This is a genomic window from Aeromonas enterica (genome assembly GCF_054052465.1).
Genome location: NZ_JBSTYL010000016.1, coordinates 1 through 57671, shown reverse-complemented (window position 1 = coordinate 57671; position 57671 = coordinate 1). Strand labels below are relative to the sequence as shown.

Here is a 57671-nt window from a genome sequence, read left to right as displayed (position 1 = left end):
TTGTGGATCCCTGAAGGATTTGCTCATGGCTTCATCACAAGAACAGAAACTGCAGAATTTTTTTATAAAACTACACGTTATTACCAGCCTGAATTTGAGCGTGAAATATATTGTAATGATCTACTGCTATCAATATATTGGGGCAATAAATCTCCTGTTTTTTCACCAGAAAACATCAAGGAAAAATCGTTTTCAATGGCAGGTGAATTTTAATTTGTTAAATTTTTAGATGAAACTTAAAACATATGGTGTATATATGAGCATATTAATTCCAGCTATTATGTGTGGTGGCAGTGGTTCAAGATTATGGCCTATTTCCCGTGAACAGCATCCCAAACCATTCATTAAACTATCCGATAATCAAAGTTTTTTACAAAAAGCATTCTTGCGTGGTGCAACACTATCCGACATCGGTGAGATATTAACAATTACCAATCGAGAGTTGTATTTCAAAACACTGGATTCATTTAAAGAAGTGAACGAAAGTGATATTTCAACCTCATTTATTCTTGAACCATATGGCCGTAATACGGCTGCAGCAGTAGCCTCTGCCGCTATTTATGCGTGTGATACATATGGTGATGATGCGATCGTACTGGTGTTGGCTGCAGATCACCTGATCACCGAGCAGGCTGCTTTTTCTGATGCAGTCTCCCGCGCGGTTGAATTAGCTAAAATGGGGCGTTTGGTCACATTTGGGATTAAACCTCACATACCCGAAACCGGCTATGGTTATATTGAAGCGCAAGGCTCTGATGTTTTGCGCTTTGTTGAAAAGCCAACCTTGAATAAAGCCAAAGAGTATTTGGAAAGTAGTCGTTATCTTTGGAATTCTGGTATGTTCTGCTTTAAAGCGAGCACAATGATCGCCGAAATGGAAATACACTGCCCAGAAGTATTATCAGCTACCAAATCTTGCATCAATCAATCTGAGATAATTCAGAGTAAAAAGGTGAAACACCTCGATTTGGATGCTAACACATTTAACCTGGTTCCTGATATTTCAATTGATTACGCCGTGATGGAAAAATCGCAAAACGTCTCGGTAGTACCCTGTGATATTGGTTGGAGTGATATCGGCTCTTGGTCAGCGATTAGCGATCAACATCAACCAGATAAAAATGGAAATACCGTGCAAGGCCATGTCATATTGCACGATACCACAAATTGTTACGTTAGCAGTGAAGAGCGCGTTATTGGCACTGTTGGTGTTGAAAATTTGGTGATTGTCGACACCGCAGATGCATTACTGGTGGCTAACAAGAATAACAGCCAAGATGTTAAAGTGATTTATAATCAACTTAAAAAAATCAATCATGATGCATTTAAAACTCACCGTACTGTGTATTGCCCATGGGGGCGCTATACCCTTCTTGAAATCGGCGAGCGTTTCAAAATTAAGCGTCTAGAGGTTAAACCGGGTGCCAGCCTGACAATGCAAATGCACCATCATCGTAATGAACATTGGGTGGTGTTATCTGGTGTTGCAGAAGTGAATTATGATGGACAAGAAGCGTTATTAACTGCAAATCAATCCACCTATATTCCTGCTGGTCATCGGCATCAGTTAAAAAACCCAGGATTGATCGATTTAGTCATGCTTGAGGTTCAAACCGGGGATTACCTTGGCGAAGATGACATTGTAGATTTTAACAAATAATAATTATTGAGAGATATAGTGATGAATTTTACTTGTTTTAAAGCGTACGATATTCGCGGTAAATTGGGTGATGAGTTAAACACTGAGATTGCATATCGGATTGGCCGAGCCACAGCGCAACACTTGAGTGCCAAGAGCATTGCGGTGGGCGGTGATGTACGCCTGACCAGTGCCGAGTTAAAACAAGCACTTGCTAAGGGCATCATGGATGCCGGTTGTGATGTGATTGACTTAGGGATGACTGGCACCGAAGAGACCTATTTTGCTGCGTTTACATTGGATATTGATGGCGCGATTGAAGTGACAGCCAGCCATAACCCAATGGATTATAACGGCATGAAGTTGGTGGGCCGTGGTGCGCAGCCAATCAGCGGTGACAGCGGGTTAAATGAGATCCGGGCTTTGGCCGAATCTGGCGTGTTTGCAGCGCCAGCCAAGCAGGGTTCGTTAAGCCAGTTATCTATTCTCGATGATTATGTCGCTCATCTGCTGACCTACATTACGCTCAATAATATTCGCCAGCTGAAATTGGTGGTGAATGCCGGCAATGGTGCCGCCGGGCATGTGATCGATGCGCTTGAAGCGCGGTTTAACCAACTGCATGTGCCGATTGAATTTATTAAAATTCATCATGAGGAAGATGGCCATTTCCCCAATGGTATTCCGAACCCCTTGTTACCCGAAAACCGCTCGGCAACCCGTGATGCGGTGAAGGAGCATGGTGCGGATATGGGCATTGCGTGGGATGGTGATTTCGATCGCTGTTTCTTATTTGATGAGCGCGGTGAGTTTATCGAAGGTTATTATATTGTTGGTTTGCTGGCGCAAGCCTTTTTAGCCACTCACCCCGGCGAGAAGATTATTCACGATCCCCGTTTAACGTGGAACACCATTGATGTGGTTAAACAAGCGGGTGGCATCGCGGTGCAGAGCAAAACTGGCCATGCCTTTATTAAAGAGCGCATGCGGTTGGAGAATGCCATTTACGGCGGAGAGATGAGTGCGCATCACTATTTCCGTGATTTTGGTTATTGCGATAGCGGTATGATCCCTTGGTTGTTGGTCGCGCAGTTGCTGTCGGTCAAACAAGCCAGTTTGTCGAGCTTGGTCGGTGAGCGGATGGCCGCGTATCCGTGTAGTGGTGAGATTAATTATCGGGTTAACGATGCTGGCAAGATCATGGCGAAAATCGAGGCGCAATTTGCTCCGCAAGCCTTGTTGGTAGATCGCACCGATGGTTTGAGCATTGAAATGCGCGATTGGCGTGTAAATGTGCGTACCTCAAACACCGAGCCCTTGCTGCGCTTAAACATTGAAAGCCGAGCGGATCAGCCGTTGGTGTGGCAAGAGGTGGCCTCGGTTGAAGCCTTGATTAAGGAATGATGAAATGTCAGTTACAATGGTAAGGGCGTTGTGGAGTTACCGGGGGTTTATTCTCGGTAATGTCAAACGCGAATTTCAAGTTAAGTACCAAAACACCTTATTGGGTGCAGCATGGAACATCATCAACCCACTGGCGATGATCACTGTGTATACGGTGATTTTTTCAAATGTGATGCGCGCCAAGTTGCCGGGAGTGGATCACACCTTTGCCTATAGCATTTACTTGTGTGCCGGGGTATTAACCTGGGGGCTATTTTCTGAAGTTGTTGGGCGCAGCCAGAATGTATTTTTAGATAATGCCAATTTATTAAAAAAAATTAGCTTTCCGCGCCTGTGCTTGCCGATGACGGTGATCTGCAATGCTTTGCTTAACTTTGCGATTGTCTTTGGTTTGTTTTCAGTTTTTTTGCTGATCGTCGGTTATTTTCCCGGTTTGCCCTATTTGGCGTTGATCCCGGTGTTGGCTGTCTTGATTTTGTTTGCCATTGGTCTAGGGATAACGCTCGGAGTGCTGAATGTGTTTTTCCGCGATGTCGGCCAATTTTTTGGTATCGCTTTGCAGTTCTGGTTCTGGTTTACACCAATTATTTATCCTAAGGATATTTTGCCAGCGGCGATTAAGCCATTGATGGCATTAAACCCTATGGCGCCGATTGTTGCAGCGAGCCAACAAATTTTGGTGCAGGGCAGTTGGCCGCAGTGGCAAACCTTGTGGCCGGTGGCATTGCTGGGTGCGCTATTGACGATGCTCGGTTTTTCTTTATTCCGCAAACATGCGGGCGAAATGGTGGATGAACTGTAATGGGGATGATCACGGTTAATCAGTTGGGTAAGGCGTATAAGCAATATCCGACACGCTGGTCGCGTTTGGCTGAATGGATGTTGCCGGGCAACAAACCCAGGCACAGTTTGAAGTGGGTAATGCAAGATGTGAGTTTCATCGTGCGCCCGGGTGAAGCGGTGGGGATTATCGGTATCAACGGTGCCGGTAAGAGCACCTTGCTAAAGATGATCACCGGCACCACGCAACCCACCACGGGTTCTATTTCTTTACAGGGCCGAGTCGCGGCCTTGTTGGAATTAGGCATGGGCTTTCACTCTGATTTTACTGGCCGGCAAAATGTATTTATTGCGGGGCAGTTGTTGGGGCTGACAATGGCGGAGATTGCCCACTTGATGCCAGAGATTGAGGCGTTTGCTGAAATTGGTGATTATATCGACAGCCCGGTGCGAGTATATTCCAGCGGCATGCAGATGCGTCTTGCCTTTAGTGTGGCAACTGCGGTGCGACCCGATATTTTGATTGTTGATGAAGCCTTGTCGGTAGGCGATGATTATTTCCAGCACAAGAGCTTTGAGCGCATTCGTGAATTTAGTAAGCAGGGCACCACGTTATTGATCGTGTCGCATGATAAGCAAGCCATTCAGAGCATTTGTAACCGGGCTATTTTGCTCAATGCCGGGCGAGTGGCGATGGAAGGTGAACCGGAAGCCGTGATGGATTATTACAACGCACTGCTGGCCGACAAGCAAAACCAGAAGATCGAACAAATCGAGATGGCGGATGGTAAGACACAGACCATCTCAGGTACCGGTGAGGCCACTATTGTTGAAATTGATTTGCGTGATGACGCTGGGCAGGTAGTTGAATGCATCAATGTTGGCCAAAAAGTCACGTTGCGGGTGGTGGCTGAGGCACATCAAGATATGCCGCGTTTGGTGCTCGGTTATGGCATTAAAGATCGCTTAGGACAAGTGATTTACGGCACGAACACAGATTTAAAAAAACAGCCTGTTGAGCTGGTTAAAAGAGGGCAAAAGGTTGAGTTTGCTTGTGAGTTTTTCGCCAACCTTGGCCCAGGCCATTTTTCGGTGCAAACCGCGTTAGTCAGTACCGATACGCATTTGGTAAATAACTATGAATGGCGCGATCTTGCCTTGATGTTTGAAGTGATTAACATGGATAAGCCGCATTTCGTGGGTGTGGCTTGGCTTGAACCACATATTGGAATAAAAACGTTATGAGTTTCATCTCTTATGCACAAAATTTTGAAGATGTCATGCTATGGCGAGCATTAAAAAATATTGAAAATGGTTTTTATATCGATGTGGGGGCGAATGATCCTGTTATCGATTCAGTAACGAAAAGTTTTTACGATAATGGCTGGTCAGGTATAAATATAGAGCCGTTAAAAAATCATTTTGAAGATCTCGTAGCGCAGCGAGTGAGAGATATAAATATCAATGCAGCTGCTAGCGATAGTGATGGTTTTTTAAAAATTTGGCAGAGTGAGGTTCGTGGTTGGGCTACAGCTAATGCAGATGTGGTGGTTAAACACGAGGTCAATGGGCATAAAGGAGAGTGGTTAGAAGTTCCTTCCTACAGGCTAAAAGATATCTGCAATAAATATGATGTCAAAACTGTACATTTTATGAAAATTGATGTGGAAGGTTTTGAGAAAACAGTGTTGTTGGGCATGGACCTTTCAATATACAGACCCTGGATTATAGTTATTGAAGCCACTAGACCAAATTCACAAGAGTTTAATCATATAGAGTGGGAGGATATGATATTATCATCCGACTACATATTTGCATATTGTGATGGTTTGAATCGTTTTTATGTGGCGGCAGAACACCCAGAGTTGCTTGCTGAGTTAAAATACCCACCCAATGTATTTGATGAATTCACGACCGCAGATAAAATGAACTTGCAGCAAAATGTAAATGCTGCACAAGGGCAGGCTCGGGAAGCACAAGAGCAAATTCGGGAAGCTCAAGAGCAAGTTCGGGAAGCTCAAGAGCAAGCTCGGGAAGCGCAAGAGCAAGCTAGGGAAGCGCAAGAACAAGCAAGGGAAGCACAAGAGCAAGCACGGAAAGCGCAAGAGCAAGAATGGGAAGCACAAGAGCAAGCACGGGAAGCGCAAGAGCAAGCACGGAAAGCGCAAGAGCAAACACGGAAAGCGCAAGAGCAAGCTCGGGAAGCGCAAGAGCAAGCTCGGGAAGCGCAAGCGGTTGCAGAACAATTTCATCAGCGTTTGCTAGCGGTCTACGCCAGCAGTTCTTGGAATCTAACGTATCCTTTGCGCCTAGTATCAAAATCTATCAAGTTGGTCTTGCAGCCTCGAAGATTTTTATCAGACATTAAATCGATAGCTAAAAATAATATTAAAGGTTTAGTCTCTGCGGCTAGTCGCTTTGTTTCAAGTCGCCCGCTGTTGAGGCAGCGGGTAGTGCGCTTGTTGAATCGCTATCCAAGGATTAAATATAGATTAAAAAGAAGCCTGCCACGAGCTTATGATAATGCACCTTCTGTATCGGTTTTTACTAACGTTACATTATCTGAAGACCATTATGGGAAAACAGAGCAAGGATTGCTTTGTGCTGTTAAAAAAACCGGCATGCATGAGAAGCAAAAATCAGTGCTTGAGTCATGGTTCTATTAATGGATGGTGTGTAGATAATGAAAAAAATACTTGCTCTTAATTTCTTTCCGGCCTTTGTTCCCGTATCCAATGGCGGTGAGTCTAAACTTTATAATTTCTACAAGGTTTTGAGTAAATATCATCATATAACATTGCTTACCTCTACTCATCCTGATGTTAATGAGGAAATAATATATCATACAGCGACATTTGTGGAGCGTCGGATCCCGAAGGATAACCATTTTAACCGATGCTGGGGAGAGTTGTCGCACCATCTAGTCGATGGACATGGAGATCTCTCCGCTCCCACCATTACGGCTAGTGCGTTGTACCCAACAGCCATGTTAGTGGCGTACCTAAGCGAGTATGATTTCGCAGATATAATTGTTCATGACTCACCTTTTACTGTTGATTATGATATATTTTTAGGTTTAGACAATAAATCACGGATCTATAATTCATATAACTGTGAGACTGAATTATATCAGACCCTTCATTCATCAGAAAAATCGCGACCTATCGTTGAGTTGGTTGCGAAAGCTGAAGAAAAACTATTGAATAATTCAGATTTGATTCTGTACTGTGGCGAAAGTGATTATGAATCATTTAAAAAAATCGCACCTCATAAAGAGTCAGTCATGTTCTACTCGCCTAATGGCATGATTGAACAACACCGTGTTGTCCCTCCGCGTAGCAAAAAGAGTAACCACTCGGTTGTTTTTGTCGGAAGTGCCCATCTACCGAATGTGAAAGCGGCATGCTACATTGCCAAAGAAATCGCCCCGAAATGCCCTAATATTCTGTTTGATATTATAGGGGGGTGCCTTCCTGAAGGGAAGTATGCCAAGAATGTTATTAGGCATGGGCGTGTTTCAGATGCGGAGAAAATTCGGCTATTTGAAAGTGCAAGTATAGCCCTTAATCCGATGGAGTCTGGCAGCGGTTCTAACATCAAGGCTTTGGATTATTTCTCTTATGCTTTGCCTATTCTGTCTAGTTCGTTCGGTATGAGAGGGTTTAACATTGAATCAGGAAAGCACTTTATTGAAGGTGCACTTGCTGATTTCCCTGCATTGTTAAACCATCATCTTGCTGATGAAAATTTTGAAAATACCGTTGAGATAGGTTTTGCTGGTAAGCAGCTTGCTAGTAAAAACTATACTTGGGATGCCATAGTTGCGAATCTTCTCCCCGAATTGGAGAGTTTAGTCAAAGAACCGAATTCTTATACCTTAGTTCTCAATGATTACAATTCTTTCTCCGGTGTAGGCGGTGGCGCTACGCGTACTAGAGGGCTGTATCAGGCAGTTAATGATATTTCTTCTGTCGTTTTCGTTTGTTTTTCAGATGATGAAAAGTTATCTTCAGAAAAATATAATAATAAAACGCATGTGATCAGTATTCCAAAATCAATAGATCACCGCAAAGAAGTTGATGAGTTAAATTCACAGTTCCATATTGCCTGTGATGATATCATCGCAAGCAACCACTGCACAAAAAACAATCTACTGGTTTCTGTCTATAATATCCTTAAAAAATCTGCACGTTTCATCGTGATAGAGCACCCTTATATGGCACCATTGCCGATTGCTTATCACGATCGGTTTATATACTCATCGCATAATGATGAAACAAAGCTAAAATTTTCATTATTAGAATGGCACCCTAAAAAAGACTATTTGATTGATATGGCTACTGCGGTTGAAAAAAATGCGGTAGAAAAATCTGCAGCTACGATTGCGGTCTCCGAAGATGATGCATATAGTTTGTTAGTAGGTAAAAAAACTGCAGGTCCTATGGTCGTTGTTCGTAACGGTTCACAGTTACCTGTTGCTATTAGTGAAAGCTTAAACCAGCAAATCGCGAGAAAGGTACAAAAAAAATCAGCGGTATTCCTTGGTTCGGCACATATGCCAAACGTAGATGCTATTAACTATCTATTAAAGGAAGTTGTGCCTAAATGCCCCGACGTTCAATTTAATATTGTGGGTTCTGTTTGTGATTCGATCTGTGTTAAACCTGCGAAAAACGTTGTTTTGTGGGGCATGGTTGATGAGGAAACTAAATGTGCCATTCTTCAGAATAGTTTGTTTGCAGTAAATCCGGTGATTTCAGGTAGTGGCTCTAACATTAAGTTGGCAGATTTTTTTGCAAATGGTTTGTTTGTTATCAGCACTAAGTTTGGTTTGCGTGGTTACCCTGATAATATCCAAAAGCATATCGCTTTGGCTGAGCCTGAGGCGTTCTCAAGTGTGATAAATGCTTTGTCATTGTCAGATAATATTTTTTCCGACGAAATGAGACAAGAACGGAAAAATATCTTCCTTGCAACCCTTTCTATGGTGGGTATTGCCAAAAAATTTGTCGATTTATTAGTAAACCTGGAAAAGCCGAAACGCAAGGTACTCTTTGTTACCTACCGGTATACTTACCCAGAATTTGGGGGTGCAGAGTCAAATTTAAAACGTTTCTTGAAAGCCCTTGGAGATACCCAAGAGTTTGAGATCGATGTGGTTACAACAGAAGTCAGCAGAATAAATAATTATGCTCGCTTTATGGAACGCTACGACTTCGATGAAGGAATCGGGGCTCCAATCGAGATGTCCAACCTGCGTTTTGCCCGCTTCCCGGTAGATCATGTGCCTTCACCTACCCAGCACAAGGCACTGAATTTAGCGTGGCGAGTCCAGCCGGCATTTGAAAAGGCTATTGTTCAGCAAGCCGGAAAGTCGCTTCAGGATGGACTTGCGTGGGGATGGGCAGATTTAGAGGGAGAGGCTCCGAACTATTCTCGGTGGAGTTATTCGACCTGTGCGCTAAATGTCACAAAAGCTAGCAAGCTAAAGTTAACGGGATACGCCCCAGAAAAATCATTGGTCACCCTGCAGTCTACGAGTGGTGCATTGTACATCAGTCAAGAAATTGAAAATTATTTTACTATTGAATTGACTGTGGAGGGGGGATTACTTGAAATTTTCACGTCAAACCAGTTCATCGGGCGACAGGATCATCGGCCATTAGGTTTTATTCTTAACGAGTTGTGCATTGATGATGTCCCACTGGATCTTGCTTTAACGCCGTTGGCGGATACCAGCCGTATTCCGGCAGAAGATGTTTTTAATGTTCTTTCTAGCGCTGCCGAGCAAACTCGCTTCCCGCTAAATGTAGCTCTTACGGATATAAGAGGACCACACTCTTCTTCAATGGAAAGCTACATTGCCTCAAATATCGATAAATATGACCTATTAGTTACACATAACATTGTTTTCAAACCAGCCACTTTTGCCCTTGAAGTAGCAAAACAAAACAATGTGCCTTCTTTGTTGATTCCACATGCTCATTTGGATGATGATTACTATCATTTCCCAGACCTGCTTAATGCTGCCCATAATGCGACAAAAGTGCTTACGGTGCCTAAAGCAGCCAGTGCTTTCTATGCCGAGAAGGGCTGTCGTTCTGAGTATCTGCCTGGTGGTGCGGATACTGAAGAAGAGTTCCTGGAAAGCGATCGTGCCGAATTTAACCAGGTTTATGCTAGTGATGATGACTTTGTTCTCGTATTGGGGCGCAAGTCTGGTGCCAAGGGTTATCGAGCAGTGATCCAGGCAGTGGAATCTATTAATCAGTCTGGCAAGAAACTCCGTTTGGTGATGATTGGACCGAATGATGATGGCGTTGCCATCAACTCACCTTATATTTCTTACTTAGAGAGACAGCCTCGTTCCGTGGTACGAGGAGCACTGATGTCATGTCTTGCTTTGGTAAATATGAGCTCCAGCGAAAGTTTCGGTATTGTATTGCTTGAGGCATGGCTTGCTAAAAAGCCGGTGATAGCCAATAAATATTGTGTCGCATTTCATGATATGGCTGTTGATAATGAAAATGCGTTAATGGTTACTACTGATGATTTGCATCATGCGTTATTTAGAATTTTAAATGACCCATCATTACGCACAAAATTAGGGGAGAATGGTTACAAAACAGCACAGGGTTTTAGTTGGAGTTTAGCTGAAAATAAATTTGTTGATTTCTGTCGTAACGTGATTAAATAAGAGGTTTTTTATGTCCATTGCGCTCATTACAGGTATTACTGGCCAAGATGGTGCCTATCTGGCTGAGTTATTGTTAGACAAAGGCTATACCGTATATGGTACTTATCGCCGCACCAGTTCAGTGAACTTTTGGCGCATTGAAGAGTTGGGTATTGCCAAGCATCCTAACCTGCATTTGGTGGAATATGACCTGACCGATCTGTCTGCCAGCATTCGCTTGTTGCAAACTACCCACGTGACTGAGGTATATAACCTGGCAGCACAAAGCTTTGTGGGTGTTTCGTTTGACCAACCTGCGACCACTGCCGAGATCACCGGCATTGGCCCGCTCAATTTGCTGGAAGCTATTCGTATCGTTAACCCGAAGATCCGTTTCTATCAGGCGTCAACCTCCGAAATGTTTGGTAAGGTGCAGGCGATTCCGCAAGTGGAAGATACGCCCTTCTACCCGCGTAGCCCTTATGGCGTTGCCAAGCTGTATGCCCACTGGATCACCATTAACTATCGTGAGAGTTATGGCATCTTCGGTTGCAGCGGTATTTTGTTTAACCACGAATCGCCACTGCGTGGGCAAGAGTTTGTTACCCGCAAGATCACTGATTCGGTAGCCAAGATCAAACTCGGCAAGCTGGAAGTGCTCGAGCTGGGTAACCTCGATGCCAAACGAGATTGGGGTTTTGCCAAAGAGTACGTTGAAGGGATGTGGCGCATGCTGCAAGCCGATGAGCCAGATACCTTTGTGCTAGCCACCAACCGCACAGAAACCGTGCGGGACTTTGTGGCGATGGCATTTAAAGCGGCGGGTTACACCCTGTGCTTCGAAGGTGAAGCCGAGCAAGAGGTGGGCATTGACGTGGCCACTGGCAAGGTGCTGGTTAAGGTTAACCCCAAGTTCTACCGCCCGGCAGAAGTTGAATTGCTAATCGGAAACCCGGCCAAAGCCAAAGAGGTGTTAGGTTGGGAGCCCAAAACCACGCTGGAAGAGTTGTGCCAGATGATGGTTAATGAAGATCTGCGCCGTAATCAGCAAGGGTTTAGTTTCTAATTTTAAAGCCAGCGATGTCATAGTCGCTGGCTATTATTTCCAAGGTTAATAATGAATAAGTCACGGGTTTTAATTACCGGCATCCAGGGGTTCACTGGCCATTACATGGCTGTTGAAATGATAGCTGCCGATTATGATGTTTTTGGTTTAGGCGTTAATCCTAGTGATGCTAAAAATTATTTTCAAGCTGATTTAAACGATAAAACCACGCTGGCTCGGGTGATCGACCAAATACAACCAGATGTGGTGATTCATTTGGCTGCATTGGCCTTTGTCGGCCATGGGGATGCCAATGGCTTTTATCAGGTTAATTTTCAGGGCACCCGTAATTTACTCGAAGTATTAACCAATGCCAGCTATAAACCGAAAGCTGTTTTATTAGCCAGCAGCGCCAATATCTACGGTAATCGTTCTGAAGGGATGTTAGCTGAACACAGCTTACCCGATCCGGCCAATGATTATGCGGTGAGTAAATTAGCCATGGAGCATATGGCGCGGCTGTGGATGGATCGCCTGCCGATTATCATTACCCGCCCATTTAACTACACCGGTGTTGGGCAAACCGACAGCTTCTTGTTACCTAAAATCGTCGCGCACTTTAAGAAAAAGGCTGATGTCATTGAACTGGGCAACCTCGATGTGTGGCGTGACTTTAGCGATGTGCGCACCTTGGTAAATGCTTATCGCCGTTTGATTGAAGCCAAGGCATTTGGCCAAACCGTGAATGTCTGTTCTGGTAAAACCCACAGCCTGCGAGAGGTGATGGCCATGTGCGAGCAGATCACCGGCCACCGCATGCGCATTCAAGTTAACCCCGCCTTTGTGCGCGCCAATGAAGTTAAAACCCTGTGTGGCGATGCCAGTTTATTGCGCTCTTTAATCGGTGATTGGCAAACACTTGACTTGGCCGACACATTGCGCTGGATGTTAGACCAAGCATGAAGGTGATTTTATCTGTCGAGCCGATCCGCTTTCCATTGACCGGGATCGGCCGTTACACATGGGAGCTCGCCAATGCCCTACAACACACCCCAGCAATAAAAGAGCTGGCCTTTTTTGCTGGCCGGCGTTTTTTGCAAGAACTGCCAACAGCGCAAGAAAAGGCGGCCAAGAGCCATTCGCTAAAACGTTGGGTGCAATCTAGCCATCTTGCATCTGAAGCCTATCGGTTATTGATACCTTATTTACGTAAGCAGGCATTAAAAGGACATGAAGACTTTCTCTATCATGGCCCTAATTTCTTTCTGCCTCCCTTTGCGGGTAAAAAGGTCGCCACCTTTCATGATCTTTCTCCATTCACTTGGCCGCATTGCAACACCCCACAGCGGATCAGGTTTATTCAAAAGGAGTGTTTAAATACCCTCGCCACTGCAGATGCCCTGATCACCGATTCGCGTTATAACCGGCAAGAGTTAGCCGATTATTTTAACTGGCCTATTGAGCGTATTTTTGCCGTGCCGTTGGCCTGTTCCGCACATTTTCAACCCAGAGACTCGGCGCAGTGCCAAGCAGTGCTACAAAGATATCACCTGAGTTATCAAGGCTATTCGTTGTATGTGGGTACCATAGAGCCGCGTAAAAACTTGACGATTTTGCTCGACGCGTATTCCAGATTGCCGTTAGCCACTCGGCGGCGTTATCCCTTAATATTGACTGGCTATCAGGGTTGGCAAAATGAACAGATTATGGAAAAAATCAACTTGGCGCAGCAGCAGGGGTGGGCGCGTTACCTAGGCTTTTTACCTGCCGCTGATTTGCCCATGCTGTTTTCTGCCGCTAAAACATTTTGTTTTCCCTCGCTGTATGAAGGGTTCGGCCTGCCGGTATTAGAGGCGATGGCTTCTGGGGTGCCGGTGGTTTGCTCGCTTTCCTCTTCGTTGCCCGAAGTGGTCGGTGAGGCCGGTTTGATGTGCGACCCGCACGATACGGTCACGCTCAGTGAGTTTTTGCTCACCAGTTTGGAAGATAACATATGGCGCAGCCAAGCAATCACTAACGGATTGCTGCAATCACAGCAATTTTCTTGGCAAAGGTGTGCTGCGCAAACGATGGCAGTTTATCAAAAGGTATTAAAAAGCTAATGCGGATCCTTCATTTTTTTAAAACATATTACCCAGATGCCTTTGGTGGTATTCAGCAGGTTATTTATCAGTTAGCTGAAGGGGCGGTGCAAGCGGGGGCGCAGGTTGATGTATTAACCTTAAGTGCTAAAAATCCGCAGCAAACCTTTGATATTGCCAATCACCAAGTGCACACCGCTAAGCAAGATATTTATGTGGCCTCAACCGGTTTATCGTGGTCTGCAATAATGCAGTTTAAAACACTCGCAGCGCAGGCTGATGTGATTCATTATCACTTTCCCTGGCCTTATATGGATTTGGTTCATTTATTGGTGCGCCCGAATAAACCATGCGTGGTGAGTTACCATTCAGATATCGTTAAACAAAAATATTTATTACAGCTTTATCAACCGCTGATGATGCATTTTCTTAAAAAGGTGGATGCCGTAGTTGCTGCCACACCTAATTACGTACAAACCAGTTCAGTGTTGCAATCACTTGCGCGCGAAACTGATGTTATTCCCTATGGGTTAGATGAACGATCCTATCGCCAACCCGCTTTGGCAACCTTGAATAAGTGGAGGAGCACATTGCCAGAAAAGTTCTATTTGTTTATTGGCTTTTTGCGTTATTATAAAGGACTCTCTTTTCTGCTTGAGGCACTTAAAGACCTTGATTATCCCTTGGTAGTCCTCGGTGAGGGGCCGTGTGAGCAGGAGTTAAAACATCAAGCGGAAAAACTGCAACTTAAAAATATTCATTTTGTTGGGCCTGTGGCGGATGAAGATAAAAATGCGTTATTGACCTTGTGTTACGCGGTGGTTTTTCCTTCGCATCTTCGCTCAGAAGCCTTTGGTATGACCTTATTAGAGGCGGCCATGTATGGCAAACCCATGATCTCTTGTGAAATTGGCACCGGAACTACCTATATCAATATTCACGGCGAAACAGGCTTGGCTGCTGAACCCGCTAACAGTGCCTCCTTGCGTGCAGCCATGCAGCAATTATGGCGTGACCCCCAAATGGCTGTCCAAATGGGCATTAACGCGCGCAAGCGATTTGAAGAAAATTTCACTGCTCAAGTAATGAACCAGCGTTACATGCAACTGTATCAGCGCCTGATTAATGACCATAAAATGCGATGAAAATAAACGCAATGGTACCATCTAGAGTGCTAGTCACTGGCGCCAACGGATTTGTAGGCAAGGCTGTCTGTAAACACTTGCTTGGTCTGGGGGAAAATGTGAAAGGTGCGGTACGCAGTAGTCCGCTTGCTTCGTACCAAGTTCAGGCTCCCTTTTTGACTGCCGGTGCAAACTGGACAGCCCAATTGCAACAGGTGGATGTGGTTGTTCACTGTGCAGCCAGGGTGCATGTGATGTCTGATACCGCGACAGATCCCCTGGAGGCTTTTCGAGCTGTGAATACAGAGGGCACTCTCGCTCTTGCCCGGCAGGCGGCGGAGGCAGGGGTAAAGCGCTTTATCTTTATCAGTTCGATCAAAGTGAATGGCGAGCAAACAGAGCCAGGCAAGCCATTTGATGAGAATGTGCAAAGTCCGCCAGACGATCCCTATGGACGCTCGAAGTATGAGGCGGAGCAGGGGCTGATGGCGCTTGCGAAAGAGCGTGGTATGGCTGTAACCATCATCCGTCCTCCTCTTATCTATGGAGAAGGTGTGAAGGCTAACTTTGCCAGTATGATGACGTGGGTGCGCAAAGGGATCCCGCTCCCTTTTGCCCGTTTGACCAATGCGCGCAGCCTGTTGGCGTTGCCTAATCTGTGTGACTTTATTGCCCATGCGATGGCGCACCCAGCCGCAGTGAACCAGGTCTTTCTGGTCGCCGATCCCGTTGCGGTGTCGACATCGCAGTTGCTTGCGGCGATTGCTGATGCAGAAGGTGTTCCCTGTAGGCTGTTTTATACCCCACCAAGGTTGATAAGGGGGCTTGGCCGCTGTTTGGGGATTGATTCCAAGTTGCAGCGTATTTATGGCTCTCTGGAAATGGATACCAGTAAGGCACAGAGCCGATTACAATGGTCGGCACCCTGTTCGCTCTCTCAGACCTTATCTCTGATGGCATCTTCCCATAACGAGTCACCTTGATGTTTGCATTTGTTCTTTTTTTGATGTTGTGCCTGCTTTGTTCAGTTACTGGTACTGGTTTACTCCGGCGTTATGCTCTGAACCACTTGCTTGACCAGCCCAATCATCGCAGTTCACATCAGGTGCCTACTCCGAGAGGTGGTGGCATGGCTATCGTGGCGACCTTTCTGCTGGCAGCGCCTTTGTTTGTCGCCCTGATGCCACTGCCCTATGGCATATCTCATGGTAGTTTCGCTTTAATATGGACAGCAGCGTTGGCCATCGCACTGGTTGGTTTTATCGATGATCACATATCTCTCAAGCCCAGAACCCGCCTGATTGTGCAGAGCATGGCGGCAGTCTTGGTGGTATCTGCTGTTGATGGTTTGCCAGAGCTGACCTTCTTTGGCTGGCAGCTGGATCTTGCCTGGTTTGGTTATCTAATCGCTTGGCTGGGGGTGATCTGGTTTATCAACCTGTACAACTTTATGGATGGCATCGATGGTTTGGCGGCAGGTGAGGCCGTTGTCGTCTGCCTGTTCATGGCGTTATTGCATTATCTCGTTGGGGGTGAGTGGTCATCTGCCAGTTTGCCCCTGCTACTGGGGATCTCGGCGGCGGGCTTTTTGTGTTGGAATTTTCCGCCAGCCAGGATCTTTATGGGGGATGGCGGCAGTGGTTTTCTTGGCTTGATGCTGGCGTCCCTGATGCTGCTGGATGCCGCCTCTGCCCCTCAATTCCTGTGGGCATGGCTGGTCATGCTCGGGGTCTTTGTCGTCGATGCGACCTGGACCTTGCTGAATCGCTATCGTCTAAAGTGCCGCCTGAGTGAAGCCCATCGCACTCATGCATTCCAATATGCTGCGAGGCGCTGGCATAGCCATCGAAACGTGACATTGGCTGTGCTTCTTATAAATAGCCTTTGGCTTGCGCCGATCGCTGTCATGATTGTATTGAGCCAGCTCGATGGTGTGATGGGCTTGGTCATTGCCTACTTGCCGTTAGCTTATCTTGCGTATCACCTGAATGCAGGAGTACCAGAATGAGAAATGAGCTTTTACCCGGTGGCAGCTGGCTGCTGACCTGTCTGGGTTCCTTGTCACGTGCCAGCAAACGTGCAGTCTCTGTCACCGTCGACATCATCCTGATCACAATGACCTATTGGGGGGCGTACTGGATCCGGCTTGAACATAACTGGCCCATTGATAGCCCTCATCACTGGGCTTTGCTTGGCGCCATTATCATCGTCAGCATTAGCTTGTTTGTGCGGCTGGGGCTTTATCGTGCGGTACTTCGGTATGTCAGTTTCCGGGTACTTTGGACCATCTCGCTAGGGGCTCTTCTTTCAACCTGCTTTTTTGTCATCTCTGCGTTTTACTTCGATATCTTCCTGCCTAGAACGGTATCAGTTATCTATCTCTCCTTTTTGGTGCTGCTGGTCGGTGGTGTGCGGCTGTTTTTTCGGGCGCTGCTCAATACCACCCGTTTAGCGCGTACCCAAGTATTAATTTACGGCGCGGGCTCTTCGGGCCGACAACTGCAAATGGCCTTGTTGCAAGGCAATGAGTTTTATCCCGTTGCCTTTGTTGATGATGATCCCGCCAAACAGGGGTGCGTGATCCAGGGGTGTACTGTCTACAACAGCGCCCAGTTGCCAACCTTGATTGACTACCATGGGGTACAGAAGATCTTGCTGGCCATGCCGAGCAGCACCAGGGCTCGTCGTCAGGAAGTGATCAATGCACTTGAACCCCTCTCTTGCGAAGTGCTCTCTATCCCGGGAATGGCCGATCTAGTCAATGGCTCTGCGCGTATCGATCAGCTCAATGAGGTTTCGATCGATGATCTGTTGGGCAGAGATCCGGTAGCGCCGGTAGCCAAATTGATGGAGGCCAATATCACAGGTAAGGCGGTCATGGTGACCGGTGCCGGCGGTTCCATTGGTTCTGAGTTATGTCGCCAAATCTTGCGGTGCCGACCATCCACCCTGGTACTGTTCGAACTATCTGAATACGCCCTCTATGTCTTGCACAAGAACCTGCGTGAACAGTGCCAGCGTGAAGGAATCGAAACGGATCTGGTGCCGTTACTGGGTTCAGTACAGCGCCAACATCGTCTCAAGACGGTGATGCAGAGCTTCAGGATCCAGACCGTCTACCATACCGCTGCTTACAAACATGTGCCGCTGGTTGAGTTCAACATCATTGAAGGGGTGCGTAACAACGTATTCGGCACTCTTTATGCGGCACAGGCGGCCATTGAGGCAGAGGTGGAAACATTCGTGCTCATCTCTACCGATAAAGCAGTACGGCCAACCAACACCATGGGCGCCAGCAAGCGTCTGGCCGAGTTGATCTTGCAAGCCTTGACCCGCGAGAAGCACAACACCCGATTTTGTATGGTGCGCTTTGGCAATGTCCTTGGATCTTCTGGCTCAGTGGTGCCGTTATTCAGACAGCAAATAGATAAAGGGGGGCCCATCACCCTGACTCACCCCGATATCATCCGTTACTTCATGACGATACCTGAGGCTGCCCAGCTGGTGATCCAGGCGGGAGCCATGGGGGAGGGGGGAGACGTCTTTGTGCTCGATATGGGGCAACCGGTGCGGATCATGGAGCTGGCCAAACGCATGATACGCCTGAGCGGCCTGACACTGCGTGATGAGCAACGACCCGATGGTGATATCGCCATCGAGGTGACGGGTTTGCGGCCGGGTGAAAAGCTCTACGAAGAGTTACTGATTGGTGATGATGCCAGAGGAACCGAACATCCCCGGATCATGGTGGCACAAGAGAGCTGGTTGCCCTGGTCGCGACTGCGCCCCTTGCTGGCCTCGCTGGATGATGCCTGTCACCGTTTTGATCAACAGCAAGTGCGCGACATCCTGATGCATGCCCCGGCAGCCTTCGAACCGACGGATGGTATTTGTGATCTGGTGTGGCTGGCCAAGCAGCAGCTACCACCAAGTAATAATGTTGTTAAATTGCCCTCACATAACATAGATTTTTTGCTTGCCAATCGCTGAGTTTTTATAAATTCGCCTATTTTGGGCGCTTTTTTCAGTTTCTTTCTGTATGTTTTTTGGTCGACTGGGCCAAGCGTGGACTAGATTGGCTACTTATTTCAGCAAACCACTGGTAGAATGTGGACCCACCTGTTCGGATTTATCCCACACACTTGCGTGAAAGTATAGGTGTAATATGAGCAGGGTTATGATGAGTATCAGGAATGGCAACTTTTTGTCGCACTTCTTGTCAGCAGTAAGATATCGCAAATTGCACACTTATTTAGTTATGTCTTTAACAATATGAAGAAGCTGCAAGCACACTGGGAGCTGTAACTCAGGGGCGGTAGCCATTTTATTCTTCAATAGTTAGGTTGTTTTTTGAGTAGATCTTGACTGGTCTATCACCGGCTAGGTGCCGGCAGCCATCAAGCAAATAAAAAGCAGGTCGCCATCAGGAGCGTATCTGACATTTCTAGGGATAAAACAAAAATGGAAACGTCTGGTCTGGTTGCATTCGTTGGAACCGCGCTGGCTATCGCCTGTTTGCGTCCACTGTCTGCCAAGCTACAACTCGTTGACTTGCCGAATCAACGTAAACAACATGTCGGTGCAATTCCTCTGATTGGTGGCATTGCAGTCTGTCTGGGGGTGTATCTCAGCGTCTTCTTCACGCTTCCACTGCAGAGTGGGGTTATCATCATGCTGGCGTGTGCTGGTGGCATGATGGTGATCGGGGCCATCGATGATGCCAAGGATATCTCCCCTTGGATCAGACTTACCCTGCAAGCCTTGCTCATCCTTACCCTCTGCCTCTCGACCAATATCAGTCTCCACCAGTTTGGTGATGTGTTGGGCATCGGAAACATCGCGATTCCATTTATTGACTTGTTGGTTGGCGTTGTTGCAGTTTGTGCCGCTATCAATGCCTACAACATGATGGACGGTATCGATGGCCTTGCCGGCAGTATGGCCGGTATTTCACTGGTTGGCCTCGCGATCCTGTTTACCAATACCATACCTTATATGGCACATATCTGTCTTATTATCACCATCGCCCTAGTGCCCTACCTGGTGGTGAACCTCAATATCCCTCCTTTCAAGCGCAAAATATTTCTCGGTGATGCCGGCTCTATGTTCCTAGGCTTTATCATCGGCTATCTGGTGTTGTTTGGTTCACAGCATTACGAACTGGAACCGGCATTTCGCCCTGTGACTGCTCTCTGGTTGATCGGCCTGCCACTGATGGATATGGTGGGCATCATGATCCGCCGTATTCGCAAAGGCCAATCCCCTCTGCGTCCGGATCGCAATCATCTGCATCATATTCTGCTGCACGCCGGTTTTACCCCTCGCGAATCCCTATTGCTGATTGTCGTTGCCAACCTGGGTGTTGTTTTCTTCGGTATTCTGGCCGAACAGACCAAGTTGCCAGAGTGGCTGATGATGGGGCTCTATCTGTTGCTGTTTGTGGCTTATTCCCTTTGCTTGGCGTATGCATGGAAGTTTGGGCGATGGGTGAAAGGGATTAAGGTACCTGCATCCGATTCTGTCCGAATCAAAAAAAGTTAATCCTGTCGCAAGAAACACTTTATTTCTAACGTTGTAATATAGGCTTTTGAATGAAAATTCTCGTTACCGGTGGCGCAGGCTTTATCGGCTCTGCCGTAGTGCGCCATATCATCCGTGATACCCAAGATTCCGTTATCAATCTCGATAAACTCACCTATGCCGGCAATCTGGAATCCTTGGCCGATGTATCGACAAGCGATCGTTATGCGTTTGAGCAGGTGGATATCTGCAACCGTGCCGAGCTGGATCGGGTATTTGCCCTGCACCAGCCGGATGCGGTGATGCACCTGGCTGCCGAGAGCCATGTTGATCGCTCCATCACAGGCCCGGCTGACTTTATCGAGACCAATATTGTCGGCACCTATATGTTGCTGGAAGCGGCACGCGCCTACTGGAACGGCCTTGACGAGGTTCGCAAGGCGGCCTTCCGTTTCCACCATATTTCCACTGATGAGGTGTATGGCGACCTGCCCCATCCGGATGAAGTGGCTGCCGGTGAGGCATTGCCGCTCTTTACTGAAACCACTCCTTACGCCCCCAGCAGCCCCTATTCTGCCTCCAAAGCCTCCAGTGATCATCTGGTGCGTGCCTGGCGGCGTACCTACGGGCTGCCGACCATCGTCACCAACTGCTCTAACAACTACGGTCCTTACCACTTCCCCGAGAAGCTGATCCCGCTGGTCATTCTCAACGCGCTGGATGGCAAGCCGCTGCCTGTCTATGGCAAGGGTGACCAGATCCGTGACTGGCTCTATGTGGAAGATCACGCGCGCGCGCTCTACAAGGTGGTGACCAAGGGCTTGGTCGGAGAGACCTACAATATCGGCGGTCATAACGAGAAACAGAATCTGGACGTGGTACACACCATCTGCGATCTGCTGGACGAGATGGTGCCCAAAGCGGGCTCATACCGCGATCAAATCACCTATGTGGCGGATCGCCCCGGTCACGATCGCCGCTATGCCATCGATGCCAGCAAGATGAGCGCCGAGCTTGATTGGCAGCCTGAGGAGACTTTTGAGTCAGGCATTCGCAAAACCGTACAGTGGTATCTGGATCACCAGCAGTGGGTCAACAACGTCAAGAGCGGTGCCTACCAGTCCTGGATTGAACAGCACTACGGGGAGCGTGCCTGATGCATATTCTGCTGTTTGGCAAAAACGGTCAGGTAGGCTGGGAGCTGCAACGGGCACTGGCGCCGCTGGGGCGCATCACTGCCGTTGATTTTGACTCCATCGACTATTGCGGCGATTTCAGTAATCCGGCAGGGGTGGCCGAAACGGTACGTCTGGTCAAGCCGGACGTAATTGTCAACGCCGCAGCCCACACCGCAGTCGACAAGGCCGAAAGCGAGCGTGAGTCTGCCGAGCTGCTCAACGCGACCAGCGTGGCAGCGATAGCCAAAGAAGCGGAAGCATTGGGTGCCTGGTTGGTGCATTACTCCACCGACTATGTGTTCGATGGCAGCGGTGAGCGCCCCTGGGTGGAAACTGATGCAACCGCCCCGCTCAACGTCTATGGCGAAACCAAGCTGGCGGGTGAGCAAGGGGCCGCGCTTTGTTCCCGTCACCTGATCTTCCGTACCAGCTGGGTTTACGCCGCTCGGGGTGCCAACTTTGCCAAGACCATGCTGTGCTTTGGCAAAGAGCGTAGCGAGATGTCAGTGATCAATGACCAGTTCGGCGCTCCGACCGGCGCCGAGTTGCTGGCCGATTGTACCGCCCATGCGATCCGCGTGGCGCAGAGCAAACCCGAGGTTGCCGGGCTGTACCATCTGATTGCCTCCGGTACCACCACCTGGTTTGACTACGCCCAGCTGGTGTTTGCCATAGCCAGAGAAGCCGGTGTTGAACTGGCGGTTACGCAGCTCAATGCGGTGCCGACCAGCGCCTTCCCGACCCCGGCCAAACGCCCTCATAACTCCCGCCTTGATACCGGCAAATTCCAGTGCACCTTCGATCTGGTGCTGCCGGACTGGACCGTCGGCGTGGAGCGGATGTTGACCGAGATCCTCGGCAAGTAAATTACTGGTCAGGGATGTAGTGAATGCACCCTTGGCAGGCAGGGATAAAACAGAAAGGTGTGGCCGAAAGCCACCCTTTTCTTTTGCAATTTAAAAATAAGAAACAAGCATCATGACCAAACGTAAAGGCATTATTCTGGCCGGTGGCTCAGGTACCCGTCTCTATCCAGTCACCATGGTGGTGAGCAAGCAGCTGCTGCCCATCTATGACAAGCCGATGATCTACTACCCGCTCAGCACCCTGATGTTGGCCGGTATTCGGGATATTTTGATCATCAGCACACCGCAAGATACCCCCCGCTTTGAGCAACTCTTGGGTGATGGCAGCCAGTGGGGCCTGAATTTGCAATACAAGGTGCAGCCAAGTCCGGACGGGTTGGCACAAGCCTTTATTCTGGGTGAAGAGTTCATCGGTTCAGATCCCTGTGCACTGGTGCTGGGCGACAACATCTTCTACGGCCACGACCTGCAGAAACAGTTGGCGGCGGCGGCCATCAAAGAGAGCGGTGCTACCGTCTTTGCCTACCATGTGCATGACCCTGAACGCTATGGGGTGGTGGAATTTGATAAAGAGGGAACCGCTATCTCTCTGGAAGAGAAACCGTTGGAGCCCAAGAGCAACTATGTGGTCACCGGCCTCTATTTCTACGACAACAGCGTGGTGGAGATCGCCAAGAGTCTGAAACCATCGCCGCGTGGTGAGCTGGAAATCACCGATGTGAACCGCATCTACCTGGAGCAAGGCAATCTGTCGGTGGCCATGATGGGCCGTGGTTATGCCTGGCTTGATACCGGCACCCATGAAAGCATGATTGAAGCGAGCAACTTTATTCAGACCATCGAGACCCGTCAGGGGTTGAAAGTGGCCTGCCCGGAAGAGATTGCCTATCGCCAGAAGTTCATTAATGCCGATCAAGTCCGTGTTCTTGCTGCGCCACTAGTCAAAAATGCGTATGGACAATATTTGTTAAGAATGGTGGCCAAAGTCTGATGTTATATGGGGGGAGGGCAGATGTTTCCCCATAAAGATTAAATTAAATATGGATAGACAAATGAATGTAATCAAGACAGCGATTCCTGATGTGCTTATTTTTGAGCCAAAAGTATTTGGTGATGAGCGTGGTTTTTTCTTTGAGAGTTTCAATCACAAGTTGTTTGAAGAGGCAGTAGGATATCCGGTTAACTTTGTGCAGGATAATCACTCCAAATCGTCTAAAGGGGTATTGCGTGGGTTGCATTATCAATTGCCTCCCCATGCCCAGGGAAAGCTGGTGCGTTGTGTTGCGGGTGAAGTGTTTGATGTGGCGGTCGATATCCGCAAAAGCTCGCCGACCTTTGGACAATGGGTTGGAGTACACCTGTCCGAGGAAAATAAACGACAGCTGTGGATCCCCGAAGGATTTGCCCATGGGTTTGTCACCTTAAGCAATACTGCGGAGTTTTTGTATAAGACTACTAATTATTATGCGCCGCAGAGTGAGGGCTGTTTAGCGTGGAATGACAGCCAAATTAATATTGATTGGCCTATTAAAGATGTGTTGCTTTCAGGCAAAGATCAGTTGGATTTAACGCTGTCAGATTACCTAAATAAAGGCGTTGCATAAAATTGGATAAAACACTGTATAAGAATATAGTTTCGCTATTTGGTATTCAGGGGATGAATTACCTCATCCCTCTGATTACTCTGCCTTATTTAGTGCGTGTACTTGATCCTGTTGGTTATGGTTCATTGGGTTTTGCTTTGGCCATTGTGCAATATTGCTGCCTGCTAACAGATTATGGCTTTAACTTGTCTGCAACGCAGCAAATTGCGGTGCACCGTGATGATAAACAGAAAGTCAGTAAGTTATTCTGGAGCGTACTCGCTTGTAAAACGGGTATGGCATTGTTTAGTTTGCTGGTAGTGAGTGCTGCCATTTATTGGGTGCCAAAGCTCAATGATTTATCGATAATTATTTACTCTGGTTTATTGATGGTATTGGGTAATGTATTATTCCCAACCTGGCTTTTTCAGGGTAAAGAAAAAATGGGCTGGATTGCCATATCCAATATCACAGCCCGTTTATTGGCAATTCCATTGATTTTTATCTTTGTTAATAAACCTGAACATGCCTATGTTGCTGCGCTGATCACCAGTTTGACGACAATTTTAGCTGGTTGCATCGGCCTCTATTTTGTTAGGCGGCAAGAATGGGTGGAATGGTATAAGCCTACACTATTAGATTTAATTGAAATGTTACGTGATGGTTGGCATGTATTTATTTCTACTGCATCTATAAGTCTTTATACAACTAGTACTACAGTAATTTTAGGTTTTATCAGTGGCCCAGTTGCTGTCGGCTATTTTGTTGCTGCTGATAAATTGCGCCAAGCGGTGCAGGGTTTAATCTCACCAATATCGCAGTCGTTTTATCCAAGAATTAATGCCACGATGAGTAAAAGTACAAATGAAGGATTTTTACTTATCCGAAAATTTCTAAAATGGCAGGGTGCTTTTACGTTGTGTTTAAGTATCGCACTTTTTTTAACAGCCCCCTTTTTAATTTCATTAGCTTATGGAAAGCAATATGGGGCTTCCGTGCCAGTGTTGATGTTGATGGCATGGCTGCCATTTATAGTTGGTTTGAGCAATATTTTTGGTATTCAAACATTGTTGGTATTAGGCCATAAAGAAATTTTCAGTAAAATATTGATGATGGCAGGCATAATTAACGTCATTTTGATCTTGCCATTGACGTATTTTAACGGGGCGGTTGGCGCGGCAACATCTGTGTTACTAACAGAAATTATTGTCACCACTATAATGATAGTGGTGATCATCAAGAAAAAAATCCCTCTATTTAAAGGTAATTTTAATGCAGTATGATTATGTAATCGTAGGTGCGGGTTTGTTTGGCGCAGTATGTGCCCATGAGCTGCATAAAAAAGGTAAACATGTTTTAGTGCTTGAAAAGCGTGATCATATCGGTGGTAATATATATACCGAAGATCAAGATGGCATTCAGGTACATAAATATGGCGCACATATATTTCATACCAATGATAAAGATATCTGGGATTATGTGAACTCATTTGTTGAATTTAATCGCTTTACTAACTCCCCCTTGGCTATGCATGATGGCAAGTTATATAATTTGCCATTTAATATGAACACTTTTTATCAGCTTTGGGGTGTCAAGACGCCAGCAGAGGCGATGGCCAAGATTGATGAACAAAAAGCCGAAATGGCAGGTAAAGAACCAACTAACCTTGAAGAACAAGCAATCTCTTTGGTTGGCCGTGATATCTATGAAAAATTAATTAAAGGCTACACCGAAAAACAATGGGGCCGTAAGGCAACAGAATTGCCAGCCTTTATTATTCGCCGTTTGCCTGTGCGTTTCACCTTTGATAACAATTATTTTTCAGATAAATATCAAGGCATCCCAATAGGCGGATATACAAAATTAATTGAAAAATTACTTGTTGGAATCGAAGTTAAGTTGGGGGTGGATTATTTAACTCAGCGCGATTATTATTGTTCGTTAGCTGAAAATATTATCTATACTGGCCCCATCGATGAATATTTTGGTTATTGCCATGGTCAGCTTGAATACCGTTCTTTGCGTTTTGAGCATGAACGAATTGATGTTGATAGTTATCAAGGTAACGCTGTGGTTAACTATACTGAAGCTAAAGTGCCATTTACTCGTATCATTGAACATAAACATTTTGATACTGTAGACACTTCTCACACGATAGTAACCCGTGAATATCCAGCAGAATGGAAATTAGGTGATGAACCTTATTACCCCGTTAATAATGAAAAGAACATGGAGCTTTATAATTCATATAGAAAACTAGCTAAAAATGAAGATATTCATTTTGGTGGTAGGTTGGCAGAATATAAATATTATGATATGCATCAGGTTGTACGATCAGCTCTTAATTTGATATCCAAAATAGGTGAAGCGTTGTGATGAAAAAAATTCTTAATATATACACTCTTGGAAAAATTGGTGATAGATTAGGTGGCCCGATGGCATACCTATTTAATTTGAAAAGCTATTTTGAGTCAATCAATGAGTCATCCGTTGATTACTTAGATTTTACTCACAATGTGAAAAAGCAAACTACCGTTAAAGGTCTTTTGGTGAGTAAAATTGCAAAAATTATGCCAAATATTATGAAGGCATGGTATTTTGAAAGACAAGCCAAAATTCTGGTTGAATCAAAAGTAAACTACATTAGAAATAATATCGATAAAGTCACTCAGTCTGATATATTGTTTTGTCATTCAACAATAGACTGTTATGCTGTAAATAAGGTATGCACTGAAGAAGGGATAAATAAAAAAATAGTTCTAACATCTCATACTCCAGTGCCTTTCTCGTATGATATTTTTATAAAGTTAAACGATGTTCATCATTATAAGTTTAATAGCGTTCTACGCTTTTATAAAAATATTGACATCCTTGCTTACAAGTGTGCAAATAAAATATTTTTTCCATGTGATGAGTCCTTTGGTATATATAGTAAGTACTTACCTGAGCTAAAGGAAATTGATATAAAAAATAAAATAGACTATTTAGCAACAGGTATCAATTTATGTAAGCCTATTATCAATTCATCTGAATTTAAAGAGAAATATGGAATTTCTATTGACAGTGTAGTAGTTTCTTATATTGGTAAAAGAAATTCAATCAAAGGATTTGATAGATTTATTAAGTTACATAAAGAGATCATGAATTCACCATTGAGTGGAAAAGTAACATTTGTTTTGGCTGGTAATGGGCCTATGGAGGCACCAAAAGGCAAAGAGGTTATAGATATCGGTTGGACCAAAGATCCTTTTAGTATTATCAATGCCTCTGACTATTTTGTTCTCGCCAACAGAGAAACATACTTTGACCTTATAGCCTTAGAGGTTTTGTCGTTAGGAACGAAATTACTTGCATCAAATAACGGTGGTAACTGCCATTTATACAAAGTGTTAGGTAATGATTGTGTAAATTTATTTTCATTTGATGATGACTATAATAAGTTGATTGATGTTATTTCAAGTCATGAGTCTTATAGTAAAAATGATGTTATCGATAAATTTAGAGATAATTTTTCAATGGAAAAATTTGCACAGAATTACTTGAAGAAGGTCTGTTAATGATTCTTTTTGTTTCCCAGTGGTTTCCATCGGATATTAATAAGTACTATGCCCCTTTTATCAAAGAGCATATGTTGGCGTTGTCAGAACAAGAACAATTAATAGCAATTACTGGAAATATAACTAGAAATTCTTCAGTAAGAGTAGATGACGAAAACAGAGTAACAAACTATAGAATACCTCTAAACCCTGACGATAATTATCTGTATAATATAATTAAATTCAACTTATATGCTATTTATTATTTAATAAAGTTGAGGAGGTTAAACTTTGAACTAATAGTAGTTAATGTTTTCACGTCAATTTTCTTTGCGTATTTTGCTAAGACTTTATTGAAATGTAGGCTTATTTTTATTGAGCACTGGTCATTTTGGGTTAGGCGTAAAACTGCATTCCTTTCTAGGTCTCTAGGCATTTTTGATGATGTCTATGTAGTAAGTGAAAACGTAAAGAATTCTTTTGATAAGAGTATTCAAAATAAAACTAAAATTGTGGAAAACGTTGTTGACGACACTGTTTTTGATCGTACCTCGGAATTAGGAAAAGATCTTATTTTTGTAGGTAGATTGGAAAGAATTAAGCGAGTTGACAGAATTCTAGAAGCTTTTGCATTAGCGAAGATTGATGGCGTAAATTTAAATATTGTCGGGACTGGAAGTGAACTTGATAAATTGATTATTTTGACTAATGAACTAGGTATAAAATCTAAGGTTATTTTTCATGGTGCTTTAAATAAATCTGAAATTGCTCTTTTGTTTAATAAGTCGAAAGCGTTGTTATTATTCAGTGAGACTGAGAATAAGCCTTGTGTTATATGTGAGGCTAATTTTGTTGGTTTACCAGTTATCTCAAATAACGTTGGAGGTATTCGATACATGGTTAACTCAACAAACGGTATTGTTGTTAATAATGACAATGTAATAGATTACTCTGTTGCTATAAGAAGAATTTATACAATAAGTTTTGATTACTGTTCAATTTCTAAGAATGCAAAGCAAAGGTATAGTAAAAAAACTTTTAGTAAGAGTGTATTAAATGAGTCAAATTAAGCATGAAATTCGCGTAACTAACACTGATATTGTACAAGCAGGCGGATATCATTTTGATTTTACAGATTATACTTCTTTTACAGCTCGTTCCCCTTTGTATAAGAATATTAATAATCTTCTGTATGTTAATCTACCTATGGTTTATGGTCAGTTTTATAGATTTAAAAGGGCAACTGATGATTATGGTTTATTACAAGTAGTAAATATCCAAAGAGCCCTTGGGTTTATTAACATGTATGTTAGTATTGGCAACAGAGAACATCTGCAAAGTGCAATTATAATTGAGCGGTCAATTAGGAATTCAGCTCATAAATATGAAAACGGTTTGTACCTGTATAATGATTTCTATCAACCTTTGTACATGTTAGAAAAGAACTGGCTTTCTGGTATGGCTCAAGGACAATATAGTTCTCTTTGCATTTTATTATTTAAGCATACAAATAATAAAGAATACATTGCATATGCAGATAGTGCGTTAAGAGTTATGTTACTCCCATTGGAAGAAGGCGGTTGCGCTACAAAGCTGAATTCGCAACTTTGGTTTGAGGAATATGTTAAGAATGGTAGACCAAGTTTTGTATTAAACGGTAATGTTTTTTCTATATTGGGTTTATATGATTACTGCTGTGTCACTAGCAATCATAATAGCGAATTGGTTAGTAGTGTTTCATGTTTGCTTGATAACACAGAGTTGTTTTTTTCATTTAAGAATGTTTCGCGCTATGACCTAAGGGAATCAATCTGTGACAGTAGTTATAATAGGCTTCATGTAATTCAATATCAGGTATTATCAAGGGTGTTTTCAAACCAGAAGTTTGAACTTCTTTCTAGGAGGTTTGAAGCTCTTTCTTCAGAACATCAATTACCTCTTAGTTTTATATTAAAAAAGAATCTTTGGAGACTTGTTAAACTTTGGAGGTTTTTTACAAATTGATTTTTCTAAATCATTTCTATGCAATTTCTTTTGCGTTGATAGTTATACCTATTTTATCATTTCCATTATCGTTACTAAGAGGAGACCAATGGTCTCTTTCTTTAGAGATGTGGATAATTATAATTTTAATGTACTCATACATTTCCTTTCTACTTCTGTTTCTTTCAATATATATACAAGATTCATCAAAAGGGAATGTGCGGCAGTATTCATTACCTAATTATAAGTTTTTATCTCGCGGCTGGTGTTTTCTCAAATTCTTGTGGTTCCTTTCGCAGATCGCATTTATTTTTAACCTCAGTAGAGTAATTGGTGATGGGTCTTTAGTTGGTGGTGGACGATCTTATGAACTAAGTTTTGGAAAATACACTTTAGTAAATTATTTGTATTTTATAAATGGTTTTATTGTCGGATCGTCACCATTGTTAATGAAGCTTTTTCCTGATAAAAGGAAGGTGTTGTGGATGATGACCATTTTTTCATTTATGTCTCTTCCATTCCATGGTGTAAAAAGCACAATAATCTTTCCAATTGTAATAGCTGTTTTCTGTGATGCTACAATTAATCGTAGGTATAACAGGAAACTTCTTATTTTATTAGTTGTATCTATCTGTATTGCTTTTTTTCTCTCTATATTTTTCAGAGAAGGGGATGGTATTAGCTTTAACTATATCTTTGAAAAAATATTGCTCTATTTATCTCCATCTTATTCTAACTTGCAGTTACAGATGCAATCTGAACCATTTTTTACTGGTGGGAAATTAACTTTTGGTTTCGTTGATGGGATCTATGACTTTATTTCAAATGGGTTTCAAAGAGCTTCAGATCGATTTGATACAACGAGCATTAGGGGAACTAATTTTGATGTTCTTCTTGTAGATGATGCTTATAATACAGCTACTATTTTTAGGGCAGGGTATTTGGACTTTGGTTATTTAGGCCTGCTTATAGTTTGCAACGCTGTTGTTGCTTATCTTCTAGTCGTTCAATACATTGGTAATAAGAGTTATAATTTTTTTTCGGTCTATGTTGTTTCAGTCAGCTTAGTTCAGGCTCTTTTTATGTTTTGGGATAATCATTTTTTCAGATACCAATATATATGGTGGCAGATGCTTGCTTTAATTTTTCATTTTTGTTGCAAGTATCGACTTTATTGGAGTAAATAATGCTTTTTTATTGTACTGATCGGATTTTGAGGGAAGGTTCTGGTGAGCTCTATCACACAACAGGTGTTATTTCTTCTTTTATTAATAGAGGTGAAGATGTTACAGTCCTTATTGATAAGGCGAATAAATATATTTTTGTTGACAACTGGGATCGTAAAAAGAATGTAAAATTTATTTTTGTGGACTCTGGTTCTTCGAGTAAGGGAGTTCTTCGTGCTTTAAAATTTTATTACTTTGTAAATAAGTTCTTATCTTCAAATTTTAAAGATATCGATTTGGTTTATACTCGAGATACTGTTTATACTTTTTTATTGTCTACGCTTCCAAATCGGATAAAAAGAAGGGTCGTAACCGAAATTAATGGTGTTGCTAGGATTGAGGCTAATTCTTTCTTTAAGTCAGCTGTTTACAATATCCTTGACAGGATTAAAAGTAGGTTTGTATGGAAGCAGGCCTTAATTAATTTATGCGTTGCTGATGGTATTAAGAATTTCTACTCTGAACATTTTTCATCTGACATTCGTTTTCATGTTATTCATAACGGACTGAATGGTAAATTCTATTCTACCGTCCAACCTACAATTTTAAAAAGTACTATATCGATGATTTTTGTTGCTAACTTCACAAGTTGGCAGCGGCTTGATGAGCTTTGTAACATTGTCCTGTCTAACCGTTCTTATTTCACTAAGAATGATATACGTATAGATTTGTATGGTTCTGGTCCCGCTTTAGACTTGTGGGTCTCTTTAGTTGGCTCTTCTGACTTATCTTCTATTATACAATTTAAGGGGGTGCTAAAGCAGTCTGATATGACTGACGTATTCCCTAGGTATAATTTCGGGTTGATATTGGATGACAGGTACTATAATGAGTTACCACTATTCTCACCATTGAAATATTACGAGTATTTAGCGTATCGGCTTCCAACTTTATATATTAATAAGTTTGGACAATTAACATTAGATGGATGTTATGGTATTAATCCAGAAAACGTCATTGATGTCTTAGAAGGTTTTTTAAAATCTACACCTTGTTTAAATGCTCCTACTGTCAGGACTTGGGACAATGTCGTTGACGAATTTTATGGGGTTGTTAGTGACCTATGTGAGCATACTAATGTTAGATAAGCCAGTTTGTATAATCCAGAATTCAATAAAAACCTTATATATATTTAGAAAACAATACATTTTGCGGTTGTTGTCTAACGGATATTCAGTACATTGTTTTGCTGTTAACGACTCTGATGAGCACGTCACAATGTTAGAGACTTTAGGTTGTGTTGTTCATGCATGTCGGAGATCAAATTTTCTCTTCAGCTCAATCTATTTAAACTTTAAGGTTTTGTTTTTCACTTTTAATAGGAATGAAAAAGCATCTTTAATTATACATTTTATTTCCTCTTTTGTGATTTTTTTTCCTAGTATATTATGTAATAGAAAGAGAACCTTCGTTGTGATTGAAGGAATTGGTTCTTTCTTTACTAATAGAGCAATTTTTTCTAAGATTATATCATATTTGGTTCGGCATTGCTCCTCGAAGAGGGTGTTTATGAATCAACAAGAAAGACAGTTGTTAGGTTTTGATTCGGACTTGGTTTTAAAAGGCATAGGAATAGATGTTGAGCACTTCCGATGTTCTGAGGTTAGCCAGAGAACCAAGTCTCATAGGATTCTATATGTTGGGCGATTAGTAGGTGATAAGGGTATATATGATATTCTTGAGTTAGGGAAACAGCTAAAACAAAGAAAAGTCGACTTTCATATAGATATTGTAGGTGATATTTATCCAAGTAATCCATCATCATTAACAGAATCTGATATTGTTAGTAGCAAGGTTCTTTTCGGGGCAGATATCACTTTTCATGGCTTTAAGTCTGATTTAAGAGAGTTCTATTCTTCTGCTACTGTTTTAATATTACCGTCTAGGCATGAAGGGTTCCCTGTGGTCGTTATGGAAGCGAACGCTATGGGAGTTCCTGTAATTTGTTATGATGTTATTGGCTGTAGAGATGCTGTATGTCATGGCGTAAATGGCTATTTGGTCGAACCTTTTGCAATTGATGATATTAGGGATATAATTGTCCAAGGCGATTACAAATGCATTAGTGAGTCTGCTATTCGATATGCTAGAGAAAATTTTGACTCTTCAACTAAAACTGACATTTTTTTAAAATATTTAGGACTGGTGAAAAATTAACTATATTTTATTCCATTCTAATATGGTTGGAGTAAGATTTTTGGTGTCTCGTTTGAAGTTATCGTGGTTTAAATTTTTTCTGTTATTTACGGTTGTTTTTTATTATTGCAGGTTTTTATCTTTGCATTCTCATGTTTCCTTTGATTTAGGTATCTAATAATGAAAATTGCTATTGCTGGTACAGGTTATGTAGGTTTATCTAATGCAGTGTTTTTAGCGCGGCACCATCAAGTTATCGCTGTTGATGTTATCGCTGAGAAGGTTGCGTTAATTAACAGTCGTAAGTCACCGATTATAGATGCCGAGATAGAAGATTTTTTAGCCCATCGCAAGCTTGATTTAACCGCGACCTTAGATAAACAATTGGCTTATCAAGATGCTGAGTTTGTGATTATCGCCACCCCAACGGATTACGATACCAAGACTAATTATTTTAATACCGCGTCGGTTGAGTCGGTGATAAGCGATGTATTAGCCATTAACCCTAATGCGGTAATGGTGATTAAATCTACTATACCTGTAGGCTTTACTGCTAAGGTTAAGCAAAAGTTTAATTGCGATAATATTTTATTCTCGCCGGAGTTTTTGCGCGAAGGGAGCGCGCTGTATGACAACTTGCACCCCTCTCGCATTGTGGTGGGTGAGCGCAGTGAACGGGCGCAGGTGTTTGCTAATTTGCTGCTGCAAGGGGCACTGAAACAGGATGTGCCGGTGCTGTTTACCGACAGCACAGAGGCCGAAGCGATCAAGTTGTTTGCCAATACCTATCTGGCGATGCGGGTTGCCTTTTTTAATGAACTCGATACCTATGCCCAGCACCACGGGCTGGATAGCCGTCAGGTGATCGACGGTATAGGGCTGGACCCGCGCATCGGCAGCCATTACAACAACCCTTCATTTGGTTATGGCGGTTATTGCCTGCCAAAAGATACCAAGCAGTTGTTGGCCAACTATAACGATGTGCCGAATAACCTGATCCGCGCCATTGTCGATTCCAATACCACCCGCAAGGATTTTATTGCCGATTCGGTGATCCGTAAAAATCCCAAGCGGGTTGGGGTATATCGACTTGTGATGAAGGCGGGGTCTGATAATTTCCGTGCCTCCGCAATTCAGGGGGTAATGAAGCGCATCAAGGCTAAAGGTATTGAAGTGGTGATTTATGAGCCAACCTTGAAAGAGCCGGAATTTTTCCGCTCAAAAGTGCTCACAGATATTGCCGAGTTCAAAGAGAGTTGTGATGTAATTCTGGCTAACCGCATGGTGTCTGAGTTGGCCGATGTTGCTCACAAGGTCTATACCCGCGATCTGTTTGGTAACGATTAACGTCAGGCTGAGGCATTTTCTAGGTCTCCTGTTTAATCCATAGTCCTAATCTGTGCGCTTTTTGTTATGATGCCGCCTGTCTATGCCGTGGGTGGCATCAATATTTTTGTATGTGGTGGATTTTATCAAGATGAATCAAAAGGGATTGCTTCTCTCTCTGGCTTTGGTGGGCTTGCCGCTTATGGCGGCGCCACAAATTACGCCCGAGATGATAGCCAAATTTAAACAGCTGCCTCCTGCCCAGCAGCAGGCGCTGGCCGCTCAGTATGGTATCGACCCATCCCAGTTGGGAGGGAGTAACAGCCAAAGCAGTGTCACACCAGTCAACACTGCACCTGTGGCGGCCCCACGTGAAGTGGATTACAGCCAGGCGTCTCAGCGGCCCTTGGTCGCAGGTGCGGCGCAAGAGGGGGCGTTGCAACCTTTTGGCTATAGCGTTTTTGCCGGGGAACCGCTCACTGATGCGCCCGTAGTGGATATGCCGGTTGCCGACGATTATGTGATGGGCCCGGGTGATGAAATCCGGGTTCAGCTCTATGGCAAGGAGAATGCGAGTTATAGCTTGGCGATTGGCCGTGAGGGATTTATCGATTTCCCTTCCCTTGGCCCTATTGCAGCCAGTGGTCAGACTTTCCAGCAACTACGCAGTGAACTGGAAAATCGGATCAAAGAGCAAAAAATTGGTGTAGAGGCGTTTATCAGTTTTGGCGCACTACGTACCATGCAAGTTTTTGTAATGGGCGATGCCTATCGCCCCGGCGCCTATAACGTCAATGGTATGGCTACCGTGACTCAGGCTTTGCAGGCTGCGGGTGGTATCGATACGGTGGGGTCGCTGCGCAAGATCCAGGTTAAGCGTGCAGGGCAGAAAGTAATTGATGTCGACCTCTACAAGATGTTGGTATGGGGTGACACCAGCCAGGATATCCGCCTGCGCTCCGGTGATACGGTGTTTATCCCTGCTAAAGGGAGTGAGATCAGTATCGATGGTCTGGTTAAACGCCCAGCTATTTATGAATTGAGTAGCCCAGCGGCCCTGATCAATGTACTGGGGCTTGCGGGCGGTATGAAAGCCGCTGCACTGAAAGAGGTGTCGGTGACCCGCTACGGTGAAACCGGGATGCGGGTATTTAACCTGAACCTGTCAAATCAGCATGATCGTCAGTTTGTCGTACGCGATGGTGACAAGATCACGGTCAAACCGAGCAGCACCGAATATAGCCAGGCGATTGTAGTAAAAGGTGCCGTTGTTCGTGAGGGAGTGTTCAGCTTCCAGCTGGGGATGCGGATCAGTCGTGTGTTGCAAAGTGCTGACCGAGATCTGACATCAGTCACTGACTTGAATTATGCCCTAGTTGTACGTGAGGTGGATGCCCAACGTAATATCGAGGTACTGCAATTCAATCTGGGCCGTGCGTTGCAAATGCCGGGCGGGGAAGATGACATTCGTTTGCAGCCGCGGGATCAGGTGCTTATTTTTAGCAATGATGCAACCGACCGGCTGAAACAGCTGGTGAGCACTCAGATCTCTTCGACAAGTATCAACAATCAGGCTAAGCAACTCATTGAGCAGCAAGTCGATACGGTAGACAACAGTACAGGTGCCGATGTTAGTCGTGCTCAGCTGGCTAAAGAAGATAAGATGACACTGGCTAGTGTGTCTGGCACGACCAAGACTGAGGCGATGGTCGGGGCTTCTCGTCAAGCGTTGCTCGCTCCGGTTATTGAGCGTTTGAAAGCACAAGCCGCACAAGGTAAACCAGTACAGATTGCTGAAGTTCGCGGTGAGGTTAAATATCCGGGGGTCTATCCCTTGACACCTTATAGTCGTACCCATGACCTAATAATGGCTGCGGGCGGGTTTAACGAACAAGCGAATGTGATTGAGTTATCTCGCGTGAGTGAGCGAGGGAATGATATTGCAATTGAAAATCAGCGTCTGGATTTGGCAACGGCAAATCGGGTAACTGGTTCGCCGTTGGTGCAATCAAAAGACAGCTTGAACGTGTTGCCTCACCCCCAATGGCGTGAAGAAGCTACCGTACAGGTGTTTGGCGAGGTGAAGTATCCGGGAACCTATACGGTTCGTCGTGGAGAAAGTTTGCAGGATTTGATCCAGCGTGTCGGTGGTATTACCCCCTATGCCAATCCAAATGGCGCTGTTTTTGCCCGTGAAGCGCTGCGTAAGCAGGAAGCAGAACGAATCGCGTTGCTGCGTGATGAACTAAAGCAAGAGATCGCGACGATGACACTGCGTCGTCAATCCAGTATCGCCAACTACACCAGCTCGCCTGCAGAGGCGATGACGGTGGTTAATCAGCTGGAAAACAGCAAGGCTGTCGGTCGTATGACCATCGATATGCCGGCGATTTTGTCTGGCGACAAGCAGGCTGATGTGATGTTGCAAGATGGCGACAAGCTTTATGTGCCTGCGTTACAAAATGTGGTCTCTATTCAGGGTATGGTGCAGTTCCCCTCTTCTCATGTTTACGATGGCAACCTGAGTGTTAATGATTACTTGAGCCGTGCTGGGGGAACCAAGAAACAGGCTGATACCGACCGTATCTACGTGATCAAGGCAAATGGTAGTGTGATGTTGCCTGGTGATAGCTGGTTTGGTAGTCGCAAGAGCCTGGAGCCGGGAGATACCATCGTGGTACCAGTTGATTCTGATTATCTGGATAACCTGAGTGTCATGACCTCTGCAACCCAGATCCTCTACCAACTTGGTGTCGCGTGGAGTGCAATCAAGTAATGGTATCGCTTATTTGACAACCCATTCAGTCAGGTGGTGAAAGCCACCTGACTCTTCTGAGATCCGGTTTGTTATGACACAAGTAAAAGAACACCCTCCCTTGCCAGTAGCAATGAATGGAGCGGGGGAAGATGAAATCGATTTGCGTGAACTGTTCGCGGCGCTTTGGCGTGGTAAGTGGTGGATAGTTGCCAGTACCTTTGTTGGTGCGGTAATAGCCGTCATGGTTGCAATATCATTGCCAAATATCTATCGCTCAGAGGCCTTGCTTGCACCATCTGCTGAACAACAAGGAGGGGGGCTTGCCGCCATGGCTGCCCAGTTTGGTGGTCTTGCTAGCTTGGCCGGCGTAAATCTCAGTGGCGGCGGTGGTCCGGACAAGACGGCTATTGCGGTCGAGATTGGGAAATCCCGCCAATTCTTAAGTCACTTTATCCGCCAACATCAGCTGGACGTACCGTTGATGGCTGTCGCCAAAGCAGACAAGGCGACCGGTGAGTTGGTGATTGATGAAGATGTCTACGATGTCGCCAGCAAAAAGTGGGTGCGTGAAGTACCTCCTGGCAGGCCTATTGAACCAACAGATTGGGAGTTGGTGAAGGCATTTCGCGATGTTGTCAGTATCAGTCAGGATGCCAAATCAGGGTTGGTTACGGTGGCAGTGGAGTACTACTCCCCTGAGTCTGCCAAGCAATGGGTTGATTGGTTGGTGACCGATCTCAATGAGGCCATGAAGCTGCGTGATCAAACTGATGCGACACGTAACATTACTTATCTCAAAGCACAGCTTGAGAAAACTCCGGTCGCAGATATGCAGAAGGTGTTCTATCAACTGATCGAGGATCAGACCAAAACCTTGATGTTGACTGAAGTGAATCAAGAGTACGTGTTTAAAACCCTTGATCCTGCTGTGGTCGCTGAGGAAAAAGCGAAACCAAAACGGGCGTTGATCGCCGTATTGGGGACGCTGCTTGGCGGCATGTTAGGCGTCATGATTGTACTGGCACGCCATGCAATCGGTCGTCCACCTCGTTACTGATGAGGGGGCTCATCTGAGCGACTCACTCTGGTCAATTGGTCTGTTTCAAGATATCCTGTTAGTACTTTAAGTCATGTTTAAATAAGGAAATTAGTAATGAAAAAATCAGCGTTGACTCTGGCTGCTTTGTTGGTCCTCTCTTCAAATGCATTTGCAGCTGAAGAAGCGGCAGGCACTGCTGCTGGTTCCACTGGCGTAGCAGGTACTGCAGCTGTTGGCACCACTACTCTGGTTGCTGTCGGTGTCGGTGCCGCCGCACTGGCTGCTGTTGTTGTGTCTAATGCAAATGACGACTCCACCAGTACCAGCACTACAACTTCTACCAAGAAGTAAGTTTTTCTATGTTGCAATAAGGCTGCCATATTGGCGGCCTTATTTTTGTCACTTTGCAATTATTTTCCAATTCCACTGAGTGACCCGTCTATGTTTTCTCTTCGTTCGTTTATACCTTTGGGTTTTTTACTCTTGAGTGGTTGTTCCGCCACCAGTTCTGATACCTATGCAACGCTTCGCTATGCCTTTTTGGGAGTGGATGATGTGGAGGTCACGACTGAAAAAGTGCGTGAGTTGCCTTATGCCAGCGCCTATCTTCGAGTGGGTGATAACCCGCAGGCATTGGTAGTGCTTGCGTTTGTAGACCCTGATGGTTCATTGAGCTGGGTGAGTGCGGATAATAAGCTTTTTGTTACCAAAGCCGGTCGGCTGTACAAGACGGTGGGTTTGGAAAATGATCTGTATTTGGTGGCATCATCTTGGCCTGATCCATTGCAAAAAATGGCAGATTCACCTGATGATGTTTTGAGTCCCAACTCAATGTATTGGCAGTATAATGCCGAATGGGAAAGGGATTATGTGAGTGGATATAAAATGCAGGCTAAGTTTATATCCGTTGTACCGGAAAAGTTGTTAATCCTTGAGAAATCGCATGATGTTATGCTGATTGACGAGTTGGTCAGCTTCGGACAGAGTCAGAACTCGTGGCATAACTACTATTGGTTTGAGCGTAGTACAGGCAGAATATTAAAAAGCCAGCAGAAATTGGGGCCGGATTTACCGGTGATTGAAATGACAATATTAAAGCCGTACGCATTATGAAAAGATACCTGATGATCGGTCTCATGCCATTTTTTGCTTTGGCCCAAGCTGATATAGACGTGATTTTTGAACGTCATTCTACAGCGAAGATTGAGTTTCACGATGGAGCCAGACTTGCAGACCTGTTATTTAATGTTCAATTGCCTAATAATATTTATTGGCGTACTGCACAAATAGCTAATGAAAAGACAATAACAGCGCTCCAGATTACCAAAGAGAATTTGCTCAAGGATCTTAAAATACTCCAAGTATTTTGGATGAGAGAGGGTGACAAAGGTGCATTGATCCAGTCAACTCAGCAGCTACTACAAGAGCTGGACAAAGTTCCTGTTAGTGGGCGGTTGTCAATCGCATTAGAGCCAGCCAAGTCCAGAATTGACCCGAATGGTAATCCACTGTTAAAAGGACAGTACACCCTCTTTGTGGCTTCAAGACCCGACTTTATCTATTTCGTAGGATTGATTAACGGTCGCAGTAAACAGCCTCTCCAATCTGGTGCTAGTTTGACAAGTTATTGGCAGGATTACCGCTTGTTGGCAGGCGCCGCGCAGCATGAAGCATTCCTGATCCAGCCTGACGGATCTATCAGCCGAGTTCCTGTAGCCAGCTGGAACAAACTGCATCGTGAACCTATGGCGGGTGCCACGCTGTTTGTCGGTTTTGACCCCCAGCTCCTTCCTGAGCAGTATAGAGATATCAATATTCGTATTGCCAGTCTGCTTGCTAATCGAGTACCAGAATGATGTTGCCTAAATTGAAATATATTGCGATCTTTGTTTCAGGAGCTGTTTGTGCTGCAGAGTCTGTTATTGATCCTTATGGTCCCTCACAAGGTGATTTCGGTGGTGTGGGTCTGCTTCAAATGCCTACCGCACGAATGGCCAAAACAGGTGAGTTCAGTGCTAACTATGTTGATAATGACCAATATCGTCGATGGTCTATCTCTGCGCAGCCATTTGATTGGTTTGAAGCGACACTGAGATATACCGATGTAAGAACAAAAAAATACAGTCCCTACGAAGACTTTAGTGGTGATCAAACCTATAAAGATAAAGGGATGGATTTCAAGTTCCGTCTTTGGCAAGAATCTAACTATCTGCCACAAGTGTCAGTAGGCTTTAGAGATCTAATGGGGACAGGTCTCTTTGACAGTGAATTTGTAACGGCTAGCAAACGGTATGGCCCATTTGATTTTACTCTCGGTATCGGCTGGGGAAATATGGCCGAAAGTAGTAATATTAAAAACCCATTTTGTGAGTACAAAGATAGCTGGTGTCAAAGGCGTAATAGTTACTCTGGGAATGGCGGTAAGTTTGAAGTTGATAGCTTGTTTCATGGGCCAGCAGCACTCTTCGGTGGTGTGGAGTATCAAACGCCATGGCAGCCACTTAGCTTGAAGCTGGAATATGATGGCAATGATTATAGCAAGGAGTTCGCTGGCCATATTTCTCAAGACTCACCTTGGAATGTAGGGGCTGTGTACCGCGTTTTCGATAATCTGGATAGTCATCTCAGCTGGCAGAGAGGAAACACCTTGATGTGGGGGGTGACTTTTCGGACTAACTTTAATGATATGAAACCAGCTCATATTGACCAGCCGAGACCCATTTATCAGCCTGACCAAGTTCCAGCGACCATGACTGACGTGAAGTGGCAAGCGCTAACCGCTGATTTGAAAGAGAATGCTGGTTGGCAGGATACAGAATTTTACACAACCACCAATTCTGTGACTGTCATCGGCACGCAGAGCAAGTATCGCGATGAGAGTGAGGCGATGAAGAGAGCCTCTTTATTAGCAGCTAATTATTTGCCGGGTACGGTCGATGAGCTGAATGTTGTTGAACGTAAGTCGAACTTCCATTTACAAGAGACCCGCATCGATCTTCCATCTGTTCGTCGTGCAAATGTGGTACAGGTATTGGGAGAAGAGCAGCATGAAAAATCATCAGTGCAGGCTGCAGGAAAAATTCAGGGGAAATCCACCTATGCATCTGAGCGCAAAGCTTTTTCATACTCTTTTGAACCAGATCTGACGCAATCATTTGGTGGTGCTGAGTCTTTCTATATGTATCAGTTAGGCATTAATGCCAATGCTGATTGGCGTATAAATGAAAACAACAGCTTGCAAGGTACGCTGTTTGTCAATCTGGTAAATAACTACGATGAGTTCAATTATAAAGCGCCTCCTCCAGATGGCGATGCCTTACCTCGAGTTCGGACGTGGATTCGTGAGTATGTCGACTCCTCCAATGTATTACTCAACAACTTGCAGTTAACCCATATGCAACCACTTGCTCAAGACTGGTACGGGCAAGCTTATGGTGGATATTTGGAGATGATGTATGCTGGCGTCGGGAGTGAGGTGCTCTATCGTCCATATGGCAAAACTTGGGCTATTGGCGTTGATGCCAACTGGGTGAAACAGCGAGACTGGAACAACACCCTGAAAATGGCTGATTACGATGTAATGACCGGACATGTTACTGCGTATTGGCAGTTACCATTCATGAGTAATGTCACCGCCAAAGTCTCCGTGGGTCAGTATTTGGCTGGTGACAAAGGCGCTACATTCGATTTCTCCAAGCGGTTTGATTCAGGCGTTATCCTGGGGGGGTATGCAACATTTACAGATGTTTCTGCGGATGAGTATGGTGAAGGTAGCTTTACCAAAGGAATTTATGTCACGATACCGTTTGATTTGATGTTGCTCAAACCAACAACCGCGAAAGGAAGCATTGGGTGGGTTCCTTTGACACGGGACGGAGGCCAGATGTTGAGCCGCAAGAGTGGTCTTTACGGCTTGACAGAGTTGCAGTAACCGAAAGTTGCCATAGGGCCGATCTTTCTTCATAAAACAGAGCGAGCAGTTGTAAGCTGCTCGCTCTTTTATTATCTACCAAAGATATAGGGCAATCTGAATAAATTATGCTAGGAATGCATGATGATTAAATACATGAATGGTGTGTTTGGTGTATTTTTTATCGCTTATTGGTTATTCGGTATGCACTTTTTCATGCACAATCCCGGCGGGGCCGGGCTCTATCTGCCGTTCAATGCTTGGGGCTGGATCTTCGCCAGCCTCGTCATCGGCCTGGGGTTGTGGCAGGTGACGCTGCAACAGCGGCTGGTGTTCTCGCCGTTGCAGGGCTGGCTATGGTTCGGTGGATGCTTGCTGTTGCTGCCCATGGCCTATCCCGGTTTTGAGCTGAAAGATTATGCCATTCCTCGGCTGCTGGGGCTGTTTGCCGGTCTGCTGTTTCTGTTTTGTCTGTACCAGTGGCAGTTAGCGCGTCAGGCCCGTGACAAGCTGCTCTATCTGCTGCTGGGTGCGGTCGCCATCGAAGCGCTGCTTGGCTTGGTGCAGTACTACCTGCTGACCCCCGGCAACTGGCTCGGTTATGACACTCGGGTCAATCGCCCCTACGGCATCTTCCAGCAGCCCAATGTGATGGCGACCTTCATGGCGACCGGTTTGTCGCTGGCCATCTGGCTGGAGTTGCGCGGCAATACCCATGCCTGGCTACGAGGACTGCGTTATGGGGTGATCCTGGCGGCCGGCCTGTTGCTGGTGGTGTTGCAATCCCGGGTGGGGCAACTGGGTGGCTTGCTGGCTCTGATCCTGCTCACGCCGCAGTTGCGTCGCGAGCGGCAACTGGGCCGGGTGTTGGGGCTGGTTGGTCTGGGCATCGCGCTCGGGCTGGCATCCCAGTACTGGATGGCGGGGGCCAGGCGAGGGTTGGAGATATATCAATCCGGCGGCATGCGCTCCATCTACTGGCCCTATGCCGCCAAGTTGATTGCGCAATCCCCCTGGATTGGCTGGGGCTACGGCAGCTTTGAAACCACCTTCCTGCATCATTACATGGCCGACAAGGCGCTGAACCCGGCCATGGTGCAGATTGAATACAACCTCGATCACCCCCACAACGAGTTTCTCTACTGGGCGGTGGAAGGGGGGCTGGCCCCCATGATCGGCATGGTGCTGATGGTGGGCGCCTTGCTATGGCGAATTAGTCGGGCCGGTTGGGTCAAGGGGGCGGCGCTGCTGGCGCTGGTGACCCCCATACTGCTGCACACCCAGACCGAATATCCGCTCTATCACGCCATCGCTCTCTGGTGGGCTCTGCTGCTGCTGATCCATGTACTGGATGCGGAGGTGGAGGAGGGGATGCAGACAGCCAGCTGGCGCGAATATGTCTATCGTCCCTGGCTGTTGCTGCGCTTCGTGGCCATCACGATTCCTCTGCTGGTCGTGCCCTTCATGCTCACCGCCATTCATACCGCCTGGGTGGTGACCAAGTATGAGCGTGGCGGCTACAAGGAGCCGACCTTGTTGCTCGACATCGTCAATCCCATGGCCTGGTTGACCCGGGTGGAGTTTGACGTGAACTCGGTGCGACTCATGGTGGGCTTGCAGGCCGACAACAAGGCGGAGCTTGAAGCCTATCTCGACTGGGGCCAGGCCTTTGTGCGCCACACCCCCAGATCCAATATCTACGCGAACATGGTGCTCGCGCTCGGCGCGCTGGGGCGGCAGGAGGAGGCAAGGGCGCTGCGAGCGCAGGCCCTGATGCTCTATCCGGGTGATCCCTTGCTGACCGGCTCGGCCGCTAGCTCAGTAGCCACGGCGCTGGAGCGCAAGCCCTCCTCCTGATGTTGGCTGTCGCGGAGCGGCCAGGTTGTGCGATGTTTCATCAACCGCCTCACGGCTTCGCAAAAATGGTTGCCTCTGCTGGACGGCAGAGGCGCCATGGCTAAGATAGTGGCCTCAACGTCTTGTTTTAGAAAGGGAGTATGAAATGGAGTTAGTGCTAGGCCCATTGGAGGCCCGAGTGATCGGCGCTCTGATCGAGAAAGAGATCTGCACGCCGGATCAATACCCCCTCTCCCTCAATGCCCTGGTCAATGCCTGCAACCAGAAGAGCAACCGCGAGCCGGTACTGGAGCTCTGTGAGCTGGATATCCGCGCCGTAGTGGATGAACTGATCCGCAAGCGTCTGGTGGTCAACACCGCCGGTTTCAACGCCCGGGTGCCCCGTTACCAGCACCGTTTCTGCAATACCGAGTTCGGCACCCTCAAGTTCAGCGAGCAGGAGCTCGGCATCGTCTGCGAGCTGCTGTTGCGCGGCCCGCAGACACCGGGCGAACTGCGCTCCCGTACCAACCGTCTGTGCAGCTTCGATGATGTCACTCAGGTGGATGCGGCGCTGGCTGCCCTGATTGAGCAGGGGCCCTATGTGGTCAAGTTGCCCCGTGAACCGGGCAAGCGTGAATCCCGCTATGCCCATCTGTTCAGCGGCGAGGTGGATCTGCAGGCACTGGCCGAGGCATCCCCAGCCGGCAGCTATGCGTCCCCGGCGGCGGACAGGTTGAGCGCGCTGGAGGAAGAGGTCGAAACCCTCAAGTCACAGTTGCAGGCTCTGGAAGCCCGTCTGGCGCAGCTGGAAGGCTGACACGTCGGCACGTTTACCCCCAAAGAGGCGCTGCGGCGCCTTTTTTATTGTCATTTCGCCGAGGTTGCCGCCTCTTGCCATCCCTCGGCGCTCAGCCCTGCTCGCGGCGTTCTATGAGCCAGTCGGCTTTTTTTGAGTTATTTCACGGTTAAGGGTCGAGCCGCCGCCGCTTTCCCGTTAAAATTCCGCTTTTGCACCTGCCCGTGAGTCTTGATGTCTGCGTTCACCCTCTCTTCCGATTGTTATGCCCTGCTCAGTGAGCTGCAGTTGCAGCGCACCGCCAGTACCCGCTATTTGCAAGAACAACTGCAAGCACAGCAGCCGCTCGGGCGGGCCTTGATCGACAAGCTGAGCCAGTTGCAGTTGCAGGGGCTGGTGCGGCTGCGCGGGGAGCAGCAGTGGAGTCTGACGGCAGAGGGAACCCTGGCGCTGATCCTGGCGGTGCGCTCGGGAGCCTGCCCCATGCCGAACTGGGCACGGGTGCCCTCGGTGACCGGCCAGGAGATGGCCCAGGCACTGGTGCGCGAACTCTGCCTTGGGGAGGCGGGTCAGGTGCCGACTTACTACCTCGCAGCCGATCTGCTGAGCCTGCTCGACGTGCCCGAGGCCCATCGCCTGCTGCCGGGATCCAGCCCGCAATGGCAGCAACTGATGCTGATGCACTTCGCCCTGCAAACCCTGCTCGATGCCGAACCGGGTGAGCAGTGGCCGCTGGCATCGGTCGCCAGCGCCTGTGCCCCCGAGCTGACCCGCCTGAGCGAGGGGTTCGCATCCGAGTGGCAATGGCTCTGTGGCGACCTGGCAGGCGAGGTAACCACTCACTGGCCTGCCTTGCAGCAGTTGGCGGAGCAGGGAGCAGAACAACCTCTTGCCGAGCGGCTGCTTGGTGCCCTCGGGCAGTGGCAGGCGCAAGGTGGTCAGGGTCAGTGGCCACTGATGTTCGGCGGCCTGCTCTGGCTCGGCTGGCTGCAACAAGCCGACCCCGTCATTGCCAGCGAGCAGCGCAAGAAGTGGCAGCGCAGCCTGGGCAACCAGTTTCCACTGCTGGCGGATCTGCTGGGCCAGTGGGCCGGCGATCGCCACGGCCAGGCGGTCGGGTTGTTCGATACCCTGCAACTGCCGCTGGAGGAGTTGCACTGGGGTTATCTCTGGCTCGATCTCTGCGCCCTTGCCCGACATGGTGAGCAGAGCCCCCAGGTTGCCATCCTGCACAAGTGGGATCTCTCCCACGTGCTGGAGGCCGACCCCCATCACAGGCTGATGGCCTTCTGTCAGGATCTGCTGCGGCTCCTGCTGGGGCAGGGGGCGCAGCGTGCACCGCTGCAACAGCTGCGCGCCGCCAACGGGGAGGAAGAGACCGACGAACAGGACGGGGAGGACAAGACGCCCGCCTCGGCCAGCTGGCTCAACTGGCTGCAGGGGCTGGGACGCTCCAGCGGCGTGCGCAAGGCGCAGGAGCGGCTGGTGTGGCTGCTGCATGCCGAAGGGCCCGAGCTGGAGTGCAAGATCCAGAAGCAGAGCACCAAGGGGGAGTGGACCGCCGGTCGCCGGGTCGATCCCGCGCTGCTCTCCACCCAGTATGCTGCCCTGCTCGACGAAGAGGACTGGGCGCTGGTGCGTACCCTGCCCCGGGTCATGGGCCACTTGCCGCGAGAGGCCTGGGCACCGCTGGCCAATCATCCGCGCCTGTTCAATGCCAAGGGACAAAAACTGCAACTGGCCATCAGTGCGCCTTTGCTGCAGGTCGTCCCCCTTGAGCAAGGCATGGGCGCCGTGCTGAGCCCGGCCGCCGCCGCACGTGGGGCCCACATACTGCCGCTGGCGCAGGACTTGTGGCAGCTCATCCTCACCCCCCAGCCGCTGCTCGATCGCCTGCCCGCGCTGGAATCCATTCCCCCCTTGTCGGCCGAGGGCTTAAGCGAATTGCAGCGCACCCTGGATGCCATCCCGGGCCTGCCCTGGCACAGCCAGGTGGACGGCCTGACAGGCAATGCCGAACTGGCTCCCTGGCCCGGCGTTCCCTCGGTCCAGCTGGATTGGCAGGATGGTCAGCTGGCAGTCAGGCTGGTGACCCGTCAGGGCGAGTTGCCGCCACTGCCTCTTGGCAAGGGGGAGGCCATAGTGCGGCAGGGGATCAAGGATTATCACTACTGGCAGCGGGACCTGGCCGCCGAGAAGGTACAGGCCCAGCAGCTGCGCAATTCGCTGCCCATCGGCCTGCCCGGCAGTGAGTGGCTACTTCAGGGGGAGCAGGCGCTGGCACTGGTCAACGCCCTGCCCGAGCTGGTGGATGCCGGTGTGGTCATTCACTGGCACCAGGACAGCGCCCGCCTCAAGAGTCTGGATGAAGCGGCCCTGAGTCTGCGCATCGAGCGGCGCCAGGACTGGTTCCAGGTGGAGGGGGCGCTGGCCCTCGATGAGCATCAGATCCTCGACCTGCGCCTGATCCTGCGCCAGATGACGCCGGGTCAGCGCACCGTCCAGCTCGACGAGAAGACCAGCCTGATGCTGAGCGACAAGCTGGTGGAGCGGCTCACCATGCTGGGCGCCATGCTGGATGAAGAGCAACGCATCAACAACAAGCTGGCCTATCCGCTCACTCGCCTGCTCTCCGTCATCACCACCGAGGGGGATGACGCCTGGCACTCCCTGCAACAGGAGTGGCAGCAGGAGGTGGAGTGTCCGGCCGAGCTGCTGACCCCGCTGCGGGATTATCAGAAGGATGGAGTGCGCTGGCTGGCGACCCTGGCCCATCATGGCTTTGGCGCCTGTCTGGCCGATGACATGGGTCTGGGCAAGACCCTGCAGGCACTCATAGTGCTGCGCATGCGCCAGCATCTGGGGCCGGCGCTGGTAGTGGTGCCGAAGTCAGTGGTCACCAACTGGCAGGAAGAGGTGGCGCGCTTCGCTCCCGAACTCGAGGTGGTGGTGTTCGAGAACCCCTCCGAGCGGGAAGGAATGATCCGCGATGCCAAGGCCGGCCAGGTGATCCTGATCAACTACGGCATGCTCGGCAGCCTTGCAGAAGCGCTCAAGTCTCGCCGCTGGTCGAGCATGGTGCTGGACGAGGCGCAGCAGATCAAGAACGCCGGCACCCAGCGCGCCAAGCTGCTGTTTCAGCTCGACGGCGATTTTCGCCTTGCCCTCTCCGGCACCCCCATCGAGAACCACCTGGGGGAGCTGTGGAGCCTGTTTACCTTTATCAACCCGGGCCTGCTCGGCAGCCTGGGCGAGTTCAAGCGCCGTTTCGGCAAGGCGGTGAAGGATCCCCAGCACATGGCGCTGCTGCGGGCGGTGATCAGCCCCTTCATCCTGCGTCGTCTCAAGCAGCAGGTGCTGACCGAGCTGCCGGACAAGACAGAGATCATTCATCACATCAGCCTCTCCCCCGAGGAGCGCCAGCTGTATGAGGCAACCCGGCGCGAGGTGGTGCAGCAGGTGCAAAGTGCCGATGGTCGTGCCCTGATGCACGTGTTGAGCGGCCTGACCCGGCTGCGCCGGCTCTGCTGTTCCCCCGAGCTGGTGATGCCCGAGTGGTCCCAGACCAGCAGCAAGCTGGACGAGGCGATGGCCCTGCTGGACGAGGCGATCGGCAACGGTCATCGGGTACTGGTGTTCAGCCAGTTCGTCGATCTGCTGAGCCTGCTGCGTGCACGCATTGAACAGAAGAAGTGGGATTACTGCTATCTGGATGGCGGCTGCTCCGCCAAGTCCCGCCAGGACTCCATATTGCGCTTTCGGCACGAGCCGGTGCCGCTGTTCCTCATCAGCCTCAAGGCGGGGGGCACGGGCCTCAACCTGACCCAGGCCGATACCGTGCTGCACCTAGATCCCTGGTGGAACCCGGCGGTGGAAGATCAGGCGAGCGATCGGGCCCACCGCATGGGGCAGACCCAGCCGGTGACGGTTTATCGACTGGTGTGCGAGCAGACGGTGGAGGAGAAGATAGTCGCCCTGCATGACGAGAAGCGGGCGCTGGCCGATGGCCTGCTGAGCGGCCAGTCCGAAGTGCGCGGGTTGGATGTGGAGAGCCTGCGCGCCCTGCTGATGGGCTGATCAGGCGGAGGCTGTGCACAAGGGGGGATCGCCGGCAGGCGATCCCCCCTTCGTTTATGTCTGTGGCTGTGCAGGAGCTCCCGTCAACGAGGTGGCCGCTCGGCCAGGCCAGCGGAGTGGCGGGCGTGCCGCGCCATCTGCAGAGGTTGGACAAGGTGAGTCTGCCGACTCGCGGCTACCCCTGATAGAGGTAGAGGTGCAGCCGCTCTATGATGGGCTCACCGCCAATCTTGCGATCCCGCCGCGCCTGCCGCAGTTTCGGCGGGTAGTGGCCAAGGTGGGTGACGGCGGGCTGGGTGTCCGAGCAGAGCAGCAGGGGCAGGCTCGCCTTGAGCTGTTGCTTGCGGGGCTCCCTGTCCTGCCAGAGCAGGTTGATCATGGGGTGGGTCTTGACCGGTCGCCGGATCCTGAGCTCGGCATCGGCAGGCAGGCGGCGAAGGTCATAGACCTCCTGATCCACCATCTTGCTCCACTCCTCGTTATTGGAGAGCGCCGGAATGTAGCGGCGGCTGCGCTCCAGCATCTCCAGCACCTGCTCCCGGCTGAGGCGGTTGATGCTCTGCTTGTCGGCCCAGGTAAAGCCGAGGGAATGCAGCTCTCCTTCCAGCAGGGTCAGCTTGCGGTAGACCTGCAGGGTGATCACCCCGGGCAGGGCCCTGTGTACCAGCTCGAACTTCTCATCCCGCCCACCGGCCTGTTGCACCAGTTCCTTGAAGGCGAGCTTGCGGCTGTTGACCTCTTCGATCAGCGGGCGCAGCTGGCTGGCGCTGGCGGCAGAAAAGCGCAGCCAGCCCGGCAGACGGTGGGTGGCCTTGGTGGAGCAGCCGGGGCGAGCACAGTGATCCCGGTAGGCTGCCAGGGTGGCCGCCAGCGCCTCCTCACCGCCCAGATAGCCCACCTCTATCTGCTCGATGGGCTCGTGCTCCTGCCCCTGAGGCACGGCGGGGAGGGGATAGACGTGGGCCTCCTGCAAGGGGAGTTGCGCCAGTTGTCGGGCCAGGCGGGCCAACGCCTCTTCGAGCGCGTCCATCTGTTGACGCAGGGCGGCAGTCGGGGTAAATGTGTCCATCGGCGTGTCCTGTGGTCGCCCCTGTCACACCCTCCACAGGGGCTGGCAGAGACGTGGCTAAACTACTGTATAAATAACCATACCAGCATGCCGAAAGCGCGCCAAGCGTCTCCTTTGCGGTGCGCCTGGCAAGGGTCAAAAGCGATAGCCATTTGAGTGTGTTTATTTTGTATCTATCTGTTAAATAAGGATCAACAAAAGATCTCTTGATTAACAATCGGATGTAAATGCCAGGTTGCCAGCCTCGCCTTGAGATACCGTGACTGCATAGCCAAGACAAGAAACTGCATAGTTAGAGGTGTGCCATGCAGTAGAATATGCTGCCGGTCTTTCAGACGGAATTAAATGATTATTTAATAGTTTAAAATCAATCTGTTAGGTTTTACAGATTGACGACATTCACCATTAGTTTTACTAATGTCTTGTATCAAAATTCGTCAATTGAGTCGGTTGTCCCTCCTGACTAAGCTTTGCGCAACAAATTCGCACCCCGCGCAGACATCATCAAGAGGAGCCACATCATGGCCAACATGACTTATACCGAGACCGGTTACCAGCATTCCAGCCAATCGAATCTGGTTGCTCGCGTCAAAATGACAGTGCTGACTTGGCTGGAACGCAGCCGCAGCCGTCGCCAGCTCTCCGAGCTGCCCGAGTACCTGCTCAAGGACATCGGCCTGAACGAATCTGATCGCTATCAAGAGACCACCAAGCCGTTCTGGCGTGGTTGATCAGCCGGGCATGGATGCCTCGTCTTTCTGCTGATCCCGACTTTGCTGTATCAACCGGCCTGACGCCGGCGCTTGAATGATTGCCCGATATTTCTCGTCCCTGTCGCTTCATTTCCCCTTCTCGCCGCTCCCTCGTTCACCCTATGCCTGCCGACTTGTCATTAACTGTCGCCACATTTGTATCCTTACTGTTTGAATTTGTTTAAAAACTGATTTTAAGCCCCCACGCGTTGCGTATAATCCGCCCATAGCGTTCCTGACAAAAGGGTGAGATGGATGATTCCCCAGCATGACTTTTTGGCCCTGACTCGTCGCCATGAGTGGCAGCTTGAGCCGTTCACATTTGACCTGCCCGGTGGCTCACGGGTGAGCGTGTGGGATACGGGCGTGCTCTGCCTGGAGCCTGCCAGCGGCGCCGGCGACCTGCCGGGCGGGCGCAAGGATATCGTGCTCTCCTGCGGCATCCACGGCAACGAGACGGCTCCCATCGAGATCTGCAACCAGCTGCTGAGCCGCCTGCTCAATGGTGAGCTCACGGCCCGTCATCGGGTGCTGTTCCTGTTTGGCAACCCGGCCGCCATGAACCTGGGGCTGCGGGAGGTGGAGGAGAACATGAACCGGCTCTTCTCCGGTGCCCACAGCAAGGGGGAGGGGCTGTGCAATCAGGAGCGCATTCGCGCCATGCGCCTGGAGCAGTATGTGAGCCGCTTCTTTGCCGATCCGGCCCGGCCCCGTTATCACTACGATCTGCACACCGCCATTCGCGGTTCGCGCCACGAGAAGTTTGCTGTCTACCCCTTTCCCCATGAGCGGCCGCACTGCAAGGAGCAGGTGCAGTTCCTCGGTGCCTGCGGGGTGCGCACCATACTGCTCTCCAGTGGCCCTACTACCACCTTCAGCTATTACAGCTCGCACAGCCACGGTGCCCATGCCTTCACGGTGGAGCTGGGCAAGGTGCGCCCGTTTGGCGAGAACGACATGACCCGCTTCATCGAGACCCGTCAGGCACTGCAGGAGCTAGTGACCCAGGATGAGGTGGCGCTCGAGCCCTGGCGCGCGGATGACTTCACCATTTTTGCCATCGACCGGGTGATCAACAAGCGTTCGGAGCAGTTTCGTTTCCTGTTTGCCAGCGATGTGGACAATTTCACCGAGTTTCCCCAGGGGTTCGTGCTGGCCGAGGATGGGGAGCTGCGCTACACGGTAGAAAAGACGCGGGAGGCAGTGGTCTTCCCCAACGCCAATGTGGCCATAGGCCAGCGCACCGTGCTGCTGGTGGTACCGACCCGCTTGTGGGAGTGAACTGAACCCTTTTTGGGCCCTCCACCCAGTGCGCTGTGCGGCTGGTGGCGCCCCTTCATCCTCGTGGGATTGATCCCGCAGCAGCCCGAACTGGGAGCCCGAAGCGGCTCCCTTTTTCGTCTCTGCTCAGCCGAAAAGTTCAATGTCTTTCTGAAATTAAAGAAGTTTCTACTGGTCTTACCTGGTTAAATCACATTGCTCTTTAGTTAACATCTTATTTACATTCTAAGGGTCACCTCATGGTGGTGACGTTGACAACGGCAAGGAGCCAGTTATGACCCATGTCGACATCCCTTTCCTTCGTTACCTCGATGAGGAAGGGCGCCCGGTCGCGACACTACCGACCTGGCTGGACAAGGCGATACTGCACACCTTCTACCGCAACATGGTGATGGTGCGCAGCTATGACAAGAAAGCGATCGCGCTGCAGCGAACCGGCAAACTCGGCACCTTTCCCTCCCATCTGGGAGCAGAGGCGGTCGGGATAGGCGTCGGTCTCGCCATGCAGGAGCAGGATGTTTATGTGCCCTACTACCGGGACATGCCCACCCTCTACGTGCGGGGCGTACCCATGGAGAAAAACCTGCAATATTGGGGTGGGGACGAACGGGGTTGTGTCTTTTACAAGGCCGATGGCGAGCTGTCGGAGGACCTGCCCATTTGCGTGCCCATCGCCACCCAGATCACCCATGCTGCCGGCATAGCGGCGGCCTTCAAGTTGCGCAACCAGCCTCGCGTCGCCGTGGTCACCATAGGCGACGGCGGCACCTCCAAGGGCGACTTTCTGGAGGGGCTCAACTGTGCCGGAGTCTGGCATCTGCCCATGGTGATGATCATCAACAACAACCAGTGGGCTATCTCGGTGCCGCGCAAGTTGCAGTCGAGCGCCCCCACCCTGGCCCAGAAAGGGATAGGGGCCGGGGTGCGCAGCATTCAGGTCGACGGCAACGATGTGGTAGCCGTCTATGATGCCACCCGCATCGCCGTGGAGCGCGCGCGCACCGGCAAGGGCCCGACCCTCATAGAGGCGATCAGCTATCGGTTGGGGGATCACACCACGGCCGACGATGCGACCCGTTATCGCGATGCCGCCGAAGTGGAAGCAGCCTGGGCCAGGGAGCCGGTCAAGCGGCTGCGACAGTTCATGGCCGGACAGGGCTGGTGGGACGAACATCAGGAGCAGGCGCTGCTGGCCGAGGCGAGCCGGGAGGTCGATCGCGCCGTGGCTGCCTATGAAGGCACGGCCCCGCAGGCGCCGGAAACCCTGCTCGACTATCAGTTTGCCGAGTTGCCCAAGGATTATCGCGGCCAGCGCCAGCGCATCATCGCCAAGGGCATGCAGCGTCACGCAGGGGAGGAACGCTCATGATCGATGAGATAAGGCTGCAGGATGCCGTCAAGCCTGCGTGCTATGGCGACATGGCACGCAATGGGAATGGGGAGGCTGCATGAGTGACATGACACTGCTCGAAGCGATCAATCTGGCGCTGCATCACGAGATGGAGCACGACCCCGATGTGGTGGTGCTCGGTGAGGACGTGGGGGTCAACGGCGGGGTGTTTCGCGCCACCGTCGGCCTGCGCGACAAGTTTGGTTTCAAGCGGGTGATAGACACGCCGCTGGCCGAGGGACTGATTGCCGGGGTGGCGGTCGGCATGGCGACCCAGGGGCTCAAGCCGGTGGCCGAGTTCCAGTTTCAGGGCTTCATCTTCCCCGGCATGGAGCAGATCATCTGTCAGGCGGCGCGGATGCGTAACCGCACCCGTGGCCGTCTCTCCTGTCCCATCGTTTACCGCTCTCCCTATGGCGCCGGCATCCACTCGCCGGAGCACCACAGCGAGAGCGTTGAGGCCCTGTTTGCCCATATTCCGGGCCTGCGGGTGGTGATCCCCTCCAGTCCGAGACGGGCCTATGGCTTGCTGCTCTCGGCTATTCGCGACCCGGATCCCGTGATGTTCTTCGAGCCTGATCGCATCTATCGCTCCATGAAGTCGGATGTGGTGGATGACGGTGTCGGCCTGCCGCTGGACGTCTGCTTCACCCTGCGGCCGGGACGGGACATCACAGTGGTCGCCTGGGGAGCCTGCATCCAGGAGGTGATGCGAGCGGCGAGCCTGCTGGCGGAGCAGGATATCCAGTGTGAAGTGCTGGATCTCGCCACCATCAAGCCGCTGGACATGGAGAGCATTCTGGCGTCGGTGCGCAAGACGGGCCGTCTGCTGGTGGTGCACGAGGCATGCGGCAGCTTCGGGGTGGGCGCCGAGATAGTGGCGCGGGTCACAGAGGAGGCGTTGACCTCCCTCAAGGCGCCGCCCAAACGCCTCACCGGGGTGGATGCCGCCGTGCCCTACTACCGCAACGAAGAGTATTACCTCATCACCGAGCAGGATATCGCGGACGCGGCTCATCAGCTGATGGAGAAGTGGCTATGAAATTTTTCAAATTACCGGATCTGGGCGAAGGCTTGGCCGAGGCCGAGATAGTCGAATGGAAGGTGAGCGCCGGCGATACGGTGAGTGTCGATCAGGTGTTGTTGTCGGTAGAAACCGCCAAGGCATTGGTGGATGTGCCCTCGCCGGTGGCGGGGGTGATCGCCAGGTTGTGCGGGCAGGAGGGCGACATACTCCACATCGGTGCGCCGCTGGTGGAGTTCGAAGGGGGCGAGGATGACGGCACAGTAGTGGGCAAGGTCAGTGCCCATCAACAACATATCGAGGATCACTTCGTGGTGGGTGCCATAGCCCCAGGTGGCAGCCTGGTGCAGGCCATGCCGGCCGTGCGTCTGCTGGCGCAAAAATTGGGACTGGACATCGACCGGCTCAAGGGCAGTGGCGGCGCTGGCATGGTGACAGAGCAGGACGTGCAGGCGGCATTCGAGGCTCAGCAAAGCAGCGGCAACGAATTCCTCAAGGGCTCGCGCCGGGCCATGGCCAAGGCGATGGAGCTTTCCCATCAGACTGTGGTACCGGTCAGCATTACCGACGAGGTGGATCTGCGTCACTGGCGGCCGGATGAAGATGTGACGGTGCGCCTCATCAAGGCCATCGGTGTCGCCTGTCGTGCCGAGCCCTCCATGAACGCCTGGTTTGATGGCGATACGCTCTCAAGGCGGTTGTTCAGCGAGGTCAACGTTGCCATTGCGGTGGACTCCCGGCATGGACTCTATGTGCCCGTGATGGAGAACGTGGCAGAGCGGGAAGGGGCCGACATCCGGCAGGGGCTGGACCGCATGATCACCGATGTGAAGGCGCGTGCCGTGCCGCGGGAGATGCTGCAGGGGGCGACCATCACCCTCACCAACTTCGGTGCCATCGCCGGCCGCTATGCCAGTCCCATAGTGACGCCACCTCAAGTGGCCATCATAGGTGCCGGCAAGTTGTTCGAGAAGGTGGTGTTCATCCACGGAGAGGCTCGCCCGGTCAGGGCACTGCCGTTGTCGATGACGTTTGACCACAGAGCCTGCACTGGCGGCGAGGCTGCACGCTTCCTCAAGGTACTGGTTCAGGCACTGGAAGCTCCCGCGTTATAAACCCTTGTGCCCTGCCGTCGGCAGGGCACAAATTTGTTTGCGTAATCCCCAAAGCCACGTATAATCTAAACCAGCTTGAAAGGGCGAAAGTTATGTCAATGAATATGATGTTTTACATCTTTTCCTGTTGTTCATAAGTTAATCCCGTTTTTGAGCTTTATCCGCTGAAAAGCATAAGTAATTATTTTGAATACAGGTTATAGATATGTCTAACATGATCACCGGTACCGTTAAGTTTTTCAACGAAACCAAAGGTTTTGGCTTCATCCAGCAAGAAAACGGCCCGGACGTTTTCGTTCACTTCAGCGCTATCAGCGGTAACGGTTTCCGTACCCTGGCTGAAGGTCAGCGCGTACAGTTCTCCGTGACCCAAGGTCAGAAAGGCCCGCAGGCTGAGAACGTAACTGCTCTGTAATTCTTACAGAATTTAAGAAAGCCGTGGTACCTCTGGTTCCACGGCTTTTTGTTTATGGGTACATATTAGACTTGTATCGACTTCACTTTCGCCGCCATATCTCACCATGACCCCATCACTTCTGCTGGTTTCCAGCCTACTTATCTCCGTCGACACTCAGGCACAGAATGCTTTTGCCACCGAAGCGAAAGCCGTGTGTCAGCAGTTTGTACAAGTTCGCCTGGGAAGCACGATCGTGCCCGATGAGATCAAGGCGCAGCCTTTGCCGAAACGGGAAGGTGAATGGATGGTCGATGGCAAAGTAAAAGGACCCGAAGGTCCTTTGCTGTTTGCCTGTCTGTTGCGGCAGGGCCCGCATTGGGAGTTGCTCAACTTTTCACTCTGGGCCCCACAGGCGATCAAAGCGGTTTGAGTGCGACGATAAGATGCTGCAGATGCTCAACCATGGTCATGCCAAAAGGAGTCAGGTAGCCGCCATCTTCTGCGCTGATGAGACCTTGTTGATGCAGGCGTACTGCCGCTTGGCACAGCTCGTCGGACATGTCACTGCGCAACTTGATCCCCAGGCTCATGTTGGCCGGATCAAAGCATGCCAGTATTTTCAAGTCGTTTACAAAGTCGTTAGAAATCTGGTCGATCCCAATCATGAATGCACTCCTTACGCTAAAGATGTATGCAAACTAGCATTCCCGGATCCACTTTAGTGGGCGCTGGTTCAAACTATTGGGCTTTCTCTGGCGCAGGCCTGCCTGAACGCTGTTTTTTTGGGCATTGTCATCCGATTTAAGCCGTGGAAATGTGAGTCCGCTCGCTAGCGTTCAAACATGATAGGATAGGGCCCTCCTTTGTCTTTCTGGCCGAGCGCAGCATATCGGCCTTCCAGTTCAAGGCGCCCCTCATGGTAAAGATCACGCTAGTATCACTGCTTCACTCTCTCGGCCCCCGTTTTCCTGTTTATCCCACCTCTCTGTTGCTGCCGCTGCTCGACCAGCATCAGGGCGATGTCTGGCTGCCCGCGATCAAGGGATTGGATGTGGCTGCCTTGCGTCAGCATGGCAAGGCGGCGGCTGCGCAAATCCTGGCGCCGTTGACGGCGGGCTGGTGTGACTTTGCCGCCAGCGATGTCGGGGCTACCCCCGAGCTGGATGCCCTTGCCAACTATGACACCGAGATGATGGACAACCTGCTGATGTACTGGCACAGCCCGGCCAAGATAAACAGCCCGATCACCGATAACCTGTTCGAGCTGCGCCGCGAGGTAGTGGACGAGGCCCATGGCAGCAAACTGGCAGCCGCCTGGGAGCAGCAACAGCAGTTGCGGTTCGAGCAGATCATGCAGGGCGTGCAGGCGGGACGGGATCAACTCTGCTTCGTCGAGGTGGAATCTGCCTACTGGTTGCGCCAGCGCTGTTGCGAGACGGTGGAAATCTCCCTGGTGACGCCTGAACTGGGTTGATATCGCCGAAAAATAGGTGACGGATCTCTCATACTGGACAAGCCGCCAGCAAGATGTGAACATGGCGCCCTTTATTGAAAGAGAGACTTGGCCAATGAGCTATGAATTGAGCGAAACCGAGCGCAATGCTGCGCTGCAACTGAACGCCGACTACCGCTACGAGCACTTCATCAGCAAGTTGGTCGAGCACGAAGAGCTGTTTGTCCTGACCGACGAGCACGGCGTCATGATGCTGACCACCGACGATGAAGATTGCATTCCGGTATGGCCGCACCCCGAGTACGCCCAAGCGTGGGCCGAAGGTGAGTGGGCCGAGTGCAAGCCGCAGTCCATCACCCTCAAGGTGTGGCTGGAGCGCTGGGTCGACGGCATGGAGCAGGACGAGCTGTGTGTTGCCGTGTTCCCGACCCCGGATCAGGAAGGCATAGTGCTGGAGCCGGCCGACGTGGCAGACGCCATTGCCGAGAAGCAGGCCAAGCGCGCCTGATCGCTCCTGAACTTCCTTTGCAACCCTTGTTGCAATTAAAAGACCCCGCCAATGAGCGGGGTCTTTTGTTTGGCTATGTCCCAATTACGTGTTGCATGGGGTGCCCCAGCGCCTCATGCAAACACGCTTTGATATTTACTCCCCTTCCGTAACGCTCCAG

General features: G+C 49.1%; 47 protein-coding genes and 1 pseudogene (1 of these 48 running past the window's edge). 45 read left to right on the top strand and 3 right to left on the bottom strand.

Translation table 11 applies throughout. The annotated features are described in order from the left end of the window. The 30 genes and pseudogenes from rfbC (ACW5XD_RS15965) to ACW5XD_RS15820 form a co-directional block, all read left to right on the top strand. Positions 1-213 (top strand): annotated as a pseudogene (gene rfbC, locus ACW5XD_RS15965) (dTDP-4-dehydrorhamnose 3,5-epimerase) (it extends 331 nt beyond the left edge of the window). A gap of 43 nt (positions 214-256) precedes the next feature. Beyond that, positions 257-1660 carry a mannose-1-phosphate guanylyltransferase/mannose-6-phosphate isomerase gene (locus ACW5XD_RS15960; RefSeq protein WP_456495694.1) on the top strand — a complete coding sequence of 468 codons (1404 nt, stop codon included), beginning with the start codon at positions 257-259 and terminating at the stop codon, positions 1658-1660. Positions 1661-1681: 21 nt separating this feature from the next. Then, positions 1682-3043: a phosphomannomutase CpsG gene (locus tag ACW5XD_RS15955; protein WP_456495732.1), complete on the top strand. Its 1362-nt coding sequence runs from the start codon at positions 1682-1684 to the stop codon at positions 3041-3043. Between the two features lie 4 nt (positions 3044-3047). Continuing rightward, complete coding sequence (locus ACW5XD_RS15950; RefSeq protein WP_456495693.1) at positions 3048-3845, top strand: ABC transporter permease; 798 nt, start codon at positions 3048-3050, stop codon at positions 3843-3845. Beyond that, the gene (locus tag ACW5XD_RS15945) at positions 3845-5068 is read left to right on the top strand and encodes an ABC transporter ATP-binding protein (RefSeq protein WP_456495692.1); all 1224 of its coding nucleotides are present in this window, start codon (positions 3845-3847) and stop codon (positions 5066-5068) included. The genes ACW5XD_RS15950 and ACW5XD_RS15945 overlap by 1 nt, the downstream gene beginning before the upstream one ends. Beyond that, the gene (locus ACW5XD_RS15940) at positions 5065-6489 is read left to right on the top strand and encodes an FkbM family methyltransferase (protein ID WP_456495691.1); all 1425 of its coding nucleotides are present in this window, start codon (positions 5065-5067) and stop codon (positions 6487-6489) included. The genes ACW5XD_RS15945 and ACW5XD_RS15940 overlap by 4 nt, the downstream gene beginning before the upstream one ends. A gap of 17 nt (positions 6490-6506) precedes the next feature. Continuing rightward, positions 6507-10520, top strand: coding sequence for a glycosyltransferase (locus tag ACW5XD_RS15935; RefSeq protein ID WP_456495690.1), 4014 nt, complete (start codon positions 6507-6509; stop codon positions 10518-10520). A gap of 10 nt (positions 10521-10530) precedes the next feature. Continuing rightward, on the top strand, positions 10531-11565 hold the full coding sequence (gene gmd, locus ACW5XD_RS15930) for a GDP-mannose 4,6-dehydratase (RefSeq protein ID WP_456495689.1): 1035 nt from the start codon (positions 10531-10533) through the stop codon (positions 11563-11565). A gap of 51 nt (positions 11566-11616) precedes the next feature. Next, entirely contained in the window at positions 11617-12507 is an 891-nt protein-coding gene (locus ACW5XD_RS15925) for a GDP-mannose 4,6-dehydratase (RefSeq protein ID WP_456495688.1), read from the top strand. Further along, entirely contained in the window at positions 12504-13646 is a 1143-nt protein-coding gene (locus ACW5XD_RS15920) for a glycosyltransferase family 4 protein (protein WP_456495687.1), read from the top strand. The genes ACW5XD_RS15925 and ACW5XD_RS15920 overlap by 4 nt, the downstream gene beginning before the upstream one ends. Further along, the gene (locus ACW5XD_RS15915; RefSeq protein WP_456495731.1) at positions 13598-14770 is read left to right on the top strand and encodes a glycosyltransferase family 4 protein; all 1173 of its coding nucleotides are present in this window, start codon (positions 13598-13600) and stop codon (positions 14768-14770) included. The genes ACW5XD_RS15920 and ACW5XD_RS15915 overlap by 49 nt, the downstream gene beginning before the upstream one ends. Next, a complete protein-coding gene (locus ACW5XD_RS15910) occupies positions 14767-15732 on the top strand; it encodes a UDP-glucose 4-epimerase family protein (RefSeq protein ID WP_456495686.1) in 966 nt (321 codons plus the stop codon). The genes ACW5XD_RS15915 and ACW5XD_RS15910 overlap by 4 nt, the downstream gene beginning before the upstream one ends. Next, positions 15732-16757, top strand: a complete 1026-nt coding sequence (locus tag ACW5XD_RS15905) for an MraY family glycosyltransferase (RefSeq protein WP_456495685.1) — start codon at positions 15732-15734, stop codon at positions 16755-16757. The genes ACW5XD_RS15910 and ACW5XD_RS15905 overlap by 1 nt, the downstream gene beginning before the upstream one ends. Next, positions 16754-18739 (top strand): polysaccharide biosynthesis protein, encoded by a 1986-nt coding sequence (locus ACW5XD_RS15900; protein ID WP_456495684.1) that lies wholly within the window; start codon positions 16754-16756, stop codon positions 18737-18739. The genes ACW5XD_RS15905 and ACW5XD_RS15900 overlap by 4 nt, the downstream gene beginning before the upstream one ends. 471 nt (positions 18740-19210) lie before the next feature. Next, positions 19211-20290, top strand: a complete 1080-nt coding sequence (wecA, locus tag ACW5XD_RS15895) for a UDP-N-acetylglucosamine--undecaprenyl-phosphate N-acetylglucosaminephosphotransferase (RefSeq protein ID WP_456495683.1) — start codon at positions 19211-19213, stop codon at positions 20288-20290. A gap of 50 nt (positions 20291-20340) precedes the next feature. Next, complete coding sequence (gene rfbB, locus ACW5XD_RS15890; protein ID WP_456495682.1) at positions 20341-21426, top strand: dTDP-glucose 4,6-dehydratase; 1086 nt, start codon at positions 20341-20343, stop codon at positions 21424-21426. Continuing rightward, positions 21426-22313, top strand: coding sequence for a dTDP-4-dehydrorhamnose reductase (gene rfbD / locus ACW5XD_RS15885; RefSeq protein WP_456495681.1), 888 nt, complete (start codon positions 21426-21428; stop codon positions 22311-22313). The genes rfbB and rfbD overlap by 1 nt, the downstream gene beginning before the upstream one ends. Positions 22314-22425: 112 nt before the next feature. Then, positions 22426-23304, top strand: a complete 879-nt coding sequence (rfbA, locus tag ACW5XD_RS15880) for a glucose-1-phosphate thymidylyltransferase RfbA (RefSeq protein ID WP_456495680.1) — start codon at positions 22426-22428, stop codon at positions 23302-23304. Positions 23305-23365: 61 nt separating this feature from the next. Continuing rightward, entirely contained in the window at positions 23366-23917 is a 552-nt protein-coding gene (rfbC, locus tag ACW5XD_RS15875) for a dTDP-4-dehydrorhamnose 3,5-epimerase (RefSeq protein ID WP_456495679.1), read from the top strand. 2 nt (positions 23918-23919) lie between these two features. Further along, positions 23920-25179 carry a flippase gene (locus ACW5XD_RS15870; protein WP_456495678.1) on the top strand — a complete coding sequence of 420 codons (1260 nt, stop codon included), beginning with the start codon at positions 23920-23922 and terminating at the stop codon, positions 25177-25179. After that, positions 25169-26272 carry a UDP-galactopyranose mutase gene (glf, locus tag ACW5XD_RS15865; RefSeq protein ID WP_456495677.1) on the top strand — a complete coding sequence of 368 codons (1104 nt, stop codon included), beginning with the start codon at positions 25169-25171 and terminating at the stop codon, positions 26270-26272. The genes ACW5XD_RS15870 and glf overlap by 11 nt, the downstream gene beginning before the upstream one ends. Further along, complete coding sequence (locus ACW5XD_RS15860) at positions 26272-27453, top strand: glycosyltransferase (RefSeq protein ID WP_456495676.1); 1182 nt, start codon at positions 26272-26274, stop codon at positions 27451-27453. The genes glf and ACW5XD_RS15860 overlap by 1 nt, the downstream gene beginning before the upstream one ends. Next, positions 27453-28502 carry a glycosyltransferase family 4 protein gene (locus ACW5XD_RS15855; protein ID WP_456495675.1) on the top strand — a complete coding sequence of 350 codons (1050 nt, stop codon included), beginning with the start codon at positions 27453-27455 and terminating at the stop codon, positions 28500-28502. Before ACW5XD_RS15860 ends, ACW5XD_RS15855 begins: the two co-directional genes overlap by 1 nt. Beyond that, positions 28489-29436, top strand: a complete 948-nt coding sequence (locus tag ACW5XD_RS15850) for a D-glucuronyl C5-epimerase family protein (RefSeq protein WP_456495674.1) — start codon at positions 28489-28491, stop codon at positions 29434-29436. The genes ACW5XD_RS15855 and ACW5XD_RS15850 overlap by 14 nt, the downstream gene beginning before the upstream one ends. Continuing rightward, positions 29415-30602 carry an O-antigen polymerase gene (locus ACW5XD_RS15845; protein WP_456495673.1) on the top strand — a complete coding sequence of 396 codons (1188 nt, stop codon included), beginning with the start codon at positions 29415-29417 and terminating at the stop codon, positions 30600-30602. Before ACW5XD_RS15850 ends, ACW5XD_RS15845 begins: the two co-directional genes overlap by 22 nt. Next, a complete protein-coding gene (locus ACW5XD_RS15840; RefSeq protein ID WP_456495672.1) occupies positions 30602-31729 on the top strand; it encodes a hypothetical protein in 1128 nt (375 codons plus the stop codon). Before ACW5XD_RS15845 ends, ACW5XD_RS15840 begins: the two co-directional genes overlap by 1 nt. 421 nt (positions 31730-32150) lie before the next feature. After that, positions 32151-32798: a glycosyltransferase gene (locus ACW5XD_RS15835; RefSeq protein WP_456495671.1), complete on the top strand. Its 648-nt coding sequence runs from the start codon at positions 32151-32153 to the stop codon at positions 32796-32798. A 159-nt stretch (positions 32799-32957) separates the two neighbouring features. Continuing rightward, the gene (locus ACW5XD_RS15830; RefSeq protein WP_456495670.1) at positions 32958-34124 is read left to right on the top strand and encodes a nucleotide sugar dehydrogenase; all 1167 of its coding nucleotides are present in this window, start codon (positions 32958-32960) and stop codon (positions 34122-34124) included. 130 nt (positions 34125-34254) lie between these two features. Then, entirely contained in the window at positions 34255-36879 is a 2625-nt protein-coding gene (locus ACW5XD_RS15825) for an SLBB domain-containing protein (protein WP_456495669.1), read from the top strand. A 73-nt stretch (positions 36880-36952) separates the two neighbouring features. Then, the gene (locus ACW5XD_RS15820; protein WP_456495668.1) at positions 36953-37918 is read left to right on the top strand and encodes a Wzz/FepE/Etk N-terminal domain-containing protein; all 966 of its coding nucleotides are present in this window, start codon (positions 36953-36955) and stop codon (positions 37916-37918) included. A gap of 77 nt (positions 37919-37995) precedes the next feature. On the opposite strand, the gene ACW5XD_RS15815 is transcribed toward ACW5XD_RS15820, so the two are convergent. Further along, positions 37996-38310 carry a hypothetical protein gene (locus ACW5XD_RS15815; protein ID WP_456495667.1) on the bottom strand — a complete coding sequence of 105 codons (315 nt, stop codon included), beginning with the start codon at positions 38308-38310 and terminating at the stop codon, positions 37996-37998. Positions 38311-38341: 31 nt separating this feature from the next. On the opposite strand from ACW5XD_RS15815, the gene ACW5XD_RS15810 reads away from it, so the two are divergent. The 6 genes from ACW5XD_RS15810 (at position 38342) to ACW5XD_RS15785 (ending at position 48522) form a co-directional block, all read left to right on the top strand. Beyond that, positions 38342-39013 (top strand): YjbF family lipoprotein, encoded by a 672-nt coding sequence (locus ACW5XD_RS15810; protein WP_456495666.1) that lies wholly within the window; start codon positions 38342-38344, stop codon positions 39011-39013. An 11-nt stretch (positions 39014-39024) separates the two neighbouring features. Then, the gene (locus ACW5XD_RS15805; protein WP_456495665.1) at positions 39025-39756 is read left to right on the top strand and encodes a capsule biosynthesis GfcC family protein; all 732 of its coding nucleotides are present in this window, start codon (positions 39025-39027) and stop codon (positions 39754-39756) included. After that, complete coding sequence (locus ACW5XD_RS15800) at positions 39753-41831, top strand: YjbH domain-containing protein (protein WP_456495664.1); 2079 nt, start codon at positions 39753-39755, stop codon at positions 41829-41831. The genes ACW5XD_RS15805 and ACW5XD_RS15800 overlap by 4 nt, the downstream gene beginning before the upstream one ends. A gap of 135 nt (positions 41832-41966) precedes the next feature. Next, positions 41967-43667 (top strand): Wzy polymerase domain-containing protein, encoded by a 1701-nt coding sequence (locus ACW5XD_RS15795; protein ID WP_456495730.1) that lies wholly within the window; start codon positions 41967-41969, stop codon positions 43665-43667. A 145-nt stretch (positions 43668-43812) separates the two neighbouring features. Further along, positions 43813-44466 carry a YceH family protein gene (locus ACW5XD_RS15790; RefSeq protein WP_043137590.1) on the top strand — a complete coding sequence of 218 codons (654 nt, stop codon included), beginning with the start codon at positions 43813-43815 and terminating at the stop codon, positions 44464-44466. A 213-nt stretch (positions 44467-44679) separates the two neighbouring features. After that, complete coding sequence (locus tag ACW5XD_RS15785; RefSeq protein ID WP_456495663.1) at positions 44680-48522, top strand: SNF2-related protein; 3843 nt, start codon at positions 44680-44682, stop codon at positions 48520-48522. Positions 48523-48697: 175 nt separating this feature from the next. On the opposite strand, the gene ACW5XD_RS15780 is transcribed toward ACW5XD_RS15785, so the two are convergent. Continuing rightward, on the bottom strand, positions 48698-49591 hold the full coding sequence (locus ACW5XD_RS15780; protein WP_456495662.1) for a DNA replication terminus site-binding protein: 894 nt from the start codon (positions 49589-49591) through the stop codon (positions 48698-48700). A 521-nt stretch (positions 49592-50112) separates the two neighbouring features. Between ACW5XD_RS15780 and ACW5XD_RS15775 the strand changes: the two genes are divergently transcribed. From ACW5XD_RS15775 to ACW5XD_RS15745, 7 genes are all read left to right on the top strand, one after another. Continuing rightward, a complete protein-coding gene (locus ACW5XD_RS15775; protein WP_043137637.1) occupies positions 50113-50322 on the top strand; it encodes a DUF1127 domain-containing protein in 210 nt (69 codons plus the stop codon). Positions 50323-50598: 276 nt separating this feature from the next. Then, positions 50599-51624, top strand: coding sequence for a succinylglutamate desuccinylase (gene astE / locus ACW5XD_RS15770; RefSeq protein ID WP_456495661.1), 1026 nt, complete (start codon positions 50599-50601; stop codon positions 51622-51624). A gap of 274 nt (positions 51625-51898) precedes the next feature. Next, entirely contained in the window at positions 51899-52993 is a 1095-nt protein-coding gene (pdhA, locus tag ACW5XD_RS15765; protein ID WP_290064923.1) for a pyruvate dehydrogenase (acetyl-transferring) E1 component subunit alpha, read from the top strand. Between the two features lie 79 nt (positions 52994-53072). Next, positions 53073-54056, top strand: a complete 984-nt coding sequence (locus ACW5XD_RS15760) for an alpha-ketoacid dehydrogenase subunit beta (protein ID WP_456495660.1) — start codon at positions 53073-53075, stop codon at positions 54054-54056. Beyond that, complete coding sequence (locus ACW5XD_RS15755; RefSeq protein WP_456495659.1) at positions 54053-55153, top strand: dihydrolipoamide acetyltransferase family protein; 1101 nt, start codon at positions 54053-54055, stop codon at positions 55151-55153. Before ACW5XD_RS15760 ends, ACW5XD_RS15755 begins: the two co-directional genes overlap by 4 nt. A gap of 205 nt (positions 55154-55358) precedes the next feature. Next, positions 55359-55568: a cold-shock protein gene (locus tag ACW5XD_RS15750; protein WP_005331438.1), complete on the top strand. Its 210-nt coding sequence runs from the start codon at positions 55359-55361 to the stop codon at positions 55566-55568. A 106-nt stretch (positions 55569-55674) separates the two neighbouring features. Next, on the top strand, positions 55675-55980 hold the full coding sequence (locus ACW5XD_RS15745; RefSeq protein WP_456495658.1) for a hypothetical protein: 306 nt from the start codon (positions 55675-55677) through the stop codon (positions 55978-55980). Here the strand turns inward: ACW5XD_RS15745 and ACW5XD_RS15740 are convergent. Continuing rightward, positions 55967-56215, bottom strand: coding sequence for a TIGR02647 family protein (locus tag ACW5XD_RS15740; RefSeq protein ID WP_005320240.1), 249 nt, complete (start codon positions 56213-56215; stop codon positions 55967-55969). The two genes, ACW5XD_RS15745 and ACW5XD_RS15740, sit on opposite strands and share 14 nt — an antisense overlap. A 251-nt stretch (positions 56216-56466) precedes the next feature. Here ACW5XD_RS15740 and ACW5XD_RS15735 point away from each other — a divergent pair, with 251 nt between their 5' ends. Together ACW5XD_RS15735 and ACW5XD_RS15730 are read left to right on the top strand one after the other, a co-directional pair. Then, positions 56467-57024 (top strand): hypothetical protein, encoded by a 558-nt coding sequence (locus ACW5XD_RS15735; protein ID WP_456495657.1) that lies wholly within the window; start codon positions 56467-56469, stop codon positions 57022-57024. Between the two features lie 94 nt (positions 57025-57118). Next, the gene (locus tag ACW5XD_RS15730) at positions 57119-57511 is read left to right on the top strand and encodes a DUF2750 domain-containing protein (protein WP_042036410.1); all 393 of its coding nucleotides are present in this window, start codon (positions 57119-57121) and stop codon (positions 57509-57511) included. Positions 57512-57671: the final 160 nt, after the last annotated feature.

Coding starts and splice junctions, on each gene's coding strand:
- ACW5XD_RS15960 (WP_456495694.1), top strand. CDS start 257: ATGAGCATATTAATTCCAGCTATTATGTGTGGTGGCAGTGGTTCAAGA.
- ACW5XD_RS15955 (WP_456495732.1), top strand. CDS start 1,682: ATGAATTTTACTTGTTTTAAAGCGTACGATATTCGCGGTAAATTGGGT.
- ACW5XD_RS15950 (WP_456495693.1), top strand. CDS start 3,048: ATGTCAGTTACAATGGTAAGGGCGTTGTGGAGTTACCGGGGGTTTATT.
- ACW5XD_RS15945 (WP_456495692.1), top strand. CDS start 3,845: ATGGGGATGATCACGGTTAATCAGTTGGGTAAGGCGTATAAGCAATAT.
- ACW5XD_RS15940 (WP_456495691.1), top strand. CDS start 5,065: ATGAGTTTCATCTCTTATGCACAAAATTTTGAAGATGTCATGCTATGG.
- ACW5XD_RS15935 (WP_456495690.1), top strand. CDS start 6,507: ATGAAAAAAATACTTGCTCTTAATTTCTTTCCGGCCTTTGTTCCCGTA.
- gmd (WP_456495689.1), top strand. CDS start 10,531: ATGTCCATTGCGCTCATTACAGGTATTACTGGCCAAGATGGTGCCTAT.
- ACW5XD_RS15925 (WP_456495688.1), top strand. CDS start 11,617: ATGAATAAGTCACGGGTTTTAATTACCGGCATCCAGGGGTTCACTGGC.
- ACW5XD_RS15920 (WP_456495687.1), top strand. CDS start 12,504: ATGAAGGTGATTTTATCTGTCGAGCCGATCCGCTTTCCATTGACCGGG.
- ACW5XD_RS15910 (WP_456495686.1), top strand. CDS start 14,767: ATGAAAATAAACGCAATGGTACCATCTAGAGTGCTAGTCACTGGCGCC.
- ACW5XD_RS15905 (WP_456495685.1), top strand. CDS start 15,732: ATGTTTGCATTTGTTCTTTTTTTGATGTTGTGCCTGCTTTGTTCAGTT.
- ACW5XD_RS15900 (WP_456495684.1), top strand. CDS start 16,754: ATGAGAAATGAGCTTTTACCCGGTGGCAGCTGGCTGCTGACCTGTCTG.
- wecA (WP_456495683.1), top strand. CDS start 19,211: ATGGAAACGTCTGGTCTGGTTGCATTCGTTGGAACCGCGCTGGCTATC.
- rfbB (WP_456495682.1), top strand. CDS start 20,341: ATGAAAATTCTCGTTACCGGTGGCGCAGGCTTTATCGGCTCTGCCGTA.
- rfbD (WP_456495681.1), top strand. CDS start 21,426: ATGCATATTCTGCTGTTTGGCAAAAACGGTCAGGTAGGCTGGGAGCTG.
- rfbA (WP_456495680.1), top strand. CDS start 22,426: ATGACCAAACGTAAAGGCATTATTCTGGCCGGTGGCTCAGGTACCCGT.
- rfbC (WP_456495679.1), top strand. CDS start 23,366: ATGAATGTAATCAAGACAGCGATTCCTGATGTGCTTATTTTTGAGCCA.
- glf (WP_456495677.1), top strand. CDS start 25,169: ATGCAGTATGATTATGTAATCGTAGGTGCGGGTTTGTTTGGCGCAGTA.
- ACW5XD_RS15860 (WP_456495676.1), top strand. CDS start 26,272: ATGAAAAAAATTCTTAATATATACACTCTTGGAAAAATTGGTGATAGA.
- ACW5XD_RS15855 (WP_456495675.1), top strand. CDS start 27,453: ATGATTCTTTTTGTTTCCCAGTGGTTTCCATCGGATATTAATAAGTAC.
- ACW5XD_RS15850 (WP_456495674.1), top strand. CDS start 28,489: ATGAGTCAAATTAAGCATGAAATTCGCGTAACTAACACTGATATTGTA.
- ACW5XD_RS15840 (WP_456495672.1), top strand. CDS start 30,602: ATGCTTTTTTATTGTACTGATCGGATTTTGAGGGAAGGTTCTGGTGAG.
- ACW5XD_RS15835 (WP_456495671.1), top strand. CDS start 32,151: ATGAATCAACAAGAAAGACAGTTGTTAGGTTTTGATTCGGACTTGGTT.
- ACW5XD_RS15830 (WP_456495670.1), top strand. CDS start 32,958: ATGAAAATTGCTATTGCTGGTACAGGTTATGTAGGTTTATCTAATGCA.
- ACW5XD_RS15825 (WP_456495669.1), top strand. CDS start 34,255: ATGAATCAAAAGGGATTGCTTCTCTCTCTGGCTTTGGTGGGCTTGCCG.
- ACW5XD_RS15820 (WP_456495668.1), top strand. CDS start 36,953: ATGACACAAGTAAAAGAACACCCTCCCTTGCCAGTAGCAATGAATGGA.
- ACW5XD_RS15810 (WP_456495666.1), top strand. CDS start 38,342: ATGTTTTCTCTTCGTTCGTTTATACCTTTGGGTTTTTTACTCTTGAGT.
- ACW5XD_RS15805 (WP_456495665.1), top strand. CDS start 39,025: ATGATCGGTCTCATGCCATTTTTTGCTTTGGCCCAAGCTGATATAGAC.
- ACW5XD_RS15800 (WP_456495664.1), top strand. CDS start 39,753: ATGATGTTGCCTAAATTGAAATATATTGCGATCTTTGTTTCAGGAGCT.
- ACW5XD_RS15795 (WP_456495730.1), top strand. CDS start 41,967: ATGAATGGTGTGTTTGGTGTATTTTTTATCGCTTATTGGTTATTCGGT.
- ACW5XD_RS15790 (WP_043137590.1), top strand. CDS start 43,813: ATGGAGTTAGTGCTAGGCCCATTGGAGGCCCGAGTGATCGGCGCTCTG.
- ACW5XD_RS15785 (WP_456495663.1), top strand. CDS start 44,680: ATGTCTGCGTTCACCCTCTCTTCCGATTGTTATGCCCTGCTCAGTGAG.
- ACW5XD_RS15780 (WP_456495662.1), bottom strand. CDS start 49,591: ATGGACACATTTACCCCGACTGCCGCCCTGCGTCAACAGATGGACGCG.
- ACW5XD_RS15775 (WP_043137637.1), top strand. CDS start 50,113: ATGGCCAACATGACTTATACCGAGACCGGTTACCAGCATTCCAGCCAA.
- astE (WP_456495661.1), top strand. CDS start 50,599: ATGATTCCCCAGCATGACTTTTTGGCCCTGACTCGTCGCCATGAGTGG.
- pdhA (WP_290064923.1), top strand. CDS start 51,899: ATGACCCATGTCGACATCCCTTTCCTTCGTTACCTCGATGAGGAAGGG.
- ACW5XD_RS15760 (WP_456495660.1), top strand. CDS start 53,073: ATGAGTGACATGACACTGCTCGAAGCGATCAATCTGGCGCTGCATCAC.
- ACW5XD_RS15755 (WP_456495659.1), top strand. CDS start 54,053: ATGAAATTTTTCAAATTACCGGATCTGGGCGAAGGCTTGGCCGAGGCC.
- ACW5XD_RS15750 (WP_005331438.1), top strand. CDS start 55,359: ATGTCTAACATGATCACCGGTACCGTTAAGTTTTTCAACGAAACCAAA.
- ACW5XD_RS15745 (WP_456495658.1), top strand. CDS start 55,675: ATGACCCCATCACTTCTGCTGGTTTCCAGCCTACTTATCTCCGTCGAC.
- ACW5XD_RS15740 (WP_005320240.1), bottom strand. CDS start 56,215: ATGATTGGGATCGACCAGATTTCTAACGACTTTGTAAACGACTTGAAA.
- ACW5XD_RS15735 (WP_456495657.1), top strand. CDS start 56,467: ATGGTAAAGATCACGCTAGTATCACTGCTTCACTCTCTCGGCCCCCGT.
- ACW5XD_RS15730 (WP_042036410.1), top strand. CDS start 57,119: ATGAGCTATGAATTGAGCGAAACCGAGCGCAATGCTGCGCTGCAACTG.